The 57,671-nt window shown below is 58.8% G+C and carries 47 protein-coding genes and 1 tRNA gene (2 of these 48 only partly in view); 18 read left to right on the top strand and 30 right to left on the bottom strand.

Annotated features, from left to right (window positions below):
- The 5 genes from B7Y89_RS11395 to B7Y89_RS11375 form a co-directional block, all read right to left on the bottom strand.
- Positions 1-798: the 5' portion of a hypothetical protein gene (locus B7Y89_RS11395; protein ID WP_292938620.1), read on the bottom strand. 2,343 nt of this gene lie to the left of the window's left edge; the window shows 798 of its 3,141 coding nt (coding positions 1-798); its start codon is at positions 796-798; its stop codon lies beyond the left edge, outside the window.
- A 238-nt stretch (positions 799-1,036) separates the two neighbouring features.
- On the bottom strand, positions 1,037-1,627 hold the full coding sequence (locus B7Y89_RS11390) for a VCBS repeat-containing protein (RefSeq protein ID WP_292938619.1): 591 nt from the start codon (positions 1,625-1,627) through the stop codon (positions 1,037-1,039).
- Positions 1,605-3,779: a hypothetical protein gene (locus B7Y89_RS11385; protein ID WP_292938618.1), complete on the bottom strand. Its 2,175-nt coding sequence runs from the start codon at positions 3,777-3,779 to the stop codon at positions 1,605-1,607. The genes B7Y89_RS11390 and B7Y89_RS11385 overlap by 23 nt, the downstream gene beginning before the upstream one ends.
- Before the next feature lie 181 nt (positions 3,780-3,960).
- A complete protein-coding gene (locus B7Y89_RS11380; protein WP_292938617.1) occupies positions 3,961-7,557 on the bottom strand; it encodes a glycosyltransferase in 3,597 nt (1,198 codons plus the stop codon).
- Between the two features lie 92 nt (positions 7,558-7,649).
- Entirely contained in the window at positions 7,650-13,166 is a 5,517-nt protein-coding gene (locus B7Y89_RS11375) for an HAD-IA family hydrolase (RefSeq protein WP_292938616.1), read from the bottom strand.
- A gap of 272 nt (positions 13,167-13,438) precedes the next feature.
- Here B7Y89_RS11375 and B7Y89_RS11370 point away from each other — a divergent pair, with 272 nt between their 5' ends.
- The 7 genes from B7Y89_RS11370 (at position 13,439) to B7Y89_RS11340 (ending at position 20,774) form a co-directional block, all read left to right on the top strand.
- Complete coding sequence (locus tag B7Y89_RS11370) at positions 13,439-14,599, top strand: Wzz/FepE/Etk N-terminal domain-containing protein (protein WP_292938615.1); 1,161 nt, start codon at positions 13,439-13,441, stop codon at positions 14,597-14,599.
- Between the two features lie 56 nt (positions 14,600-14,655).
- Positions 14,656-15,384, top strand: coding sequence for a capsule biosynthesis protein (locus tag B7Y89_RS11365; RefSeq protein ID WP_366416060.1), 729 nt, complete (start codon positions 14,656-14,658; stop codon positions 15,382-15,384).
- Positions 15,381-16,028 (top strand): ABC transporter ATP-binding protein, encoded by a 648-nt coding sequence (locus B7Y89_RS11360; RefSeq protein ID WP_292938613.1) that lies wholly within the window; start codon positions 15,381-15,383, stop codon positions 16,026-16,028. Before B7Y89_RS11365 ends, B7Y89_RS11360 begins: the two co-directional genes overlap by 4 nt.
- A 375-nt stretch (positions 16,029-16,403) precedes the next feature.
- Complete coding sequence (locus B7Y89_RS11355) at positions 16,404-17,762, top strand: glycosyltransferase family 2 protein (protein WP_366416057.1); 1,359 nt, start codon at positions 16,404-16,406, stop codon at positions 17,760-17,762.
- Between the two features lie 4 nt (positions 17,763-17,766).
- Entirely contained in the window at positions 17,767-18,561 is a 795-nt protein-coding gene (locus tag B7Y89_RS11350; RefSeq protein ID WP_292938611.1) for a DUF5672 family protein, read from the top strand.
- Positions 18,558-19,541 (top strand): phytanoyl-CoA dioxygenase family protein, encoded by a 984-nt coding sequence (locus B7Y89_RS11345; protein ID WP_292938610.1) that lies wholly within the window; start codon positions 18,558-18,560, stop codon positions 19,539-19,541. Before B7Y89_RS11350 ends, B7Y89_RS11345 begins: the two co-directional genes overlap by 4 nt.
- Before the next feature lie 90 nt (positions 19,542-19,631).
- Positions 19,632-20,774: a polysaccharide biosynthesis/export family protein gene (locus tag B7Y89_RS11340; protein ID WP_366416054.1), complete on the top strand. Its 1,143-nt coding sequence runs from the start codon at positions 19,632-19,634 to the stop codon at positions 20,772-20,774.
- A 38-nt stretch (positions 20,775-20,812) separates the two neighbouring features.
- Here the strand turns inward: B7Y89_RS11340 and B7Y89_RS11335 are convergent, their stop codons facing one another.
- The 5 genes from B7Y89_RS11335 to B7Y89_RS11315 form a co-directional block, all read right to left on the bottom strand.
- Positions 20,813-21,625 (bottom strand): class I mannose-6-phosphate isomerase, encoded by an 813-nt coding sequence (locus B7Y89_RS11335; RefSeq protein WP_292938609.1) that lies wholly within the window; start codon positions 21,623-21,625, stop codon positions 20,813-20,815.
- The gene (locus tag B7Y89_RS11330; protein ID WP_292938608.1) at positions 21,622-22,662 is read right to left on the bottom strand and encodes a sugar phosphate nucleotidyltransferase; all 1,041 of its coding nucleotides are present in this window, start codon (positions 22,660-22,662) and stop codon (positions 21,622-21,624) included. Before B7Y89_RS11330 ends, B7Y89_RS11335 begins: the two co-directional genes overlap by 4 nt.
- Positions 22,663-22,707: 45 nt before the next feature.
- Entirely contained in the window at positions 22,708-24,039 is a 1,332-nt protein-coding gene (locus B7Y89_RS11325) for a glycoside hydrolase family 130 protein (protein WP_292938607.1), read from the bottom strand.
- Complete coding sequence (locus B7Y89_RS11320) at positions 23,984-26,350, bottom strand: glycosyltransferase family 4 protein (RefSeq protein ID WP_292938606.1); 2,367 nt, start codon at positions 26,348-26,350, stop codon at positions 23,984-23,986. The genes B7Y89_RS11325 and B7Y89_RS11320 overlap by 56 nt, the downstream gene beginning before the upstream one ends.
- Before the next feature lie 202 nt (positions 26,351-26,552).
- Positions 26,553-27,323, bottom strand: a complete 771-nt coding sequence (locus tag B7Y89_RS11315; RefSeq protein ID WP_292938605.1) for a TonB family protein — start codon at positions 27,321-27,323, stop codon at positions 26,553-26,555.
- A gap of 107 nt (positions 27,324-27,430) precedes the next feature.
- Between B7Y89_RS11315 and B7Y89_RS11310 the strand changes: the two genes are divergently transcribed.
- Positions 27,431-27,820, top strand: coding sequence for a response regulator (locus B7Y89_RS11310; protein ID WP_292938604.1), 390 nt, complete (start codon positions 27,431-27,433; stop codon positions 27,818-27,820).
- On the opposite strand, the gene fdhD is transcribed toward B7Y89_RS11310, so the two are convergent.
- Genes fdhD through B7Y89_RS11280 form a run of 6 tightly spaced genes read right to left on the bottom strand, consistent with a single transcriptional unit; the run spans position 27,774 to position 34,132 of the window.
- Entirely contained in the window at positions 27,774-28,559 is a 786-nt protein-coding gene (gene fdhD, locus B7Y89_RS11305) for a formate dehydrogenase accessory sulfurtransferase FdhD (protein ID WP_292938603.1), read from the bottom strand. The two genes, B7Y89_RS11310 and fdhD, sit on opposite strands and share 47 nt — an antisense overlap.
- Entirely contained in the window at positions 28,549-28,815 is a 267-nt protein-coding gene (locus tag B7Y89_RS11300) for a formate dehydrogenase subunit delta (RefSeq protein ID WP_292938602.1), read from the bottom strand. Before B7Y89_RS11300 ends, fdhD begins: the two co-directional genes overlap by 11 nt.
- Positions 28,812-31,664 (bottom strand): formate dehydrogenase subunit alpha, encoded by a 2,853-nt coding sequence (gene fdhF / locus B7Y89_RS11295; protein ID WP_292938601.1) that lies wholly within the window; start codon positions 31,662-31,664, stop codon positions 28,812-28,814. The genes B7Y89_RS11300 and fdhF overlap by 4 nt, the downstream gene beginning before the upstream one ends.
- Positions 31,654-32,187, bottom strand: coding sequence for a molybdenum cofactor guanylyltransferase (locus tag B7Y89_RS11290; protein WP_292938600.1), 534 nt, complete (start codon positions 32,185-32,187; stop codon positions 31,654-31,656). Before B7Y89_RS11290 ends, fdhF begins: the two co-directional genes overlap by 11 nt.
- Positions 32,184-33,722, bottom strand: coding sequence for an NADH-ubiquinone oxidoreductase-F iron-sulfur binding region domain-containing protein (locus B7Y89_RS11285; RefSeq protein WP_292938599.1), 1,539 nt, complete (start codon positions 33,720-33,722; stop codon positions 32,184-32,186). The genes B7Y89_RS11290 and B7Y89_RS11285 overlap by 4 nt, the downstream gene beginning before the upstream one ends.
- Positions 33,719-34,132: an NAD(P)H-dependent oxidoreductase subunit E gene (locus B7Y89_RS11280; RefSeq protein WP_292938598.1), complete on the bottom strand. Its 414-nt coding sequence runs from the start codon at positions 34,130-34,132 to the stop codon at positions 33,719-33,721. The genes B7Y89_RS11285 and B7Y89_RS11280 overlap by 4 nt, the downstream gene beginning before the upstream one ends.
- A gap of 219 nt (positions 34,133-34,351) precedes the next feature.
- On the opposite strand from B7Y89_RS11280, the gene bioB reads away from it, so the two are divergent.
- From bioB to bioD, 3 genes are read left to right on the top strand one after another with little or no spacing between them, the layout of a single operon-like run.
- Entirely contained in the window at positions 34,352-35,473 is a 1,122-nt protein-coding gene (gene bioB, locus B7Y89_RS11275) for a biotin synthase BioB (RefSeq protein WP_292938597.1), read from the top strand.
- On the top strand, positions 35,473-36,621 hold the full coding sequence (locus B7Y89_RS11270) for an 8-amino-7-oxononanoate synthase (RefSeq protein WP_292938596.1): 1,149 nt from the start codon (positions 35,473-35,475) through the stop codon (positions 36,619-36,621). The genes bioB and B7Y89_RS11270 overlap by 1 nt, the downstream gene beginning before the upstream one ends.
- Complete coding sequence (gene bioD / locus B7Y89_RS11265; protein WP_292938595.1) at positions 36,618-37,238, top strand: dethiobiotin synthase; 621 nt, start codon at positions 36,618-36,620, stop codon at positions 37,236-37,238. Before B7Y89_RS11270 ends, bioD begins: the two co-directional genes overlap by 4 nt.
- A gap of 19 nt (positions 37,239-37,257) precedes the next feature.
- On the opposite strand, the gene B7Y89_RS11260 is transcribed toward bioD, so the two are convergent.
- Positions 37,258-37,719 (bottom strand): Lrp/AsnC family transcriptional regulator, encoded by a 462-nt coding sequence (locus B7Y89_RS11260; RefSeq protein ID WP_292938625.1) that lies wholly within the window; start codon positions 37,717-37,719, stop codon positions 37,258-37,260.
- Between the two features lie 102 nt (positions 37,720-37,821).
- On the opposite strand from B7Y89_RS11260, the gene putA reads away from it, so the two are divergent.
- Complete coding sequence (gene putA, locus B7Y89_RS11255; RefSeq protein ID WP_292938594.1) at positions 37,822-41,265, top strand: bifunctional proline dehydrogenase/L-glutamate gamma-semialdehyde dehydrogenase PutA; 3,444 nt, start codon at positions 37,822-37,824, stop codon at positions 41,263-41,265.
- 219 nt (positions 41,266-41,484) lie between these two features.
- On the opposite strand, the gene B7Y89_RS11250 is transcribed toward putA, so the two are convergent.
- Positions 41,485-41,571: transfer RNA gene (locus B7Y89_RS11250), tRNA-Leu, on the bottom strand.
- A 120-nt stretch (positions 41,572-41,691) separates the two neighbouring features.
- Positions 41,692-42,546 carry an MJ0042-type zinc finger domain-containing protein gene (locus tag B7Y89_RS11245; protein WP_292938593.1) on the bottom strand — a complete coding sequence of 285 codons (855 nt, stop codon included), beginning with the start codon at positions 42,544-42,546 and terminating at the stop codon, positions 41,692-41,694.
- Positions 42,547-42,695: 149 nt separating this feature from the next.
- On the opposite strand from B7Y89_RS11245, the gene ftsE reads away from it, so the two are divergent.
- Genes ftsE through B7Y89_RS11220 form a run of 5 tightly spaced genes read left to right on the top strand, consistent with a single transcriptional unit; the run spans position 42,696 to position 46,900 of the window.
- On the top strand, positions 42,696-43,445 hold the full coding sequence (gene ftsE / locus B7Y89_RS11240) for a cell division ATP-binding protein FtsE (RefSeq protein WP_292938592.1): 750 nt from the start codon (positions 42,696-42,698) through the stop codon (positions 43,443-43,445).
- A 2-nt stretch (positions 43,446-43,447) separates the two neighbouring features.
- Positions 43,448-44,377, top strand: a complete 930-nt coding sequence (locus B7Y89_RS11235) for a cell division protein (protein ID WP_366416047.1) — start codon at positions 43,448-43,450, stop codon at positions 44,375-44,377.
- An 11-nt stretch (positions 44,378-44,388) separates the two neighbouring features.
- On the top strand, positions 44,389-44,922 hold the full coding sequence (locus tag B7Y89_RS11230; RefSeq protein ID WP_292938624.1) for a YdcF family protein: 534 nt from the start codon (positions 44,389-44,391) through the stop codon (positions 44,920-44,922).
- On the top strand, positions 44,922-45,626 hold the full coding sequence (locus B7Y89_RS11225) for a lysophospholipid acyltransferase family protein (RefSeq protein WP_292938589.1): 705 nt from the start codon (positions 44,922-44,924) through the stop codon (positions 45,624-45,626). Before B7Y89_RS11230 ends, B7Y89_RS11225 begins: the two co-directional genes overlap by 1 nt.
- Before the next feature lie 2 nt (positions 45,627-45,628).
- Positions 45,629-46,900, top strand: coding sequence for a divalent metal cation transporter (locus B7Y89_RS11220; protein ID WP_292938587.1), 1,272 nt, complete (start codon positions 45,629-45,631; stop codon positions 46,898-46,900).
- A gap of 18 nt (positions 46,901-46,918) precedes the next feature.
- On the opposite strand, the gene B7Y89_RS11215 is transcribed toward B7Y89_RS11220, so the two are convergent.
- From B7Y89_RS11215 to B7Y89_RS11195, 5 genes are read right to left on the bottom strand one after another with little or no spacing between them, the layout of a single operon-like run.
- Positions 46,919-47,404, bottom strand: coding sequence for a hypothetical protein (locus tag B7Y89_RS11215; protein WP_292938585.1), 486 nt, complete (start codon positions 47,402-47,404; stop codon positions 46,919-46,921).
- Complete coding sequence (locus B7Y89_RS11210) at positions 47,401-47,580, bottom strand: DUF4169 family protein (RefSeq protein WP_292938583.1); 180 nt, start codon at positions 47,578-47,580, stop codon at positions 47,401-47,403. The genes B7Y89_RS11215 and B7Y89_RS11210 overlap by 4 nt, the downstream gene beginning before the upstream one ends.
- Positions 47,580-48,209: a phosphoglycerate mutase family protein gene (locus B7Y89_RS11205; protein WP_292938581.1), complete on the bottom strand. Its 630-nt coding sequence runs from the start codon at positions 48,207-48,209 to the stop codon at positions 47,580-47,582. The genes B7Y89_RS11210 and B7Y89_RS11205 overlap by 1 nt, the downstream gene beginning before the upstream one ends.
- 16 nt (positions 48,210-48,225) lie before the next feature.
- Positions 48,226-48,711 (bottom strand): transcription elongation factor GreB, encoded by a 486-nt coding sequence (greB, locus tag B7Y89_RS11200; RefSeq protein ID WP_292938579.1) that lies wholly within the window; start codon positions 48,709-48,711, stop codon positions 48,226-48,228.
- A gap of 42 nt (positions 48,712-48,753) precedes the next feature.
- Positions 48,754-50,772 carry a lytic transglycosylase domain-containing protein gene (locus tag B7Y89_RS11195; protein WP_292938577.1) on the bottom strand — a complete coding sequence of 673 codons (2,019 nt, stop codon included), beginning with the start codon at positions 50,770-50,772 and terminating at the stop codon, positions 48,754-48,756.
- Between the two features lie 100 nt (positions 50,773-50,872).
- Between B7Y89_RS11195 and dapA the strand changes: the two genes are divergently transcribed.
- Positions 50,873-51,754 (top strand): 4-hydroxy-tetrahydrodipicolinate synthase, encoded by an 882-nt coding sequence (dapA, locus tag B7Y89_RS11190; protein WP_292938575.1) that lies wholly within the window; start codon positions 50,873-50,875, stop codon positions 51,752-51,754.
- Between the two features lie 50 nt (positions 51,755-51,804).
- On the opposite strand, the gene B7Y89_RS11185 is transcribed toward dapA, so the two are convergent.
- The 6 genes from B7Y89_RS11185 to B7Y89_RS11160 all read right to left on the bottom strand — a co-directional run.
- Complete coding sequence (locus tag B7Y89_RS11185) at positions 51,805-52,731, bottom strand: prephenate/arogenate dehydrogenase family protein (RefSeq protein ID WP_292938573.1); 927 nt, start codon at positions 52,729-52,731, stop codon at positions 51,805-51,807.
- Positions 52,728-53,828 carry a histidinol-phosphate transaminase gene (locus tag B7Y89_RS11180; protein WP_292938571.1) on the bottom strand — a complete coding sequence of 367 codons (1,101 nt, stop codon included), beginning with the start codon at positions 53,826-53,828 and terminating at the stop codon, positions 52,728-52,730. The genes B7Y89_RS11185 and B7Y89_RS11180 overlap by 4 nt, the downstream gene beginning before the upstream one ends.
- Before the next feature lie 318 nt (positions 53,829-54,146).
- A complete protein-coding gene (locus tag B7Y89_RS11175) occupies positions 54,147-55,565 on the bottom strand; it encodes an ammonium transporter (RefSeq protein ID WP_292938569.1) in 1,419 nt (472 codons plus the stop codon).
- Between the two features lie 35 nt (positions 55,566-55,600).
- The gene (locus tag B7Y89_RS11170; RefSeq protein ID WP_054107869.1) at positions 55,601-55,939 is read right to left on the bottom strand and encodes a P-II family nitrogen regulator; all 339 of its coding nucleotides are present in this window, start codon (positions 55,937-55,939) and stop codon (positions 55,601-55,603) included.
- Between the two features lie 197 nt (positions 55,940-56,136).
- Positions 56,137-56,859, bottom strand: a complete 723-nt coding sequence (locus B7Y89_RS11165; RefSeq protein WP_292938623.1) for an endonuclease/exonuclease/phosphatase family protein — start codon at positions 56,857-56,859, stop codon at positions 56,137-56,139.
- Positions 56,856-57,671 carry the 3' portion of an alpha/beta hydrolase gene (locus B7Y89_RS11160; protein WP_292938566.1) on the bottom strand. It continues 57 nt past the right edge of the window, so 816 of the gene's 873 nt are visible here — the last part of the coding sequence; the start codon falls outside the window, past its right edge — the gene reads right to left on this strand; the stop codon is at positions 56,856-56,858. Before B7Y89_RS11160 ends, B7Y89_RS11165 begins: the two co-directional genes overlap by 4 nt.

Below are 57,671 nucleotides of genomic sequence, written 5' to 3'. Positions count from 1 at the left end.
GCTATTGCCATGATTGACAAAAACACCGTTGGCACCCGTGAAAGCGCTTGTGTTGATCGTCGTTTCACCCGTCGCAAAACCGGTAGGATTCGATGTGTCGGTATCGAAGGTTACACTTTCGATGTTCGAAAATGTGGTGCTGAACTGGCCTGCGCTGTCGGTCACCGATGATGCCGTTACGGTGAATGTCCGGTTTCCGGTCGCAGCCGTAAGACCGGTACCTGTTGTTCTGAATTGATACGACAGCTCATCTGATGTGCCACCATCACCGTTAACCCGGTCAGTTCCGGCCAATCCAATAAACACATCGCCAATCGTGGAGCCGAACAGGACATCACCACCATCAGACCCGGCCACAATGGTGCGGCTGCCGACAATGGGAACCGGGTTGGTGAAAAATACAAAATTGCCGGCCGTTAACTGGCTGGCTGTTACGCCCTGAAGCCGGATACTTTCAGAGGCACCGTTGAAGCCCAGCGTAATGACAGTGTCGGAACCCGCTTGCGTGATAAACGGCTGGAGTGCGGCAAAGCTGGAAACGCCGATCGCAGCGAGGTTGATCCAGTCGGTCCCGATCACGAAATCGGTGATGATATCCTGGCCAAAATTGCGCGCGGAAAACAGGAAGGCATCCGAACCGCCTGCACCGGTTAGCGTGTCATTGCCATTGCCGCCATCAATCGTATCAGCACCCAAATCACCCAGGATGGTATCAGCGCCATCGAGGCCGGAGATGGTATCGTCCTGAGGAGTACCGTTCAAAGTTTCACTTGAATTGGTACCGGTCACAACAGCCATAACGATCTCCACGATCAAATAGTGCCAGAATCAAATCTGGCTATTTGGAGCATGAATATCGGAAACAGGCGCGTCTCATCAAGCCGAATTGGAGAAATATCATTTCGTCAATTCAGTATTATTTCTTATTAAACTAAAGTTATTCAGACAAATCTACTTTTAGTCCAAAGTTGTTTGCATAAATGTAAAAAATGCCACGACGTTTAGATTGTTACGGGTGCTGGCTAGTACATTGTCCCTAAATCACCAACCCGTCAAAAGCGGTCGCAGCAAACACGCCGCTGAAGCCGAAGCCGACGACATCGGCCAATCCATCCCCGTTCAGGTCGGCCAGTTCGCGATGGAAGGTGTTGTCGCTGTTCCAGCCCTGATCGCGGCCGAAGTTGGCAAGGTCGAAGGCGGCGGTGCTGAACGTGCCGTCGGTCTGGCCATAGGCGACGAAGGTGCCTGCTATGCCAAAGCCTACCACGTCATCGCGGCCATCGCCGTTCACGTCGGCCAGATCGCGTGCGAACGCGTCCTGCGTGCTCCACCCCTGATTGGTGCCGAAGTTGTCCAGCGCGAAAGTAGCGTTTGCGAACGTGCCGTTGGCTTGCCCCAACGCGACCAGTGTCCCGGCAATTCCGAAGCCAACGATGTCGGCGCGGCCATCGCCGTTCACATCACCCACTTCGCGGTGGAACACGTTGTCCGATGACCAGCCCTGATTGCTGCCAAAGTTGTTCAGCGCAAAGCTGGCCGCACCAAACGATCCCGTACCCGTGCCCAGCGAAACGAACGTGCCGGCAATGCCGAACCCGACGATGTCAGAAAAGCCATCGCCGTTCACATCGGCCAAGGTGCGTGCAAAACTGTCTTGGGAGGCCCAGCCATTGGCCGGATTGAAGTTGCCTGATCCCAGCGTAACCGCCCCGAACGTACCGTTTACCCGGATTGGCAAACGTGCCATTGGCCTGACCCAGCGACACCAGCGCACCCGCCTGTCCGAACCCGACAATATCCGCCAGTCCATCGCCGTTGACGTCCGCCACCTGCCGCGGGAACCGGTCCTGCGACGACCAACCGCCCGCGCCGACAGTGAAGTTGGCCACGCGCGGGGTGCCGGGATCGGCAAAGCGCTTTATCGCGAACAATCCATCAGCGAATTGCAACTTTTCGACATTGGCAACGGTATCAGTTCCCTCGGCCCCAACGGAAATGGTGAGTGTGCCATTACTATTGCGTACAAGCGTTGCTTGCGCGCGCGCTGCAGCAAAGCTTGCAGCATCAATTCCTGCGCCGCCATCCAGAAAGTCGTTGCCGGCCCCGCCGCTCAGCACGTCATTGCCAAAACCGCCGACAAGCCGATTGACGCCAGTTCCGCCAATCAACGTGTCGTTGCCGCCGTTGCCGAAAATTGTCCCACCAACATGGCCCGATGATGCATCAACCACATCATCGCCTTGGGCCATAGCGATATCACCGGTTACGATACCATTCACAAGGATGGAGGATGAATTGCGAATATCACTTTGCGGCGTATCCAACTGGAAACCGGAAAGCGAGGCGTTGACGCTCTTAATGCTCGCAACCAGGCTGTCCGCGCCGATGACAACGCGCGTCCCGAAAACAGCATCCAGATTGGCAAGGGGCAGCATGCTGGAATTGAGTGTCAGCCCTATGAAGTGACCAACCCGTATGTCCGTCACAGCAGCGTCCACGTTGCTGGCTGTCCAATTGGCAACAAGGACATAGCTGGAATTGAAGTTCAGCTTTTCGAACCCGGTAAAATTGGCCAGATCAACGCTGCGCGATTGCCCTTCAGTGAAGATATTGAAATTGGCGGTATCTGTTCCGGCACCGCCATCGACTGTGCCGCCCACAGTGGCAACCGCACCCGTGGTGAAAACATCAAAAAGCAGAGCGTCGTCACCGGCTTCAAGCCGAACGTCACCGCTCACCGCTGTCCCGGTATTCAGGTAAAGGGTATCCTGTTGGCCGCCACCCGTGATGGACCGGAAGCTTGACCTGACCAATGACGTGTTGCTGCCGGAAATCGCGAGATCGACTTGCGGATTGAGCGAATCTATCAAATTGGCCAGAGCAAAACTTTGCGCCGGCGAAATTGTGATGGACTGATACCCTGAAAGACCTTCGATGTTCGAGGTCAGACCCGGACTCGTCTCGATCACGGCATGCTCAAAACCGCTGAGGCCACGTGCGATAAAATGCCCGGACGTTATCGCAATAATTGCGGTGTCAACACCTGTACCGCCTTCAGCACTCAACGAAAAGACCGATCCTCCGATGCGCAGCGTATCATCGCCACCGCCGAGTTCGAGAGGAAAGGCAATCGCACTGGTGGTGTCAAAGGTATCGTTGCCATCTCCCAGCAACGCAGAATTGATCGAGCCGCGATTGATAACCGTGTCATTGCCCTGTGCGCCCAGCACAGAACCAATCTGTCCGCCCTGTTCGTTGACCAGCGTTGAACCTTGAGCGCTCAGATTGATCGAGCGATAGAGGATTCGGCCACTGCCAGTATTCGTAAACGTGATGCCCGCGCTATTGAGACTGACGCCAGCATAGGTCGTGGCATTATTTGCAAAGACACCACTGTTGGTAATGGAAACAGGCGCATAATAGGTCAGAGTAATGCCGCCACTGACGAAAGGCGTTGAATAAAATACACCTGCAGCCAGGCCGGGCAGATCAATGGTTCCGGCACCAAAATTCAGGGTGCCGCCTGTGAAATCTATCCACCCGTTGAATGGTGGCGCATCGGTGATGACAATCTGGTCTGCTGCATTGAAATCAGTGATCGTGTCTCCGTTCAGGTTTGCAGTCGTGTCAATAAAACGGTCCGCCCCAAGCCCGCCGGTAAGCGTATCGACACCTGCACCGCCGCCAAGCGTATCGTTGCCGCCATTGCCAATCACCTCATCAGCATCGGCACCGCCAACCAAAACGTCCGCCGTCTCCAACCCTACGAATCTTGCCACGGCTTTCCCACTCCACCACTTGGCGATGTTTTAGCGCGCTAAAAGATGCTGTCTATTCTTCCCCCATCACCTGCAAATGATGGATTGCATCGAACGTCCTGTTAATCGGCTTACTGTCGATGCTCTCAAATGCGACCAGATTATCGCAATCTTGGTGCCATACGATGCAGTCAAAATACGCCTAATTTGACAATCGCCTGTAAATCTCAGCGAGTTCAGCCGATTGATCATCCAGCGTCCGCTTTGTTTGAAGGCTCCGTTTATGATCTCGGCGGTATTGTTCCGGCCTCATTTGCATATCAGCGAAAAGGCGATCTAGCGCGCCGCGATCGCGTGAAGGAAGCACAGTGCCATTCACGCCGTCTACTACGGCTTCGGCCAAGGCACCAACATCGCTCACCACAACCCAATTGCCACAATGCAGCGCCTCGCGCACGACTAGGCCATAGCTTTCCGGCCATATCGATGGGACAAGTATTACATCGAGCGAATTATAGAGTTCAGTGATGTCTTCCGCTTGGACTGGGGCAATCAGTTGCACCCGGGTGCTACCCCAGACAGTTTCTACAGGCCTGCCAGCCGGAACCGATCCGTCAATCATCACGAATTCTATGGTACCATATTGGCCAAGCCTCAGACTTGCCTCAACCAGATCGGCACCCTTGTGCACCATGCGCCCACCAATATGCGCCACGCGCAAAACGGCCTGCCCTTGGTGTGTATCTTGAGCTGGCTTGAGCGTCGGCATGCCATTCGCCAAAGTGGCAACGCCCTCAACGCCTGCAGATTTGTAAACTTGTGCAAAGGAATCGGAAACCGCGAGGCGATACGCTGCACCCTCTAGCAGAGGATAGAGACGCGCCCTGCGGGCAATCATTTTCCCCGCTTCATCGGCAGGCAAGCCACGGTCGGCCAATGGATCAATTTCGCCACTGCGTTCAAAGCCATACTGATCCACCAGGAATTGATGCGGTGATATCCACCAGCCGTCATGCAGCGTCACGATGTAGGGGATGCCAGCATTCAGAACCTCTGACACAATTGCATCCGAAAGACGCTGAATGCAGTGAAAATGCACCATGTGAGGTCGAAATACGCGGATAACCTGCCGAAAACCATCGACTATGCTTGCCCGCGTTGGCGCGTCATCTTCGTTTGCATCTTGCGGCAAGGAAAGCCTGAATACTGGTGTGCCTTCGTAGTCTGACGTCGAAAGGTGCGTATCGTCGCTTGGCCAAGCGTCACACGTAAACACCGCTTGGGCTACATCCGGACAGTTTCTGGCGATGTATTCAACATTGGCAGCGACCACCCGCGTTGCACCGCCAAGCAATTGTGGTGGAAAGAACACATTGCATATCAGCACACGATGTTGGCCCGCAGGCGTACCGTCAGGAGCAGACAAGCCGAATGCCGCACGAAAGTCGGCAATGGCTGTCTCGCGGCTGAATTTTGCAAGTGCAGTTGCGCGCGCGCATTGCCCGATCAGTTCCCGCTTTTCACGATCTGCAACGAGACGGGCAAGTGACTGATACCATTCATCTGTTGTAGCAGCCAGAAACACATCCTCGCCATCACGGAGGACCTCTTGGTAGGACGGGGTCGCGCTCACGACAGATGGAACGCCCTGAACCGCGGCTTCCAACCACTTGATCTCGCTTTTGGCGTCTTCAGCTCCGCCTCGGCGCAGAACGGCCAAGTTGATGTCGCACTGCGCCAAAACAGCCCAGTAGTCGTGCACGTTGGGGATTGCCGTCATGGCAATAATGCGACTGCGGAAAGCCTTCAAACAATCCGGTATTGGCACGTTACCGACCAGAACCAGTTCAACTCCGGCGAAGTTTTCCATGATCCGCGATAGGGCTGGCCCGGCAATTTCTGCAAAATCCTGGCCATGCGCTTTAGTGCCTGAGCCATAAAAAATCCTGATCGCACTGCGCTTTGCAGCCGCCTTCTCAAATCGTGCAGCCTGATTGCGACTGTCGATGCCGTTGCGCAACACGACCCCGGTGTGCTCGCGCACCAAGGGAAGCATCGACTTCAGCAGGGTGTCAGTGGATGCAATGGCGCGATCGCATGCTGAAAGCGCGGACCGAAACAATGGTACTGCAAAACGCAGCCCGCGATAGTCTTCCGCAGACAGAGTCCCGGCATAGCTTTGCAGCGGCGGAGGAAATGCATCAGCGTCAAAGATCAGATCGTCGATTTCATAGTAGGTTGGGATGCCGATCGCCCGGGCGTAAAAAATCGCTTTCAGGACGCCGGGGGTGGCTTGAACCCTGTAAAAGATGACGGCTCTTGCGCCGACAAGATCTTTGATAAAAGCCTCGGGCTGATCTTCAGAATGAACGCGAAGTTCAAGCCCCTCAGCAGCAAGCCATTCGGCCTTCTGTTCAACGCGGTAATGATTGCACTGGCGCAGTTCAAGGTTGGCCAACATCGGGATATGGCCATCCGCCACAGGGCCTAATCTGGCAGGAGCAAGCATCAACCGATCGAGCGCAAGCCAGCCCCGCTCCACACAATTGGTGAGAATGCCGTCGGCCTCGCCCGGTTCGCCTTCACTTCGCAAAACCGCATGCGCACGGGCGCTATCCTGTTCGAAAAGTCGCTCAAGTACGGACATGCAAAGCACGGAAAAACGGGGATCACCGTGCCAATGAACTGCTTGGCCTTCAAGGGCTTCGAGCGCTTCAATCGGCTTTGCACGTTGCCCAGCAATATCGACCACGCGTTCAAGCGCTGAAAAATCGGGTCCCACATCACCTATGGCAGCAAGTGCCGCGACCCACGCTTTTCCAAGGTCACCAAGATAACGTGAAACGTCTGATGCAAGGCCCCACAGCTCTGGTGGCCAACAATCTTTGTCGCTTTCACCCCATTCCCGGAACAGGGCAAAACAACCATAGTGGTCACCACGGTTGTACCGAAAGTGGCAGATATCGACAAAAAGCGTAATACCGCACGGGCGAGCGAACCGCACAATACGCTCTGCATCCTCGTCGACTTCGAACATCCAGACGAGGGCTGCAGAACGTCCGGCAGCGGGATCAAGTCCCGTTTCAGCGCAATAGGCCCTCCACTCAAGCTGCACCGGAAATGCACGACCACGCAGCATTGACTCAAGCAGTCGAAACTCATTGGGGCTGCGGCCTTCTGCCAAGCCCTTGTCGAGCCACTCCCGATACAATTCTGCGTCTGTCACTGCCGGCGCAAGGCCATAATGGCTTCGATAAAAAGCAGGATCAAACCAGTCATCAAAGTTCAACGGTGCCAGACGATCAAGTCCGTATTTGCAGAAGTGATTGAAAGCCTGATTGAAATCAATTGGGGCGGTTTCAAATGTATCCGGGCACCACGCCAGGTATTGCGAGGGGTTAAACAAGCGCCTCCACAACACCCCGGCGTCTTGATCCGGGAAGCTGCACGGCCTTTTCTCGGCTCGGCCATGATCAATGTAATGGGCGACAAATTCTGCATCGCCACGCAGCGTCCGGTTCAAGTCCGGGTTCAGCGTGCGATAAGCAACCAGGTCAAACGGGTCATTATCTCCGATGCCATCGCGAAGCAGCGTCTCCAATTCCATTTCCGCGTTCGGAAAACGGCCTTCGGCAATGCCGCAAGTACGATAATGCGCGATTAGAGATTTGTCTGAAACCAGCGTGCGGACATCAGGATAACGGCGCCGGTAAAAAGCCAGATCAAGCAACGGCTCTCCCTTTGAGGAGAGGTTTGGCTTGCCCCAGCTTTCCACCAGCTTCCGTATCAGAGCTTTCACAATATCTCGCCGCCGCTAAACCTGCTCCCTATCACGAGCGGAAAACGCTGTCGCGGATGCTATCTTACCGTCGGAAAAAAGGCTTTCGGCCTTCAGCATTTGTGACCTAATTCTTCGAGATAAAGTTGCACCAATTCACGCGATTGATCATCCACTGTCCGTAACGGTTGTCCAACACTGGGTGAGTTTTGGAAACGCGAGCAGTTGCTGTCGATTTCGGCTAAAACACGACTAAGAGCGCTGGCATCGACAACATCCACTACAAAGCCATTGATGCCTTCCTGCACAGGTGCGGCCATTGCACCACGGTTGCCAGCGACAACCCACAAACCTTGCTGAAGCGCCTCTCGCGTCACCAAGCCGAAGCTTTCCTCGCAAGTGGATGGCGCAAGCAGCACATGGCTCCGGGCATAAAGCTTCGCCAATGCAGCACCAGGTTGCCTCCCAAGCGTAGTGACTTCAGTCGCCCCCCAAAGTGCCTTGCTTGAATACGCAGCATCGCGTGCCAGATCGATAACCGTCAAATGCAGATTGGAAAATTGCGCTCGCTTCAATGCGGCCTCGACAAGATAAAGACCTTTGTGTCGTTCCAATCCACCTAAATGCAGAAGGTTGACCGTGCGGCCTGCCATCTCGCGCGGTTCCAATGCCAAGCGCGAAGCCCCATTCTCGATGACGTCGCAATCTATTCCACATGCGCGATAAACTTCGGCGAATCCTTCAGAAACAGCCAAACGACGCGTTGCCTTTGACAGAACCTTCCGAACCTTAGCAGCGCGATTTAACGAATCGAGTGTGTCGATCGCCGGATTTCTGCGCAAAGCCATGATGTCTTTAGTTGCTGGGAAATAGCGTCCATCAGGGTCGGTCATGAACGGGTTATCGGAAAGCCACCAGCCGTCGTGCAAAGTGACGAAGTGCGGAATGTTCTTTGCTTGACATACTTCCAATAAACCCGCGCCAAGTTTTTGAAGGCAATGGAAGTGCACCAGATCTGGCTGGAAGCTATCTACCAGACGACTGAAGCTGGCATTTGCGAGAGCCAGATTGGGGCGCCAGTAAATATGGTTTTCCTGCGGAGCGGCAAAGCGGAAAACAGGCACCCCGTCATGCTGACCGAGACTCATCTCGCCAAAGCGATCATTGTGCTCGTCGGTAGCAAAAACCTGCAAGTCAAACGTGTCTTGATGGTGATTGAGAATGTACTCGACATTGTCGGCCAAGACCTTTGTGGCTCCACCGATAGTCTGGGGTGGATACCAGACGTTGACGAACAACAACCGCGGCTTACGCTTGCCCTGCACAGCGAGAGGGTGTGTAAATTGCGCAGATTTCCCTTCGGAATCTGACTTTGCGGAGGGCGTGGCATTAAAATGCATCACACGTTCGACAAGTAGTTCGGCGTCAAAAGAATCGCTTCCGACCAGTTGCTTCACTGTGCCATCATTTCTTCTGCTAGTTGCCGAGTGTTCTGTCATTGGTAGGGTGAGCATCAATCCTACGGCGTCGTGCTGCATCGCCTCTTCCGTGGCGCAGTAAGGCTCCACTGTCTGATTTGACGCGATCTGAATGATGAAATCCCAAGACCCGACAGAATCTGCAAGCGACTGCAAGGCCGTGTCCGGTTCAAACACCATAAGCCTGCGATCGTCGACAGTCAGATCTGAATGTCCGGCAACCCGCTGGTCAACGGTGAAGACAAACCCGGCCCCCAGTTCTGCCAAGCGATTGATCGATTTGACGACTGGTTTTAGAGAGCGCGCGTCGAACTCTGGCGCGATGAGCACCATGATCGCACGGGCAGATTCATCGTCTCTCGTGCGCTGATAGCTCCGAGCGGAGATGGTCAGCGGTACTTTACCGGCACAATGGGAAATAGCGGGCACAAGCCCAGACATGGTTGATACGATCTGATCACAGTATCTTGCAACCAAGCACATTTCCCACACGTGGCTGCGCTTTAGCCAACCTGCCTCGCTGCCTTGTGGGTTGCACACTAGGTCGGTCAGCACCTTGCCTTCCCACACACCAAGATCACCCAGCCAGGAGACCACACGCCTCCCCATAGACCGAGCAATCGCAATAGCTTCAAGCACATCAGCGGTACACGGCACCTCGTGAAGGACCAGAGTCTCGTGGAGGATCAAGTCTGCAGTCACCTCGCGTGACTCTATGCACCACAATCCCTTGACCGTGATATCGGCAGGCGCAGTTGACCTTTCATGCAACGCCATGGTTCGTCCTGTAATTACCAGGACCGACCCAGACTTGGCTTTCGCAATTGTCTGTTCTGCAAATTCACCACGCAGTCGTGACATCACAATGTCAAGCTTTTCGAGCCTCTCGGTTCTTTGTGGGTTAGCCGAAAATTTCCTCATTATGGTAGAGACTTCGTGTCCGATTGCTCGCCGCCAGAGTTGGCGCCAGGGTGCCAAATCCTGCCAAAGCGCGCGCCCCTGCTCCAGTACCTCGCGAGCGGGACTGTACGCCTCTTGCTGCAGCAAAAGTTCGGCCGCGTGAAGAACCGACCAGCGGTTCGGAGTATCAGACGCAGCACCTTTGCAGAAATGGGTTATTGCGCGATCAGACTGCCCGGCGGCCAAGTGGAGCTCGCCTAGAAGATGCTCGAACCAACCGACGCTTCCGTTGCGCTTGATCGCCTCCTCAAAGTAGAAGCTGGCATTATCAACCGAGCCATCGCGCCATCTTGCTTGATGCCCTAGAAACTCGAGCAGACGGGGTGCGTCTTCGCCCGAGATGTAGCCGATACGATCCATCCCTTTTTGCGCAAGAAAGTGCTGCAAAACTTGTACGCGGCCCGCCTTCGCCAGAATTTTGGCATGCGTTGCCTGCCATGCGAGCCATCGGAATGATTCCGGATAAAATGGCGCCCGCCACACTTTCATCAAAGCTGCAGCTTCGGAGGTCGGCTGCATCCGCTGCAGACATGTGCAGTAAAGCTGATAATCGGTCAGTTTCGACAGCTCAGGATAGGTCGTTCTAACATAATTTGCGTCAAACGGGTCAGCCAGCGATAGCGATGGCATTCGAATAAGCCCGTGCTCGCAAAGTGCTACAAGCGCCTCCGCCCTTGTCGTGACGCTGCCAGCCCAATGACCGTTCAACGCAGCAAATTCGACAACATCAATCTTTTCAAGCCAAGCACTGGGCTTGAGTCCGAATCTGGCAAGATAAAGCGCAAGAACTGTCGTTTCACCGCCGAGTAGCTTACTCTCCTCATCGGATAGACTGATTTTTCCGTCCCGCAAGAGTCGGTTAAGCTCTCTGTCAATTTCCTGTACTGGCGCCCGATAATTGCGGCCCTCATGACGACCATGACGCATGAAATGGTCAAGAGCTTTTTCCGGCGTGGAATAGGCAACGGCCACGTCCGGGTTGAAGTGCAAATAGGCTTCTGCGTCAAAATCAGACGGAAGCTGCCCAAACTCCACCTCAAGCTGCCCCACAAATGCCGCGCGTGAGCCGAAACGGTTCTCTTTCCGGCCATGGCGCACGAAGTGTGCAACCAGTGCATCCTCGCCGCCCAATTCTGCTACGTCAGGGTAGAAAGAGCGATAGAAATCGGCTTCAAAGCCGTTTGGTGATTGAATAAACGACGTGAGCCTTGATCCGAGCAGCTTCTTCCACCACTTCGGCTTGCTCTGGCGTGTTGGAAAGCCATCATTTTTGCCGCTGTCGTCGTCCATCTCTCGTCCGTCAGCTTCAGCGAAGCGCGACGCTGCCAATGATCCCGCGATCCAATAATCTCGACTTCGCGCCAAGGCCTCGATCGTATCTGGTCGGGCACTGGGCATTTCCAAGTAAACCAGACGGGTCGTGCCTTCGATTGGGTCGAGTTCGTAAACCTCACCACGCATCTGGTCGAGTGTCTTGCGGTCTGGCTCTGCAAACCGCTGAATTATAGGACCGCAGAGTTCACCGTAACAATCGGTCGCCGCCATCCACATCAGGATCAAGTCACTGGGCTTGTCTATCGCGAAATCAAGCAGTTCGTTGTTTCCCGCGGTCGGAAGCGGCTTATCACGCATGCGCAAGTCAGGCACAACCTTGCCATCCTCATCCCGAAACTGGGTGATCGGCATCAATGTGGGATGTTTAAAGAAATACTCCAACCAGGCGTATGATCCCGTGAGCGTGCTCGGCATCGCATGCGCTGGAATGACCGCCTGCGCCGAATACAGACAATGTGGTTGGGCGTGTATCTTGTTATGACTGTAATTTTCGTTCGTGGCGATGAGATGGAGCATAGCCGTAGGAGGCAACAGTTCGCTCCCTTCAGCGCATCGCTGCACTAGGATCGTGTTGAGCGCCCTTGCAACAGTGCCGGAATATCCGACATCGGAAATCGCTACTGCGGCATGCTCGTAGAACCCCACGCCCTTCAGATAGGATTCAATCGCTTGGCGTTTGGCAATGATTTGTTTCTTGATCAGTTCTTCATAGCCCGCTTCGCGATAAGCATCGGCCAGTTTGAACTGGAAAACGGCAGCCTCAAGAACTTCGCTCCCAACCTCTTCCAGCACTGGTGGTACACCGAGCAACTGCGCAATCTCGTGCCGGGTAGCCTTGCCCTCTTTGAGCCAGAACGCCCATCCGATAGCAGTCGAAAGCCAGTCGGTCGAAAAATCGACATTGGCCCAACACGTCAACGCCCGATTGAGATAAAGCTCACTATGATCGGGAGTGGGCAGGAACGCATCGCGCAGAGGTGATCCCCAAGCGCCAAGAAAATTGCGTACAGCTATGCCGTCACGCGCCATGAAATATATTTGGGTAGCCCGGCGGTTCAAAACGTCAAAGAGCACTGTAAAGAGATGCGCCTTCACCAAATCAGCGACATCTTCGGCAACGAGTTCGCGCTTACCGTAGCCGCGAGGGTCAAGTTTCAGCAATTCATGCTGAACAACCAGCACTGCCTCAATGCCGACAAGGTTTGCCATCTCCACATCTGAAACCAGATTATCGCCGACGTGGATTTGTTCATGAGGCGCCAAGTTCAGGTCTTTGAGAACATGGCGGAACAAGTCACTGGTTTGCTTTGTCAGATTGACTTCGGCAGAGATATAGACGTGGTGAAAGAGATCGTAGATTTCTAGCCGCTCAAGAATTTTCTGCATGTAAGCATGGCTAAAATACATGTCTGAAATCGCGATCAGGGTCTTCCCGCTGGCACGCAGGTTCTCAAGCAGTTCGCGGGCTCCCTCGACCAACCTAAGGTTGGTCATTTCCAGTTCATGCTCGAACCGCACAATCTGTTCGACCAGTTCCTGGCGACGACCCGCGTCTTTCACCCCTTGATCGTGCGAGAGCAAACGGTCCCAAACCTGCTCGGCCGACGGCTCTTGGATAAGAAGTTCCGGCGCTGCCTTCAGTGCGCCGCCCATACGATAGCGTAGCGATGTCATGTCGCTAACTGGCATGGACCCATGTCGGCCTAAAAGAGCCAACGCATAGGCACTTACCAAATCATGGATCTGGTGAACTGTCAGAAATTGTCTGCGAATGAGTGTGTCGAAAAGATCGAACGAGACATAATTGTAATTGTTCGCATAAGCAGCGAACTCATCAATTCTCTTTATTTTATCCATTTTGGTTCAATCTTTTCAACTGCCTGATGCAGGCTACGTAGATGGCTGTGATTTACAATTTCAAACGAATTCGTCAACGCAGCAGCGCCGCGGTCATCATGTGATTTACAGGAACGAATGGACTAAACCTCGGGCGAAATCAGATCAGCTAACGTCTGCGTTGCAGACAGATCGTTTGATCGTTCCTCAAGCCCGGCCTGTGTTGCAAACACTTCGCAATCAAGCTAACGGCTGGCGTCGTACACCAACAGTGGAAACGGTATAATCCGATAGTGGAACCTGTCTCAAATAACTCTTTTTCTGGGGCCGAAAACGCAGGCTCGAGGATCCTCTCATTGCTTCGAAGGAACGTGTGGGTTTCACTCTTCGTAGTGTTTCCAATCTTGGTGGCTGTGGTTTATTACGGTTTTGTTGCGTCAGACCGCTACGTTTCGGAATCCCGTTTCGTTATCAAAAGCCCGGGCCAGCGCCCGACGGCGTCGGCCACGCTTGCCAACCTCATCCAGACTTCGGGGATGAGCCCGGGCCGCGATGAGGCTAACGAAATCATCGAATATCTGCGCTCGCGCAACGCTCTGGACGATCTTAACAAGCGCCTGCCGTTAAAGAAAATATATGGCACAACGGACGCCGATGTGCTGTCGCGTTTCCCCGGTGCGTTGGACAGCGACACTTTCGAGGATCTTTACGAATATTACGGCAATGCCGTAACGCCGAGCGTGGATCACAACTCCGGCATCGTGGCGCTTCAGGTGTGGGCTTTCTCGCCCAAGGAATCGCGCGATGTAAATGCGGAACTGCTGTTGCTGAGCGAAAGGATGGTCAACCTCCTGAACCAGCGCGCCGAAGCAAATGCCATCGAAGAGGCGGAAAGCCGGATTGTGGCAGCCGAAGGCCGTCTTAAAAAGGCTCGGCTTGCGTTACGAATATATCGCAATTCGCAGGATATCATTGACCCTGTGCGGCAGGCAGCCGTCGGTCTGGAATCCACCAACCGGCTGATCATCGAACAATCCGTCGTCAAAGCGCAATTGGAGCAAGTGGAAAGCGCAGCGCCCGACAACCCCGCCATTCCTGCACTGCGCATGAAAATTGCGGCCTTGGAGCGCCAGATCAACGTCCAAAGCGGCAAGATCGTAGGGACACCACAGGCAATCGCATCGAAGCTCGGTGAATATGAAAGTCTGGTGTCCGAACAAGAGTTTGCCGAGCAGATGCTGACAGCAGCAAACGCCGCGCTGGAACAAGCGCGCACCGATGCGCTGAAGCAAAAGTTCTATCTTGAGCGCGTGGTTGAACCCAACCTGCCTGACGAGCCGCTTTTGCCCAACCGGTTGATCAAGATCCTGACCATCGCGGGCCTTGCGCTTTGCCTCTATCTTATCGGATGGATGCTTGTCGTCGGGATCATCGAACATTCTCCGGACAAATGACAGTGGCATCGTTTCGTGAGGGTTGGCGCATCCAGCTTCGTGTAATCGGAGCATTGATGCAGCGTGAACTCACCACACGGTTCGGGCGCGAAAACATCGGCTTCTTGTGGGTCATGGCCGAACCTTTGCTGTTCGGCTCGCTCGTGGCGATCATGTGGACATTTTTGAAGGGGCCGGAAGATCACGGGGTCAGCGTGGTTGCCTTCGTGATCACCGGCTACCTTCCGCTAACCCTGTTTCGCCATTCCGTAAGCCGTTCGATCATGGTCTTCGAAGCCAACGGCAGCCTGCTTTACCATCGCCAGATCAAGATTTTCGATTTCGTTTTTGTGCGGTTTCTCATCGAATTCATTGGCGGCCTGATGGCCTATTTGTTCGTTGCACTGATCCTGATTTATTTCGGCTTCTTCCCCGTGCCGACAGACCTTGGCTTGTTCCTTGCCGGATGGTTCCTCTACGGTTTCTTTACGCTGGCCATGTCCTTCATCATCGCGCCCGCATCAGAAATGTCGAGCGTGCTGGAAAAGTTCATGCCCGTAACGACTTACCTCATGATCCCCGTTTCGGGCACGTTCAGCATGATGTCATGGCTAACCCCTGAAGCGCGCAACGTCCTGCAATGGTCCCCCCCGGTCAACGCGATGGAAATGATGCGCGCAGGCGTGTTCGGCACCGACGTCCAGCCCTATTACAATTACACGGTCCCGATCATCATCCCCATGATATTGCTCATGTTCGGGATGTTTCTGTGCCGCCATGTCCGCAAGATACTGACCGTCGAATGATCGTCGGTACAAACCTGCGGAAGGTCTACCGGGCTGGCCACGGCGAAAAGCTGGTGTTTGACGGGCTCGATTTCACAATCATGCCCGGCCAGAAAGTAGGCCTGCTGGGCCGCAACGGCGCGGGCAAGAGCACCTTGATCAAACTGATCGGCGGGGTTGAGATGCCGACCCGCGGCAAGATTGAGCGGCACATGTCGGTGTCATGGCCACTCGGCTTTGGCGGAGGCTTTCAAGGAAGCCTGTCCGGTTATGACAACGCGCGCTTCATCGCCAGAATCTATGGGAAAAGCTATCGTGATATCCGCGATTTCGTGGAGGATTTCACCGAATTAGGCAGGCAATTGCGCATGCCGGTAAAAACCTATTCCTCAGGGATGCGCGCACGCCTGGCTTTTGCGCTGTCTTTGGTCATCGAATTCGATTGCTACATGATTGACGAAATCATCCTTGTCGGTGACCAGAATTTCCAGCGGAAGTGCCACCACGAGTTGTTCGAAAAGCGCGCCGACCGGGCCTTGCTGGTGGCTTCGCATAGCGTAGAAACCATCCGCGAATATTGCGATAGCGCTCTTTTGTTGGATGCCTGTCGCGGGACGATGTACACCGATGTCGACGCTGCTCTCGAAAGGTACACCAATCTCTAGCCGTCAATGAAAGTGAAGCAGCTTTTTTGTTGAAGATTGGCCATGGGCGGGAATATCCCGCCACGGCTGCATGCAAGTCTGGTCCGCCGAAAAAGGGCAGTGAAAATGCAATCCCTTCCAGCCCGTCGGATTGTCGCGGCTTTACTGAATGTCTGGTTGAGGATCCGGATTCACTTTGATGCCTTTCGGCTGGCACCTGGCGACTATCTTGTCGCGACAAAGTGGTGGGTGCTACGCAAGCGCGTAAGGGCGAATGGCCAATTCGCAGTGTTGCTCAGCCGCTCCCCGCGCGCCTATATGCTTTGGGGCCTTCAAAAGGGCAGAGCCGAGCGCGTCCACAGCCCACCTTGCCCGCATCGCCCGATCATAGCGCTTGTGCAAACAGACACCGGCAAAGACGCTGATCCATCACAGCTGAATGCAACGATGGAAAACCTTGCACTTGAAGGTGTCGAGGCTTTCATCATCGGAGAACCCGGGACTGATCTGGTTGCAGCATCGCAAAACATTGATTGGGATGCGGGGCCATGGCTTCTGCCTGTCGAGGCGGGTGACCTGCTCGCGCCCGGCGCTGCAGCCGCCTATCGCGCAGTCGTCTCAACGGGCTCCTTTAACGTCGTCTACGCAGACGAAGATCAGATGGATCGTTGGGGACGCTATCTCCGGCCACACTTCAAACCTGACTGGAACCCGGAGTTATTCAAGCACTTCGATTTTCTAACGGGGTCATGCATTGTAGCAGCCAACAAGGCCGACCTGCTATCAATCGGGCATAGCGACGGCTGGGCGCAGAAACTTGTCGCGCAATCCGCCGGCCGGGGCCAAGTTCGCCATCTCGCAGAATTGCTCCACCATCGCCGTTCGCGCCCGCTGCCACATATCGCGGCACAGCCCCTTCGATTGCTGGAAGAACTTCCATCAATTTCAATCATCGTGCCAACACGCAACCGGGTAGACCTGCTCAGAACCTGCCTCGACGGTCTTGCAGCGACTGATTACCCGAAAATTGAGATCATTGTGGTCGACAACGATAGCGATGAACCAGAAACGCTGGCCTACCTTGACGAGATCCAAGCACACGGGATGACTGTCATGCGTCATCCCGGTCCGTTCAACTATTCAGCCATGAACAATCGCGCAGCCGCAGCAGCAAGCGGCGACCTTCTGTGCCTGCTGAACAACGACATCGAGATCAAAGAGCCAAACTGGCTTGCTACGCTTGCAACCCAAGCCGTCCGGGATGAAGTCGGCGCCGTTGGCGCACAACTTCTCTATCCTGATGGACGTATCCAGCATGCAGGGGTGGTCATCGGCGTTGGCAACGCCGCGGGGCATGCCCATCGCTATCTGCGGCCAGAAGATGCGGGATATTTCCGCCGCCATGCCCTTCCGCAGTTCATCTCAGCCGTAACCGCCGCTTGCCTCGTTGTGCAAAAAAGCCGCTTCCAAGCTGTCGGTGGTCTGGATGAAAAGAACTTCCCCGTCGCATTTAACGATGTGGATTTTTGCTTGCGGCTGAATCAACAGGGATGGCAATCGTTTTACGAGCCTCGTGCTGTCCTGATCCATCACGAATCCGTCTCGCGCGGGTTTGATCGCGATCCTGTTGGCGCAGCCCGGTTCGCCGGCGAGCTGGCTGCCCTGCAGCGCAAATGGGGGACTGACCGGATCGTCGACCCGTATCACCATCGCCACTTGAGCCGTGCGGCAGAACATTTTGCCGTCGCCATCTGACGCCATGCCCGCTTCACCTCCCTCTTCTCGCCTGTCCTTACCGCAAGTGACGCTGTGCGCGATCAGTTCGGTCAACATGGCCGCCACACTACAGGCTTTGGCCATAAGTATGGAAAAAGCAGACTTCGCCAAATGCTTGCTGCTGACCGATGTCGACATCGGCCCTGCACCTTTTGGCGTGGAGGTTGTCCGCATTGCGAAGATGACATCGTCTGCGGCATATTCCCAATTTCTGCTCGCGCATCTGGCTGACTACATCACAACATCCCATTGCCTGGTCGTGCAATGGGACGGCCACGTCATCAATGCAGACGGTTGGCAGCCGCACTATCTGGATTTTGATTACATCGGAGCAAGCTGGCCGCAATTCACCGATGGGCACAACGTTGGCAACGGAGGCTTTTCGTTGCGCAGCCAGCGCCTGCTGCGGTTATGCCAATCACCCAGGTTCGTACCCGCTCATCCCGAAGATTTAACAATCTGCCGCAAGAACCGTCCCTGGCTCGAAAGCCAGGGCATGCGATTTGCGCCTGATTTCATCGCGGATTGCTTCTCTGCCGAGAGAGCCGGCGACGTTCATTCCACGTTTGGTTATCACGGGGTCTGGCATATGCCCCGCGTCCTCGGCCATAACAAATTCTGGCAGATATACTGCGGGCTCGATGACCGCGGCACCGTCCGTCATGATTGGAGCCATATAGTCCGCCGGATGATGGAAGGCCCCAGTGGCTATAAGCGTGCCCTGCGCATCATGATTGACCAGCTGCGCGATGGCTTCAGAAAGGGAAAGCGATCTTGATCAACGAACTGCCCGGGATACCTCTAATCGAGTCGCCCCTTTTCCCCTCGATCAGCCCGTTTCTCGCTTTGACAGATGAAGAAGCCCGCATCGCCAACGACCTACGCGAGCGGGGCTTTGCCGTATTCGACTTTCCCGACGCCGATCTTGATAGCCGGATTGAACGGCTGCAGGCGAACCTGGGCCCGCGCTACGAAATAAATTTCGCCAATCCGGAAGCGGATAAAACGAAAAACCATCACCGCATCCAGGATGCCTGGCAGTTTGATCCCGACGTGAAAGCGATTGCTTCGAACCAGCACGTCATTGACCTGCTAAGCAAACTTTACGGGCGTCGCGCGTTCCCTTTCCAGACACTGAACTTTCCTGTCGGGACACAACAGGACGCGCATTCAGATTCGGTCCATTTCTCCAGCTTGCCAGAACGCTTCATGTGCGGCGTCTGGTTGGCGCAGGAAGATATCAGTCCCGATTCCGGGCCGCTGTTTTACTACCCCGGCTCGCACAAGTGGCCGATAATGACCAATGCCATGATTGGGCGGCGGGGCCGCGGCAGTAATTTGATATCCGCACAGGACCCCTACGCATCGGCATGGAAAGCGCTACGCGAAGCGCATGACGCAAAGCCCGAGACATTTCTGGCACGAAAGGGGCAGGCATTAATCTGGTGTGCCAATCTGCTACACGGTGGAAGCATACAAAATGACGTCCGCCTTACGCGCTGGTCACAAGTCACGCACTATTACTTTGACGATTGCATTTACTACACCCCGGCGTTTTCGGACGAGTCCATCGGAGATTTACACCTGCGCACCATTCATGCAATCAATGATGGCGCATTGCGACCGAACCAATATCTTGGGGAAGAGCTTGGTAAATCGGCAGAAAGTTCACCGGTCACGCCGCGCCCGTCCCGTGCAGATCAGCGCCGCCCCGGCCTTGCAGCCAAGCTGGCAAGACTGCTAGGGATACAGCGATAAGGCAAGAGGCCTGACCCGATCTTGAAGTGCAAACCTCACCCGCCCTCCTCCTTTAAAGTCGCTGCGGGTGAAGGTTAAGGATGTCATGATATGAATATCTCGCGAAGTTTTTCGGTTTCCGCAAAGGTCACTTTGCTTGCCGCAACCGTCATGGTTGCAGGCTGCACCGCCATCCCGTCAAGCGGCCCGACCGGAGCAGAAGTTCGCTCACAAATTTTGAAGGCCCCAAGCGATTTGGGAATCAAATTGGTGGAAGTGAAGTCTGCAGCAGATATCCCTCATATCGGACTACCCGCTGAACATTCATTCGGGACAACTTATGCGCCCCCACCTCCGACGGAACTTGTCGGAGCGGGCGACATGCTCGACATCACCATTTACGAATCCGGCATCACGCTGTTTGGGCGGGGCACCCCGTCTGTGGGCGGAACAGAAGTGGACACCTCGGCAAAGGGGGAACGGCTGCCCGAAACACGCGTCAGCGATGCTGGCACCATCAACATCCCGTTTGTCGGCGAATTGCCTGTTGCAGGGCGCACCACGAATGAAGTGGAACGGCTCATTCGCCAATCATTGCGCCGCAAATCGCAGAACCCGCAAGTCCTTGTCGCCATCCGCGAAGGCCTCACCAATTCGGTCATCATTGGCGGTGACGTGACGCGCCCGGGCCGTTTGGTGCTGCCCACAAACCGCGAAACGCTATCCGATGTCATTGCCTTGGCTGGTGGTAACCGTGGCGAGATCAAAGATATTGCAATCCGCGTCCGCAGAGGCGAGGCAAGCGGCGAGTTCCGCCTAAGCGACGTACTTGACGGCGGGGACCGGGATATTCGCATTTTCCCGGCTGACCGCATTTCGGTGGTGACCTTGCCCCGCAGCTTCTCCGTTCTGGGTGCAGCCGGTAAAGCAGAGCAGATTCCATTCCCCGCAGCCAAAGTTTCTCTCGCCGAAGCAATCGCCCTTGGCGGCGGTTCCAATCCCAACACCGGCGATCCGCGCGCTGTCTTTGTATTTCGGCAAAGCAAGGGACCGGACGGCCAGGACGTGCCAGTCGTATATCATATGAACATGATGCAGGCGCAGTCTTACCTATTGTCGCAACGCTTTGCGATGGCAGACAAAGACGTTCTGTATGTGGGCAATGCATCCGCCAACCAGCCGTCTAAGCTGGTCCAGATTGTCAGCCAGTTGTTCTTGCCGCTGCTAACCCTGCAAAATGTCGCGAATTTCTGATGCTACAAAGAGGCCAACTAACGCGGGCACATTGGCAATCAGGCTAATTTTTTGTCACGTACAACCAACGCAGTCGTGGCATCAGAAAACACAACCGCATCATTTGGCATAACCATGGCGCAGTCACCCACGTTCAGCATTGCGCCAGAAATATCGATCGACCCGGTGATTGGAATGACCAGAAATGGCTTATCACACCCGTCAGAGGCTGCTTCGTTCGGCAGTGCATTTACCTGCTCAACACTGAAGTAAGGCCCGGATGCAAGGCTTTCGAAAGCGTTCATTGCATTATGCTGCTGCCCTGCGGCACCGTACACCGCACCATTGGCGACCTTGATACCCTTATCCAGATGCAGCTCTCGCGGCCGCCCGTAATCGAACAGCCGGTACGTGATGTCACTCGTTTGTTGCACTTCGATCAGGCTGACGCCTGCGCCGATCGCGTGGACAGTCCCTGCCGGAATGTAGAAGAAGTCACCCCGTTGCACCGGGTGCCACATCATCAAATCTTCGATTGAGCCGTCCAGCGCCGCCTTGCGCATTGCCTCGGCATCAAGCGGGTGCTTGAAGCCAATGCCCAACGTTGCGCCGGGTTCGGCGGCAATTACCAGCCAACATTCTTCCTTGCCGCCGTCCGTTTCGCCAAGTGCGATTGCCTGTGCGTCACTGGGGTGCACTTGCACTGACAGCTTTTCGCTGGTGAAGATGTACTTGACGAGAATGTTCGGCATTTCAGGCGGTGGTTCAAACCAGACCTCGCCGATGCGTTGGCCTTTGGGCGCAACGAACGGCGCGGGCAGTTCATCAACGCCCCAAGGCTTTTCGACCAGCCGTTTGGTCAGCAAGGTCACTGGTTGGCCGCTCCGCTTAGCTTGCCTACAGATTGCGCACCTTCCGGCGTGCAGACCAGAACCTCGTCGCCATCCACCACGATGATCAAGTCCGACGCGCCCACGACTGACACACGCGGGCCATCGCTCATCACCAGAACGTTCGAACAATCGGCGAGTTCAGCGCGCCCGAACGTGGCGTTTCCGGCAATGTCCAATTCTTGCGCTTCGTACAAAGCTTGCCAATTGCCGATGTCTGACCACGCCATCGTTGCCGGTACCATGGCTGCGCGATTGGTGTTTTCCATGACCGCATAATCAACCGATTGGCTTGGCACTTGAGCAAAGGCATCTGCGTCGGGATAGAACCGCATCCCGTCGGTTACCCCTGTGTCAACCGAAGCGCGCACGGCCTCCAGAATATCGGGCCGATACCTGCCCAGCTCTTCCAGAAACGTGCCAACCCCGAACGCGAAGATCCCGCCGTTCCATGCATATTCCCCGCTGGAGAGAAACTCCATGGCGCGGGCAAGGTCCGGCTTTTCGACAAACCGCTCAACCTTGCGGCCAGCTGTGCCTGCGATCAGTTCACCTTGCTTCAGATAACCGAAACCCGTTTCCGGTGACGTCGGCGAAATGCCGAAAGACACCAGCCACCCGTCTTTTGCCAGCTTTGCCGCAGCCCGTGCCGCATTGCGGAAAGCAGCCGTATCGCCAATGTGATGGTCGCTCGGGCAAACCAGCATAATGGCGTCTTCCGGCAGGACCAGCGCCGCAAGAGCGATGGCTGCAGCCGTGTTGCGGCCCTGAGGCTCAACCAGGATGCGGGTCTTGTCGCGATGGGGCAGCTGCTCCTCAACGTGGTCAAGGTGCGCCGTGCCGGTAACGATAACCGGATCAGCAAAGCCTTGCTGCCCTTCGCAACGCAGAACCGTGGCAGTGAACAGGGTTGTATTACCGACCAGCGGCAAGAATGGCTTGGGCTTTGACTTCCTTGAACGCGGCCAAAGCCGGGTGCCACTTCCACCGCAAAGGATAACAGGAATAATATCGTTCATATTCCGCCTTGATCGAAATTGCACTCTTCACGTTTAACCCGGCTTCTAGGGCGTTTCCTGCATCATTGCCAGAAGATCGGCGACCGATGTTGACGCAAAACCCACGGCGCTATCGGAAATTCCATAGGGAATAAGCAGTTGCGCGCCGACCAAAAGCGCCCCGCATGTGTAAACCACGTTGGGAACATAGCCGAACCTGTCAGCATCAATTGCCGTCAGGATCGGCTTGGCAGAACGGGCAATGACTTTTGACGGATCATCGCGGTCCAACAGCGCGCAGCCCAACGCATATTTGCGCATCGCGCCAACGCCGTGGGTGAACAGCAACCAGCCATGCTCGGTCAGGATGGGGCTGCCACAATTGCCGATCTGGACGAATTCCCAGGGGAATTTCGGCTCCATCAACAGCACTCCGTCATCGTCCCAGCAGTCCATCCGGTCGGATCGCAACAGGAACAGGTTCTTGCCGTCTTGCCGGCCGACCATGCAATATTGCCCGTCAACCTTTTGCGGAAACAGGGCCATGCCTTTGTTTCTGCCCGCTTTGCCCTCAATCGGTTCAAGCACGAATTTGCGGAAATCACAGGTGCGCAGCAATTCCGAACGGATCGACGCGCCTGAATAGGCGGTATAAGTCCCCAACCATTCGTAATCACCGCCGCCGTGATCGAACCGCACCATCCGCAAATCCTCCAGGCCACCACGCTGCTGCTCGGTAATCGGGAAAATCACACTGTTGGAAAGGCTGCTTTCGGCGTGACGATGCACACCAACCGCACCATCGGAACGCAATGCGGCAAGACTGTCATCGGCTTGCATGGCGGTGGCAAAATGGCTTTGCGGCCACAATTCAAACGTCCCATCCGGCAGGGCAATGCCCTCGCGGAAGACGATTGAACTGATGTGTCCTTCCCCCACGGCGCGCAGGCTCATGATAAAACGTACCGCGCCATCGCCCATGCCCGACTGATCAGGATGGGGCACGATGCTCGGGTTCATCAAAGCCGCTGCAGCATACGTATATTCGTGGCAAAAATAGGCCCCGATCAGCCGCTTGCGCAAGTCCGAATAAGCCGTTGGATCAAGACCAAGCATAGTCTCGATCTCGGCGTACCGTTCGTGAAACAATTGCTCGGTTTGCCAATGACGCTCTTCAAAATCGTGCAGAACGCGCGTATATTCCGCCGCTGCAACGTCCTCGCTTAGCGATGCTACATCCGAGACAAGCTTTTCGGCACGCGCGCTTTTCCCGCCCGGCCCTTGCCAGCCAAGATGGAACGGTCTGAGCACAACCCGCGATGGATCGGCATGAAGTCTTTGTTCAAGTACCCGCAAGCTGTTGCGTACCTTTATAGTTGATCCGTTCTTGTCTGACATCGGCTGGCACATTGGTCGCCACGGTCTTGCCGGTGCCTGAACGATTGGCCAATCTGCACATAGCATAATGTGCAAGCTGGAACGCCAGTATTGATTCCGCACCACAATTCAGGTTCACACCCTGTGGCGTCACGCCGTCGCGGCAGCGCCCGGTCGCAATATCGGCCAGCACTTCGCCGCGATCGTTGCCGCCCAAAAACCAGCGATAGGCCGTCTCGGCATGGCGCAGCCAGCCAATATCGCCCGTGGCACAATAGGCCGCGGCCGCCGCATCAATCGCCGCCCATGCTTCTACCGGTTGCTGGTCAAACGGCAGGCTTTCATAAAACTGGCCAAATGTTTCAGACCCCACCGGACGGAAGTGCCCTTGGGCCGAAACTTGTTGCCGCGCGATGAAACGCAGGCTCAACAGCCCGCTTTCCAGCCAATCGTCACGGCCCAGCATGGACCCGGCCTCGATCAGTGCTTGCGGAAGGCGCGGGTTGTCATAGCCCAGAACAGCTTCAAACCACGCCCAATCCGGCCTGCGCGAAGCCGCCAACAGGCCTTCCAGCAACGCAGCGCCTTGGGCAAGTGCAACCCGCGCCGCTTCATGCCCGGGATTGACCCGCAAAGCCTCGACACAGCCAAGCATCATGAACGCGACAGTACGCGGTGATCCCATGGCCGCCACCGGGGCCAATGCAACGTCGAACCATTGCGCTGCCCACACCTGCAAGCCTTCATCAGGGGCGTGTCCCATCGCGTGGCCCAACGCCCACAGCGTGCGGCCATTGCTATCATCGGACCCCACGTCTTCACACCATGTCCGGTTAAAGCTCATGAAGTTTCTGAATGCGGCACAATCCGGGTTCCAGCCATGCTGGATGAATGAGGCGTAAACCGTTGCCCACCGCTGGCGCTCGACCAGCGGGACACCATCGGCAACGCCCATCAACATAAGCGCGCGCACGTTATCATCGATGCAGTACCCGTGGCGGCGGTCCGGCACCGTCAGGATCGAATGCTGGAAAATGCCGGTGCTATCGCTCATCGCCACAACCCCTGAAAACCCTGGCGTTGCCAGCAAAGGTATGGCCCGAACCGGCTGCACCACTACACTTTCCACCAGCGCACGTGCGGCGCCGGCAAAGCATGGCCAGATCGTCTCACGCCCTTTGTCCCAAGCACGGCGCTGCACCGCCTGAAGTTCGGCAGGATCGTCCAGCAACCGGTTGACCGCGTCGGCAATAACTTCTGGATGCCGGGGCTCCACCAGCACGCCCACCCCATCGGCAAGCAGTTCACGGGCGTGGACATAAGGCGTTGAAACAACAGCCTTGCCCAGCGCCACAGCATAGCTGAGCGTGCCCGAAGTGGACTGCTGCATATTGGGATAGGGCGTCAAATAGATATCGCAGGCTTCAAGCTGGTCGAGCAGCTCTTCGTTATCAAGAAAGCGATTGTCCCACTGCACATTGCTGCCAACGCCCAGCCTGTCTGCAAGTTCCATCAACCCTTCGCGATAGCCCTCACCTTCGTTCGAAACGTGGTTTGGATGCGTGGCCCCAACAATTCGATATATCACATTCGGGTGGTTTTCGACGATGGCAGGCAAAGCCTCGATAACTGTTTCAAGACCTTTGCCCGGTCCCAGCAAACCAAACGTCATCATTACACGCTTGCCGGTCAGACCAAGTTTGGCCTTGTGCTCCTCCTCGCGGCCGAACGGGCGGTCAGGCGCGCCATGGGGGATCACTGCAATCCGCCCTGCATCAACGTCATAGTGATCGCGCAACAACTGCATCGAATGCGCAGACATCACCATCACGCGCGATGCACGGCGCAACAAGTGCTCCAGAACCTTGCGCTGTTTCGCCGATGGATTGGCCAGAACCGTGTGCAGCGTCACAATCAATGGCGCGGCCAGCCGGTCCACCAGATCAAGCACCATATCGCCCGCCTCACCGCCGAATATGCCATATTCGTGTTGAAGCCAGACCGCATCAACCGCATCTTCATTGATGCGCCGCGCGGCGTTGCGGTAATCCTCAAGCTGGTTTGACCGGATCGTTCCACGCACGCCATCGTAGGCCAAAGGCGCGCGATGATCGTCGATCACATGCAGGTCGACCATCACATCGTCGTGATGCACACCAAGCTGTTCATAAATGTCGGTCGTGAACGTGGCGATACCGCACATCCGCGGTCGAAACCCGCCGATCAGGGCGATGCGGTGGCGCGACTGCGCATCTGCTGGGCGCAGGATTGACAACACCGCGCTGGCATTTGCAGCTGCGGCAGGTCTGTTTCGATTGGTGCTGACCGTCATGGCGAGGTGCTCTTCCAATACTGCGGGAGGCGCGCGGGGTTGCAGCGTCTCTACCGTCAGTGAGTGAACGCACCGCAGGCGATACGGTTGCACCGCAACGCAGCAATATGATAGCAATATTTCATCCACTCGTCGCAAAGTGTCGGCGCTTCATCGCCTTAGGCCACATTTTGCCTTTCACAGCAGTTGTGCGCCGCAACAATCAAGGGGCAAACCAGCGTTGCTCCCAGCCATATGTCGATGCCACCGGATTGCCGTCATTGTCTGTCGCGGCCCGGAACCGGAACCGCTCTGTCGCCAGCTTGCACGTCACCGCATCTGCCTCGGGTACGCCGCTCGCCCGCCAGATCTTGCAGCCCGTCACCCTCCCGTCGGCCCCAACGCTCAACAAGATAACCACCCGCTTGCCGATGCGTTGTTGCTGGCTGCTTTGGGGATAATCGCGAGTAGAGCGGATATCGCCCGCGATCTTCTCGGCCTTGCGCGCCAGTCCGCCGCCAGAACCGTTGCCACTGGCTCCGCTGCCGGTCCCCACGCCTTCGCCGCCGCCGGTCCCTTGGCCTTGCGCTGCGGCACCTGACAGGACATCGTTCCCGCTCGACGCTACCGGCGGCGCAGGCACTTTGCGGGCGGGTACTTTGGCCTTGGCAATCGTGGCCTTGGCAATTGCCTTGCGCCCCTCTTCTGCCGATGCGCCTGCCGGTTCGGGCGTTGTTGGCGTCGGCGTCGGTTTTGGCTGCTCCAGCGGCACATCGAATGTGCTGGTTGTAAAGGCGTCCTCAACCAGCGGAGTCAGCGCAGGAACGCCGCCAAAACCATGGATCACGCCCCACAACACGGCCACATGAAGAACAACCGCCAGCGCCGTTGCCCAACTGCGTTCGCCATTGCTGGCCGATGCCTGGTCAGAATAGCGTGTCGGCTCTGGTGTATCGCCCGTCGCCATGGCCTCATCATCCTCCCCGGCAATCATCGCGCCCTCGCCACAATTGCTGTATCTGCATAATCGTGGCAAGGCGAAAGCCCGCCTCAGGTTCAGCGCCCCAATTTTTGGCAATCTTGGATATTAAAGGATCATCGATGCGTGTCCTGATAGTCGAAGATGAGCCGCTTCTTGCCATGCTTCTGGAAGAAAGCATTGCTGATCTGGGGCACGAACCTGTCGGCGCTGCTGCAACTGTCGCCCAGGCGCTTGCCTTGCTCGACGAAGGCCCGGTCGATTGCGCCTTGCTCGATTATTCGCTCGGCGGAGAGAACACATCGATACCGGTGGCTGAACGGTTGGTTCGTGATCGTGTGCCTTTCACATATCTGAGCGGCCACGCCGCGCTGGATAAACGCTCCGGTGCCCCTGATGGCCCACTGCTAAACAAACCCGCGTCGATGGATGGAATCGCCCGCGCGCTGGACGCGATGGCAGTGCTCAGGCTTCCAGCAAACTGTCCCGCCGTGCCAAGCTCACCAGCCTGAGGCCATGCGCCCGAGCCTGATCGATTGCGAGGGTTGATGCGGCGGAGATCGTCACCAGCAGCGGCACTTGGGCAATTACCGCCTTTTGCACCAGTTCAAAACTGCACCGCGCGGTCAGCACGATGAAATGCCCGGCAACGCTCAAGCCCGCCCGCGCCGCTGCACCCAGCAACTTGTCCAGCGCATTGTGCCGTCCCACATCCTCGCGCACCAGCAGGATCGTGCCATCTGCCGCACATAATGCCGCCGCATGGGCCGCCCGCGTGGCCCTGCCCAGCACTTGCCCGTCACTCAGCGCTTCTGCTGCACGAAACATCGCTGCCGGTTCCACCTCAAGCCGCGATGTCACTGGTGCCAGCGGGCGCATCACCTGTTCAAGGCTTTCAATCCCGCACAGCCCGCAACTGCCCTCAGACAGACGCAACCGTGCGCGTTCCAGCAATGGCCCCGCACCTGATGCCGCCAATTGCACCCGCAGCATCCAACCGCCTGCATCAACCGCAAAGGCATCGGCGCTAACAAACTCGTCCGGCGATGCAATCAACTGTTCCGACAGGCAAAAACCCAGTGCATAATCTTCAAGTTCGGTCGGCGTTGCCATCATCACGGCATAGCCAACACCATTGATCTCGATCGCAACCGGCGCTTCTTCAATCAGCAGGCGGTCCACGTCACGCGAAGCCGCGCCGTCAGCAAAATGTTCACGCAGACAGAACGGCTGCGCGCCTTCAACCGGCATCGGAGCCGTGGACCTGCGGATCGGTTGCCCGGTTTTGCGGCGGCGGAATGCGCCCCTCAACTATTCGCCGGATGGCCCCGGCCGCAATGGGATCGAGCGCGCTTTGTCCCTCGGCGATCAGCATGTCGATCATCACCGGCGTCCAGAACGCCACGATATGATCGGCAACCGATGCCACTGGCGCTTCATCCAGCGCCATGTTCCGTGCGATCTGGTTGGCCATATAAGCCAGCTTTTCCGCCGTCTGCCCGCTCATTCAGCAGGCTCCATCGCCGAACCCTGAATACGGCGCGACAGTGCGGCCTGCGCCTCGTAATCTTCCTGCCAGTCACTCGGCCCGTTCGATGGCGTGATCTGCACCGCCGTAACCTTGTATTCCGGGCAGTTAGTGGCCCAGTCGGAATAATCGGTCGTCACCACATTGGCCTGCGTCGCTGGGTGATGGAACGTGGTGTAAACCACGCCCGGCGCCACGCGGTCGGTCACTTGCGCCCGCAGCGTCGTCTCGCCCGAGCGGCTGGCAAGGCGCACCCAATCGCCAGACTTCACCCCGCGATTTTCCGCATCAGTCGGGTGGATTTCCAGCAAATCTTCCTCATGCCAAACGCTGTTGGCCGTGCGCCGGGTCTGTGCGCCGACGTTATATTGGCTCAGGATGCGCCCTGTGGTCAGCAGCAGCGGGAAGCGCGGGCCGGTCCGCTCGTCGGTCGGCACGTAATCTGTCACCACAAACTTGCCACGCCCACGCACGAAGCCGTCCATGTGCATGATCGGCGAACCGTCCGGCGCGGCATCGTTGACCGGCCATTGCAGCGACCCTTCGGCATCCAGCCGCTTGTAATTCACGCCTGCAAACGTCGGCGTCAGCCTCGCGATTTCGTCCATGATTTCGGATGGATGCGTATAATTCCAGTCAAGACCGATGGCGCGGGCCAGTTCCTGCGTAACCTGCCAGTCCTCATAGCCGTTGAGCGGCTCCATCACCTTGCGCACCGGCTGAATGCGGCGTTCGGCATTGGTGAAGGTGCCATTCTTCTCAAGGAAGGTTGATCCCGGAAGAAACACATGCGCGTAATTCGCTGTTTCGTTCAAAAACAGATCATGCACGATCACGCATTCCATCGCGGCAAGGCCTGCTGCGACGTGCTTGGTATCTGGATCGGACTGGAGAATATCCTCGCCCTGAATGTAGATCGCCTTGAACGTGCCGTCGGTTGCGGCATCCAACATGTTGGGAATCCGCAAGCCGGGTTCGGGGTCGATTGCCACGCCCCATTCCGCTTCAAACAGCGCGCGGGTGGCGGCATCCGACACATGGCGATAGCCCGAAAGCTCGTGCGGGAAGCTGCCCATATCGCAGGCGCCCTGCACATTGTTCTGCCCGCGCAAAGGGTTAACGCCCACACCGCGCCTGCCGATGTTGCCGGTCGCCATCGCAAGGTTGGCAATTGCCATCACGGTCGAACTGCCTTGGCTATGCTCGGTCACGCCAAGGCCATAGTAGATCGCGCCATTGCCGCCCGTGGCATAAAGCCGCGCCGCGCCGCGAATGGTCTCGGCATCAACGCCGGTTACGGGGCTAAGGAATTCAGGGCTGTTGCGCTCTGCCGAAACAAATTCGGCCCAGTGCTGGTATTCATCCCAATCGCAGCGTTCGCGGATGAACGCCTCGTCGGCCAAGCTCTCGGTCACGATCACGTGGGCCAGTGCGGTCAAGACCGCGACATTCGTGCCCGGACGCAACGGCAGGTGGTAATCTGCCGCGATGTGGGGGCTGCGCACCAGATCGGTGCGGCGCGGATCGATCACGATCAGCTTTGCGCCTTGGCGAAGGCGGCGCTTCATCCGGCTGGCAAAAACAGGGTGGCCGTCGGTAGGGTTCGCGCCGATTACCAGAATAACGTCGGAATCTTCAACGCTATCAAAGTCCTGCGTTCCGGCAGACGTGCCGAACGTGGTCTTCAACCCATAGCCGGTGGGCGAATGGCACACCCGCGCACAGGTATCGACATTGTTTGTACCAAAGCCTGCACGGATCAGCTTTTGGACAAGAAATGTCTCTTCATTGGTGCAGCGGCTCGACGTAATCCCGCCCAGCGCATTGCGGCCGTATGTGTCGCGGATGCGGTTGATCTGGCTGGCGGTATACGTCAGCGCCTCTTCCCAGCTCACTTCGCGCCAGGGCTGGTCAATGCTCTCGCGGATCATCGGCGAAAGGATGCGCTCCTGATGCTGGGCATAGCCCCATGCGAAGCGGCCCTTGACGCAGGAATGCCCGCGATTGGCCTTGCCATCCTTCCACGGCACCATGCGCACCAGCTGTTCGCCGCGCATTTCCGCACGGAAAGTGCAGCCCACCCCGCAATAGGCGCAAGTGGTGACAACCGCGCGTTCGGGCTTGCCGATTTCCTTGACCGCCTTTTCCTGCAAAGTGGCGGTCGGGCAGGCCTGCACGCAGGCCCCGCACGATACGCATTCGGACGAGAAGAAGCTGTCCGTGGCAACGCCTGCCGAAACTTTCGATCCGAACCCGCGCCCTTCGATGGTCAGCGCAAAAGTGCCCTGCACTTCATCGCAAGCGCGCACGCAGCGCGAACAGACGATGCACTTGGAGGGATCAAAATCGAAATAGGGGTTGGACGTGTCGGTGGGCTGGGCGAGGTGGTTCTCCCCCTCATAACCAAAGCGCACATCGCGCAGGCCCACGGCAGCGGCCTGATCCTGCAATTCGCAATCGTTGTTGGCGCTGCACGTCAGGCAATCAAGCGGATGATCCGAGATGTAGAGTTCCATCACGCCCTTGCGCAGTTTTTGCAAACGCGGGCTCTGGGTGTGGACTTTCATGCCCTGTGCAACCGGCGTGGTGCACGATGCCGGCGTGCCGCGCATGCCATCGATTTCCACCAGACACAGGCGGCAAGACCCGAACTGCTTGAGGTTATCGGTCGCGCAGAGCTTGGGGATCGACCCGCCGGTAAGTGCGGCGGCGCGCATGACCGTGGTTCCGGCAGGCACGCTCACTTCGCGGCCATCGATAAAACAGGTTACCTCCTGATCCGACCGGACCTCAGGTGTGCCAAAATCTGCTTGACGTTCATAGCCCATGGGATCGCTCCTCGGCGGCCAACAAGTCCGCCGGTGTATTGATATTAGCAGGTTTATTGTCGAAACGCACCGCCCGCGCGCCGATGCTCTGCGCAAACGCGATCATCGAATGGCGGCCTTCGCTGGTCAGGATAGCATCGACCGCTGCCGAAGCACTGACCGGCCAGAGACCGATCACGGGCTGATCCGCGCAATAGGCGGGCGCGGCCCCAAGCTGGACCAGCATATCACCGCCCAGCCCCACGCTGTCCACCGCGCAAGTCAGCACTTCTGCATATCCGGCATCGCGCGCATGGTGCAGCGCCGCCGCAATACCGCCCAGCGGCCCCATTCCGGCGCGCGGCCAATCGGGCAGGGTTGCTACAGGCGCATCGTCGCGCCCCACCACCACAACCGCATCACAATGGCCCGCCAGCGCATCAACTGCGCGGTCCAGCAAAGTTCGACCGCCCAACTCCGCCAGCGCCTTGTCACTGCCAAAGCGGGTGGATAGGCCACCGGCAAGGACCGCGCCAAGGATCACTCCGCCGCTTCCCGATCAGCAGGTGCCGCAAAATCCTCGGGCCAATGGCGCAGCGCCGAAAGCACCGGATAGGGCGTGAACCCGCCCAGCGCGCAAAGCGAGCCGAACTTCATCGTCTCGCACAAGTCTTCCAGCAGCGTGATTTCATCGCCCAATGACCGTTCGGCTTTGCGCGCATTGTGCATCTGCGGCAGCGCCTCAACCTTGTCTGCTACCCTGCCAGAACGCGCGCGGATGCGATCAATCAATTCCACCCCGCGTGTCGATCCGATGCGGCAGGGCGTGCATTTGCCGCATGATTCCTCCGCGCAGAAATTCATCGCAAAGCGCGCTTGCGAACTCATGTCGGCGGTATCATCGAACACCGTGATGCCTGCGTGACCGATCAAGCCGTCATTGGCGGCAAAGGCTTCGTAATCGAACGGCAGGTGGAATTCGGCAGGCGGATGATAGGCCCCCAGCGGCCCGCCCACTTGCACCGCGCGCACCGGACGGCCTGAAGCCGTGCCCCCGCCCACGGTCATCACCAATTCGCCCAAGGTTACGCCAAAACCGACCTCGAAAAGCCCGCCGTGCTTCACATTGCCCGCAATCTGGATCGGCATCGTGCCCTTGGACCGGCCAAATCCGACCGCCGCATAGGCCGCCGCGCCATTGGCCATGATCCACGGCACCGCCGCCAGCGTCAGCACATTGTTGACCACGGTGGGTTTGCCGAAAAGGCCTTCCAACGCAGGCAGCGGCGGCTTGGCACGCACTTCGCCGCGCTTGCCCTCAAGGCTGTTCAGCAGCGATGTTTCCTCGCCACAAACATAAGCGCCCGCACCAACGCGCACTTCCAGCACGAACGGAGCCACCAGATGCGCCGATGCCCGCGCCGCCGCTTCCATCTTGGCAATCGCGTGCGGATATTCGCTGCGGATATAGACGTATCCCTTGCTTGCGCCCACGGCGAGCGCCGCAATCGCCATGCCCTCGATCAGCATGAAGGGGTCGCCCTCCATCACCATGCGGTCGGCAAACGTAGCGCTATCACCTTCATCGGCATTGCAGACCACGTACTTCTGATCGGCTGCGGCGCCCGCAACCGTGTTCCATTTGATTCCCGCCGGGAACCCTGCCCCGCCGCGCCCGCGCAGGCCGGATTCGGTCACTTGCGCGATGGTGGCCGCACCGCCAATTTCCCGCGCCTTGGCCAGACCTTGCCAGCCGCCATGCGCCGCGTAATCCTCAAGGCTCAAAGGCCGCGTCTTGCCCGCGCGCGCAAACGTGAAACGCTGCTGCCTGGCCATAAACGGATGGTCCTCAATCGCGCCAATCGCCTTGGCGCTTGTGCCTGAAAGCACCGCTACCACATCGCCCGCCTCAAGCGGCCCGAAGCCCTTTCCATCAATCTCGGCCAACGGTTCAAGCCAGTGCATGCCCCATGATGACACCCGTTCAACCGTGCAGCCTGCCGCCGCAAACGCAGCAGCCACATCATCCGCGCCGCAAGCCAGCGCCAGCGCATCGTCGCTGATCCGAACGACCTTCATGCCAGCGCCTCCACCAGCGCGCCCAGTTTGGCGGCATCAAGCCGGGCATGAACCTTGTCACCCACCATCGCGTTTGGCCCCACACTGCACAGACCAAGGCAGTAGATCGCCTCCACCTTCACACGCGGATTGTCCGCTAGACGCGCCGCCAGCGCCTCAACCCCGCGCGCCTGACACGCCTCGGCACGGCACAGCTTCAGCACCGCGCGCGCTTCGGGCGCTTCGTGGAAATCATGATAAAAGCTGACCACCCCATGCACATCGGCACGGCTAAGATTCAGCGCCGCCGCAATCGCGCGGATCGCCTCTTCCGAAACATGTCCGAATTCTGCCTGCACATCATGCAGAATGGGCAACAACGGCCCTTCCCGCCCAACGTGGGACGCAATGATCTGATTCAACCTCTCCATGCGCGGCAGAATACCTTTATGTTATTTTGTATGCAACACATACAATCGTGCAGCAACTTTGCACTGTGAAAAATGCATCGCCGCATCTTTTGGCTTAAACACCAGAATTAGACCACACCCGATCCTGCAACATTGCATTCCAGGCGATGCAATCCACGGCAAAGTTTCGTTACGCGTCATTAATGCAATTCCTGGAAGCACTGCGAAACGTTTTGGGATATGGGCCGCAAAACCGTATTCCAGAAAAAGGACGCCACCGTGCAAGAAACCACGCTTCTTGAGCGAGAATCGCCCGCCACAACAGGCAGCGTACGCAGCGATTGGACGCGCGAGGAAATCGCCGCGCTGTTCGATTTGCCGTTCACTGAACTGGTGTTCCGCGCCGCCGAAGTGCATCGCGCGCATCATCGCGCGGGCGAAATCCAGCTGTGCACGCTGCTTTCCATCAAGACCGGCGGCTGCCCCGAGGATTGCGGATACTGCTCGCAATCGGTCAAGGCCGATAGCGGGGTTGAGGCGACCAAGCTGATGGAAGTGCAGGCCGTCCTGCAATCGGCCGCGCAAGCCCGCGATGCCGGATCAAAGCGCTTCTGCATGGGTGCCGCATGGCGCAACCCCAAAGAGCGCGACATGCCCGCCGTGATCGCCATGATCAAAGGCGTGCGCGAAATGGGCCTCGAAACCTGCATGACACTGGGAATGCTGACGCCCGGCCAGGCCGAACAGCTCGCCGAGGCAGGCCTTGATTATTACAATCACAACATCGACACATCGCCCGAACGCTATGGCGAAGTTATCACCACGCGCACTTTTGCCGATCGCCTGCAAACGCTTGATAACGTGCGCAATGCCGGAATCAACGTCTGTTCGGGCGGCATCGTCGGCATGGGCGAAACCCGCGCCGATCGCGTCGGCTTCGTCCACGCACTCGCTTCGATGGAACAGCACCCTGAAAGCGTGCCGGTCAACGCGCTGGTGCCGGTCAAGGGCACCGTTCTGGGCAACATGCTGGCTGATACGCCGCTCGCCAAGATCGACGATATCGAATTTGTCCGCACCGTGGCCGTGGCGCGCATCACCATGCCCTTGTCGATGGTCCGCCTGTCCGCTGGCCGTGAATCGATGAGCGAGGCCACGCAATCGCTGTGCTTCATGGCGGGCGCGAATTCCATCTTTACCGGCGACAAACTGCTCACCGCCGCCAATGCGGGCGATGATGCCGATGCCGCGATGTTTGCGCGCCTTGGCCTGAAGCCGATGGAAGGCGAAGAACCCCTTCGTGAGATCAAGGGGCGGGCGATGAAGGCCGTAGGGGGCTGCTCGGGAGGTTGCGCGGCCTGATGGCGGACGCATCCACCCGCACCGGCAACATCTGGTCCACACACACGGCTGATCTGGCAGCGCTGGGCGAAAAGGCGCGGCTGCGCTCGCTCACCCCGCGCCGGGGCATTGATTTTGCCTCGAACGATTACCTTGCGATGTCGTCCTCACCCCGCCTTGCCAAGGCTGTGCAAGATGCCATCGGACGCGGCGTTCCTCTGGGTTCAGGCGGATCACGGCTGCTGCGCGGCAATGATCCCGAACATGAAGCGCTGGAAGAAGAAGCCGCGCGCTTTTTCGGCAGTGAATCCGCGCTGTTCTTTTCGGCAGGCTATGCCGCCAACGTCGCGCTGCTCTCCACCTTGCCCCAGCGCGGTGATCTTATCATCTATGACGAGCTCGTCCACGCATCGATGCATGAGGGCCTGCGCCTGTCGCGCGCCACGGCTTTAAGCGCGGCCCACAATGATGCGCAAAGTTTTGACGATGTGGCGCGGGAATGGCGCGCTGCGGGGAACACCGGGCGCATCTGGCTGGCCTTCGAAACACTCTATTCGATGGACGGCGATATGGCCCCCGTGGCGGATATGGCCGAAGTGGCGCTGCGCCATGATGCCGTAATGCTGATTGACGAAGCCCACGCAACCGGCGTGTTCGGACGTGACGGGCGCGGGCTTGCTGCCGATCTGGATGGCCGGCCCGATACGATCGTCCTGCGCACCTGCGGCAAGGCCCTGGGCTGCGAAGGCGCATTGGTCCTTGCCCCGCGCGTCGTGCGTGATTTCCTGGTCAACCGGGGCCGCCCGTTCATTTTCTCGACCGCGCCCTCGCCGCTCGTCGCCGCAGCTGTGCGCGAAGCGATCCGCATGCTGGCCGATGAACCTGACCGGCGCGATACCTTGCACGATCTGGTCGCCCAAGCCGAACGGGTGCTTGGCCGCCATGGCGCACAGGCCACCGGCTCGCAGATTTTGCCGCTGATCCTGCATGACGATGCCCGCACGATGGCGGTTGCGGCCAAGCTGCAAAAGGCAGGGTTCGACGTGCGCGGCATTCGCCCGCCCACCGTGCCCCAAGGCACCAGCCGCTTGCGCATATCGCTGACGCTGAACGCCAGCCCCGATGATGTTGACGCCCTTGGCGCAGCCTTGGCCGATGCGCTGAAATGAGCGCGTTCGTCGTCACCGGCACGGACACCGGCATCGGCAAAACGATCTTTTCAGCCGCGCTGACCGGAGCGCTACAGGCGCATTACTGGAAGCCCGTGCAGGCAGGCCTTGATGACGGCGCAGACCGTGATCAGGTAGCACAGCTTTCGGGCGTGCCCACATCGCATATTCTGCCCGAAGCCTATCGCCTGAACACGCCTTGTTCGCCACACCGCGCCGCTGAAATTGACGGCGTGACAATCGACCCAGCACGATTGGCCTTGCCCGACGTCCGCCCGCTGGTCATCGAAGGCGCGGGCGGCGCGCTGGTTCCCGTCACGCGCAGCACCACTTATGCCGATGTTTTCGCCATGTGGAACCTGCCGGTCATCATCGTCGCCCGCACCACGCTGGGCACAATCAACCACTCGCTGCTCACCATCGAGGCCCTTCGCGCGCGCAATGTGCCCATCCACGGCGTCGCCTTCGTCGGCGATGGCGTGGAAGACAGCGAAGCCACGATATGTGCAATGGGCGGTGTCAAACGCCTGGGGCGGTTACCCATGCTGGACCGGCTCAACCCGCAAAGCCTTGCCATCGCCTTTGCGCAAGGGTTCCGGATCGCGGATTTCACGTAAGATCAGATCATTGCCGCAATCAGGAATGATCCTTGATGGATTCCATCACCACGAATGTCGATGTGTTCGAAACATGCGGCAGGGTTGATATTTTCTCGCCCAGCACCAGCCGGAACCGGCGGATATCGACCGTGCGCACTTTCATCAGGTAATCGAAATTTCCTGCAATCATGTGGCATTCCTCAATTTCGGGGATTGCCATGACGCCCTGATTGAATTCGGCCAGCGCCTGTTCGCGCGTGTCGGAAAGCTTCACTTCGGTAAAGGCGATGTGATCAAGGCCAAGCTGCGCCATATCAAGCACAGCCCGGAATCCCTTGATCACGCCATCATCGATCAACCGCTTCAACCGCATCTGGCAAGGCGTTTTGGAAAGACCCACCTGCACCGCCAGATCGGTGACCGACATCCGCCCGTCCCGCGACAAAAGATCGATGATCTTGCGATCAAATTGGTCAAATTGCCTATCGGATCTGGTCATCATAGAATTATACGCCCAATCGATTGCATTTTTAAGACCGAAAGCCTCCGATACGCCCTGTGTTAAGACACATTGCCGCATTGGCCTATGGTAATATGCGCCATGGTTAAATCTGTTCCCTTCGCCCGTTTCGCACCCGCAATTGCCACACCCTCGGACTTGCGCCGCGCCATCACCGCGGCAACACGCCGTGCAGAAGCCGATTGCGTTCAGGCCTTGCTGCCCGAGGCGACCCTGCATCCGCAAACCACCAATTCAGCGCAAAAACTGGCGCGCCAACTGATCGAGGCATTGCGCAACAAGCCCCAGGGAAGCGGCGTAGAGCAGCTGGTGCAGGAATATGCCTTGTCTACACAGGAAGGCATCGCATTGATGTGCCTTGCCGAAGCGCTTTTGCGCATCCCGGATAATGCCACGCGCGATGCCCTGATCCGCGACAAGATTTCCGGCGGGGACTGGCTGGCGCACACCGGCAGTGACCGCTCGTTGTTTGTCAACGCCGCCACATGGGGGCTGGTCGTCACCGGCAAGCTGACCGCAAGCGTCGATGATCCCGGCCTTGGCAGCGCCCTTACCCGCCTGCTCGCCCGCGCCGGCGAACCCGTAATCCGGCGCGGCGTCGATCTGGCCATGCGCCTGATGGGTGAACAGTTCGTGCGCGGCGAAACCATTGCCGAAGCGCTCAAACGCGCCCGCCCGCTGGAGGCACGCGGCTTCAGCTACAGCTACGACATGCTGGGCGAAGCCGCGATGACGGCCAAAGACGCCGCCCGCTATTTCACCGACTATGAAACCGCCATCCATGCCATTGGCGCAGCATCGGCAGGCCGCGGCATTTACGCCGGACCCGGCATTTCGATCAAGTTGTCAGCCTTGCACCCGCGCTACGTCCGGTCCCAGCAAGCCCGTGTCATGGCAGAACTGCTGCCGCGCGTAAAAGCGCTGGCCTTGCTTGCCATGCGCTATGACATCGGCCTCAACATTGATGCCGAGGAATCCGACCGGCTGGAATTGTCGCTTGATCTGCTTGAAGCGCTGGCGAGCGACCCTGAACTTGCCGGATGGAACGGGCTTGGTTTTGTGGTGCAGGCCTATGGCAAGCGTTGCCCGATGGTGATCGACTGGATCATCGATCTTGCCCGCCGTTCGGGCCGCCGCATCATGGTGCGCTTGGTCAAAGGCGCCTATTGGGACGCCGAGATAAAACGGGCGCAAGTGGACGGACAGACCGATTTCCCCGTCTACACCCGCAAGGCCCACACCGATGTCGCCTATATCGCTTGCGCCCGTCGCCTGTTGTCCGCCCCGCAAGCCGTGTTCCCGCAGTTTGCCACGCACAACGCCCAGACTCTGGCAACGATCTATCGCATGGCAGGGCCGGACTTCACACTTGGCACTTACGAATTCCAGTGCCTCCACGGCATGGGTGAGGCGCTCTATGACGAGGTCGTAGGCCCGGACAAACTCGACCGACCATGCCGCATTTATGCGCCGGTCGGCACGCATGAAACGCTGCTTGCCTATCTTGTGCGCCGCTTGCTGGAAAATGGCGCAAATTCCTCCTTCGTTAACCGGATCGCCAATCCTGATGTTGCGGTGGAAGACATTATCGCCGATCCGGTCGCAGCCGTTGCCGCTTCTGCAAATCCCGGCGCCCCCCATCCGCTGATCGCTTTGCCGCGCGCGATATACCCGCACCGCCACAACAGCACAGGCCTTGATCTGGCCAACGAACACACGCTTGGCGAATTGGCGACACGCTTTCGCGCGGTGTCCAGCCTTATGCGACATGCCGTGCCGAGCGCCGAATTGCCCGCTGCTCCCCCGCGTGCCGTGCGCAATCCTGCCAATCACGCTGATGTTGTCGGCATGGTGTGCGAAGCCCTGCCCCACGCGGCGGCACAGGCGGCAAACATCACCGCTGCATCGCGCTGGAACCAGACCGCTGTTGCCGCACGCGCCATCATTCTTGAACGCGCTGCTGATGCCATGCAGGCAGCCATGCCGGAACTTATCGCGCTGATCGTGCGCGAAGCCGGAAAATCCACCGCCAACGCCATCGCCGAAGTGCGCGAGGCCATTGATTTTCTGCGCTATTACGCCACGCAGGCCCCGGTTCTCGCCGGATCGCAACCGCGCGGTGTCGCGCTGTGCATTAGCCCGTGGAACTTCCCGCTGGCTATTTTCACCGGACAAGTGGCCGCCGCGCTGATGGCAGGCAATCCGGTCCTTGCCAAACCAGCCGAAGAAACCCCGCTCATCGCATCCGAAGCCGTCCGCATCCTGCACGAAGCCGGTATCCCCGACGATGCACTGATCTTCCTGCCCGGCGATGGCGCAATCGGCGCAGCGCTGGTCGCCGCGCCCGAGGTGACGGCTGTCCTGTTCACCGGATCAACCGAAGTTGGCCGCCTGATCCAGCGCCAGCTTGCCACACGCCTTTCCGCTCAAGGCCGCCCGATCCCGCTGATTGCCGAAACCGGCGGCCAGAACGCGATGATCGTCGACAGTTCGGCCCTGGCCGAACAAGTAGTGGCCGATGTCATCGCCTCTGCATTCGACAGCGCCGGTCAGCGTTGTTCGGCATTGCGTGTGTTGTGCCTTCAAGAAGACGTGGCCGATCACATCCTCACCATGCTCAAAGGCGCGCTGGCAGAATTGCAGGTCGGCCCCACCGATCAGCTCAGCGCCGACATCGGCCCGGTCATCACGGCCGAAGCGCGCGATGCCATCGAATTCCACATCGCCGATCTTCGCGCCAAAGGTTGTCCGGTCCATCGCCTGCCACTGGGCGTGCAAACCGCGACAGGCACTTTCGTTGCCCCCACGATCATCGAACTGGCCGATCCCGCCATGCTCACCCGCGAGGTTTTCGGACCCGTGCTCCACGTCATACGCTTTGCCCGCACCGGTCTTGACGCCTTGGTCGATCAGATCAACGCGTGGGGTTATGGCCTGACATTCGGCCTGCACACCCGTTTGGATGAAACGATTACCCGGATCACAGCCAAGATTTCGGCCGGCAATATCTATGTAAACCGCAACGTGATCGGCGCGGTTGTCGGTGTGCAGCCGTTTGGCGGCCATGGCCTGTCCGGCACCGGTCCAAAAGCGGGCGGCCCGCTCTATCTGCGACGGCTGGTCAGCAGCGCACCTGCGGCCCCTGCCATCACATTAAGCGAAACCGAATTGGCCGGGCCGGTGGGCGAACGCAACATCCATGCAACCCGCCCGGTTGGATGTGTGCTGATCGCAGCGCAGAAACAGGACAAGCTCGAAGCACTGGCAAAGCGCGTCGCATCGCTTGGCGGCACGCCCGTCATTGCCAATCCGGGCTGGCAAACCACCGGCCCCTACGCACGCGCGCTTGTCGATGGTGATACGGCCTTCACGTTGGCCATTGCCCGGGCCGTAGCCGCGCTGGATGGCCCCATTGTCCCGGTGCTCTGCCCGAACGATGATGATGCCATGCTGGTCAGCGAAGTCTCGATCTCGATCAACACGACCGCAGCGGGCGGTAATGCCAGTCTGATGGCGATGGCCTGATGATGGAAAAACGGGGGCATTGGCCGCTGTAGCCAACACCCCCGCCAAGGACCATGCGTCTCATCCTGCCCTTACAACGACAGAAAGCGTTGGTAGTTTCCGAAGGCACAGAAAAAGTTGTGCGAAAACGACCAGCACCCAAACAAAACCGCATATCGCAAAAAAGAAGGCTACCCATTGCCCGGAACCTGAGGCTTCAAGCCGTTCAGGGTGGGGAGATGGTGCGGTCGAGAAGACTCGAACTTCCACGGGCTTTCGCCCACAACGACCTCAACGTTGCGCGTCTACCAATTCCGCCACGACCGCATAATCATACAGAGTGCCGGACCGAAGAAAGGCTCCCTGTGGGGGGTAGGAGCGCGCCACTAGCAAACAGGTTTGAAGGGCGCAACAACCATCGGAAGTTTTTTATACCCAGCCTGTCATTTAATCAGGCTTCCAGCCGATCTCGGCCACTTTGGCGCTTTTCGGCACGTCGGTTACAGCGGCATTGATCGTCACGCTTTCACCGGGCGCAAGCTCATCTTGCGGTGCAGGAACTTCCCAGGTTTTCACAACCTTGTCACGCGAATCGCGTAAAACGATCAGGATGGCGGGGATTGCGCGCACATCCTTGCCCACATTGCTGACCGTACCGCTTGCGCCGAAGTATTCGGTGCCGTTGGGCAGTTGGCGCCGATCCTGCTTTTCCGGCGGGAATGACAATTCCAGGTCGGGACGGTCCGCGCCAAACGTCTGGCCTGCACCCGGCAGCCACTGCGGCACGCCAAAGTGCCACAAGGCTGCACCCAAAGTCGCAATCGTCAGCGCGAAAGCCACCGCGGCGATTGTCCACAGCTTTGCAGGATTGCGCCGGGGGCGAAACGGCGGTTCATGATCAAACGGCGAGGGTCCATCGTCAATCTCCGCCTCGACGCTGCGACGGATCGAGCGTGGCAAGGGCGGCGGTGTTGGCGGCTCTTCCGCGTCATACCCATAAGCCACGTCCGGTACGGCCGCAGGCTGGGGCGCAGGCTGGGGCGCAGGCTGGGGCGCAGGCTGGCCCGCAGCAGCCCGCATCGGCGCAGGCCTCACCGCAGGCTGAGGCGTGTCCTCAGGTTGTGCCGCAGTTGATTCTTCGATGCCGGCGCTGACGGCCTCAACCGGGCGTTCGGCAAGGTCAGGCCCGTTCTGGAACCATGAATGGCGGCACTTGGCGCACCGCACCGTGCGCCCATCCACACCGATTGCGGTATCAGGGACGACATAGCGCGTCGAGCAGGCGGGGCACGCAATGATCATAACGATGGTAAAGCATGCCCTTGCCGCAAGAAACAATAGCAACAACCCCTAAGAAACGCTTTCATGGCCTTTTTTCCACATCGATTGCCGCGTATAGCTGTTTTGGGCGCAACCAAGTGCCCGCAACAACCGGATATAGTCTTCTGCACATGAACAAGCCCGATGATGCAGAGATTGTCCATTTCGACAATGTGGGCCTGCGCTATGGCACAGGCAAAGAGGTGCTGACCGATGTCAGCTTCACCTTGTTTTCAGGCCGTTTTTATTTCCTGACCGGCGCATCGGGCGCAGGCAAGACCAGCTTGCTCAAGCTGCTGTATCTGGCGCAGCGCCCCTCGCGCGGGCTTATCCGCATGTTCGGAACCGATGCGATCACCCTGCCGCGTGAACGCCTGCCCGGTTTCCGCCGTCGCCTTGGCGTGGTGTTTCAGGACTTCCGCCTGGTCCAGCACCTTTCAGCATACGACAACGTGGCACTCCCTTTGCGCGTGGCTGGCGTGCCTGAAAAGGACATCGTTCGCCCCGTCACCGACATGCTCGAATGGGTAGGGCTTGGTGATCGCAGTCACGCCCGTCCGGCAACGCTTTCAGGCGGAGAGCAACAACGTGTTGCCATCGCCCGCGCTGTCATTGGCCGCCCTGATATGCTGATCGCGGATGAGCCGACCGGAAACGTCGATCCTGATATGGCAGAAAAGCTGCTGCGCCTGTTCGAAGCGCTCAACCGCTTGGGCACCACCGTCGTGGTCGCCACGCATGACATTCACTTGATTCAAAAGATGCCTGATTCGCTGATCATGCGGCTTGATAAAGGGCGGCTGTCCGATCCTACCGGTGCGCTTCGCTATCCACCGCGCAACGGCGCAGCGATTTCACGCGCAGAATTGCCCCGCGTATGAGCATGCTCCCTGCTGCACTCGAAGCTTTTCAGGGCGAATGGCGCGAACGAGCGCGCGCAGAAAGCCGCTTGCTGCCGCAGGGCAAGCTTTCCGGCCCGATGCCGTGGGTCATCGCCATCATGATCGGCCTTACCGTTGTGGCCACCGCCAGCGGCCTTGCCTTGCGCAATACAGCCAGCATCGCCAGCGTCGATGTGGCAGGCGGCGTTACCGTGCAAATCGTCCACGGCGCCCCGCGTGAACGCGACCGGCAGGCGCAAGCCGCGCTAGCCAGCGTGCAAAGCGCGCCCGGAGTGCAGTCTGCACGTCTCGTCCCGCAAGCAGAGCTTGATGCCTTGGTTGAACCGTGGCTTGGCACCAATGCAGGCGACGATATCAACGCCCTGCCTGTGCCCGCCTTGATTGACGTGCGATTGTCTGATGCTGCCGATAAAGCACAGCTTGAAGCCTTGCGCGCCCGCCTCAAATCCCCTGCGCCCGCCGCACGGATCGATGCGCAGGCCACGTGGCTTGCCCCCGTGTTCGAGGCGATTGGCGGCTTGCAATGGCTGGCAGGCGGCCTGATCGCGCTTTTGGCTTTCGCCACCGTCGCCACGGTTTTGCTCGCATCGCGCAACGCACTTGGCAATCATCGCAGCACGATCGAGATCGTCCACATGCTCGGCGGCACTGACACGCAAATTGCGCGCATCTTTCAACGCTCGATGGCGGTTGATGCGGCGGCAGGCGGGATCGGCGGGCTGCTTTTGGGACTGGTCGCCATTTCGCTGCTCGGCCATCAATTTGCCGCGCTCGGCTCTGGCATGATGACATCGGTCGGCCTTGGCTTTTCAGACTGGCTGGTCATCTGCTGCATCCCGCTGGCCGGAGTCCTGCTTGCGGTCGTCACCGCGCGCCTTACTGTTTTAAGCGCGCTGAGGGGCATGTTGTGACCCAGCGGGGCATCTTCCGCCGGTTGTTTTCGCTGCTTTTGCTGGCATGGGCGCTGGGCTTCATCTGGTTCGCCATCTATCTGCCCCGCCCCGCCACAGAACCCGTCCGCACCGATGGTATCGTCGCGCTTACCGGTGGTGGAGGCCGCATCCCCCACGCCCTGCGCTTGCTTGAGCGCGGCACTGCCAAACGCCTGCTGGTTTCCGGCGTTGACCGTGAAGTGCGCCCGCGCGAATTCGCCGTTGAATATAAAGTCAAACCCGCGCTGATGGCTTGCTGCATCACGCTGGGGTATGACGCGGTCGATACCCGGTCTAACGCCTTGGAAACCGCGCGCTGGATCAAAGACAACAAGCTGAAATCCATCCGCGTTGTCACAACCGACTGGCACATGCGCCGCGCCATTTTTGACATCGCCGAAGAAGCGCCCAAGGGCACCGTCATCGTTCAGGACGCCGTCGCCTCGCGCCCCAGTTTCCGCATTCTGTTTCTTGAATACAACAAGCTGGTGGCCCGGCTGCTGGCGTGGGCAATAGGCTGGTAATGATCCGCAAATTGACGTCTGCCCTGCGCAGCCTTGTATTCTACGCCGTGTTCTACACAGGCTCTGTGCCATATGTGCTCGGCGCGCTGGCGCTGATGAACGTGTCGGTGCCCAAATTCCGTTGGGTCGTGCGCGAATGGAGCCATTGGCACCGCTTGTGCTGCCATTTCATCCTCGGGATCAAGGTCGAACTGGAAAGCCCCGTGTTCCGGTCAGGCGTGCTCTATGCGGTCAAGCACGAAGCCTTTTTCGAAGCCATCGACATGCCGTGGCTGTTCCTCAATCCCGTCGTCTTTGCCAAAGCAGAACTTTTGCGCATCCCCGGCTGGGGACCTGCCGGCGCGCGTTTCGGCCTGATCGGTGTGGACCGCGATGGCGGCGCAAAGGCTTTGCGGACAATGCTGACCGAGGCCCGCCAGCGTATTGCCGAAGGCCGCCCGCTGGTGATCTTCCCCGAAGGCACGCGCATACCCCACGGCCAGCGCCGCGAATTGCAATCGGGCTTTGCCGGGATTTACAAACTGCTCGGCCTGCCCGTCATACCCGTGGCAGTTGACACCGGCGCGCTCTATCATCGCCGCTGGAAGCAGTCCGGCACCGTCCGCTATCGCTTTGGCGAAGAGATCCCACCCGGCCTTCCCCGCACCGAGATTGAAGCCCGCGTCGAAGCCGCAATCAACGCGCTAAACGCGCCACACGCCTGATCATGGACCAAAAATTGCCACAAGAAACGGGTGAACCCCGTTCGCTGCTCGAAGTGCTTGGCCCCGGCCTTGTTACCGGTGCGGCTGATGATGATCCATCGGGCATCGGCACCTACAGCCAGGTCGGTGCACAGTTTGGCTATGGCATGGCGTGGACGATGCTGTTCGGCTTTCCGCTGCTCGCATCCATCCAGGCCATTTGCGCGCGCATCGGCGCCACTACCGGGCGCGGTATAGCGCACAATTTGCGTCGCCATTATCCGCCCGCCCTGTTGCGCACGATGGTCATGCTGCTGCTGATCGCCAATGTCATCAATCTGGGTGCAGACCTTGGCGCAATGGGCGCAGCGCTCGGCCTGCTGGTCCCCGGCCCCGTGCTTGGCTTCACCATGGCGTTCGGCGTGGTCAGCATCCTGGCCGAAGTGTTGATCAGCTACACCCGCTATGCCCGCATCCTCAAATGGACCACGCTGTCGTTGTTTTCCTACGTTGCCGTGGTTTTTGTCGCGGGCGTTGATTGGGGTGCGGCCCTGCGCGGCATCGTCATTCCCTCGTTCACGTTTGACCGTGAACATACGATGGCGCTGGTCGCCGTGTTCGGCACCACGATCAGCCCCTACTTGTTCTTCTGGCAGGCAGGACAGGAAGTGGAAGAACAGCACCGTCGCCACACCAAACCGCTGTGCATCGCGCCGCGCAGCGCCGGTCCTGAATTGAAGCGCATCCGCACAGACACGCTTGTCGGCATGGGCTTTTCGCACCTCACCGCCTTGTTCATCATTATCGCCACTGCCGCCACCCTCAACGCCCACGGCGTCACCGACGTCGCCTCTGCGGCCCAGGCAGCAGAAGCCTTGCGCCCCATCGCGGGCAATCTTGCCTTTGCGCTGTTTGCCGTCGGCATCATCGGCACGGGAATGCTGGCTGTGCCGGTACTGGCAGGATCGGCCGCCTATGCGGTAAGCGAAACCTTCAACTGGACCGAGGGGCTTGACCGCAAGCCGCGCGAGGCCAAAGCGTTCTACAGCGTGATCGCGCTGGCAACGCTTGGCGGCGTCGCGCTCAATTTTACAGGCGTTGATCCGATGCGGGCGCTTTATTGGGCCGCCGTGGTCAACGGGTTGCTCGCTCCGCCGCTGATGGTTGTGACAATGATGATCGCCCGCAACCCGCGCATCATGGGCCGCCTCACCATCCCGCCGCGCCTCGCGTTCGGCGGCTGGCTCTCAACCGCGGTCATGTGGGCCATTGCACTGCTGTTTCTGTTTGGCTGACGTTTCCTTCCCGATGCTCTAGCCCTTGGCGCACCCCAAGGCCGCCGCATCCATCGCCGAAGCCGCGCCTTGCAGGATATAGCGATCGCGAAAACTGCGCCCGTCGCTTGCTCGCGCGATGACCACCATCGATCTCGCACTGCGCATTTGCGCTATGATCCCGGCATTGGTCGTCTGGTCAGCAGGCCAGGCGTCTGCCTGCCCGGTTTGCAGGGTAAAATTGGCCTCGGGAAACGATACGGTGACTTTTGATCCCGCCGCCAGCCGCCGTGCCAGCCGCACATGCACCGCCCCGCGAATGCCACGCGAAGGCCATTGGCCGACTGTGAAATAGGGCTGGAACTCTTGTTTGCGGCCGCCATTTTTCTCTGCCATCGCAATGGCATAGCAGCGCGGCACGGCGGGATCGCGGAACGCTCCCCATGTGCCGAACACGCCAAGGCTATCGCGCGCAAAAGCCGTCCCAGCAAGGGCAAGCACCCCCAAAACCAGCAGCTTCCTCAAGGCACTTCCCGCAGTGCGCCATCAATTGCCCTCGCGGCGCGGTCAGCCTCGGCCTGATCGCGCAGCTTTTCTGCTTTGGTCCGCCCAAACTTCGCACGGTTGGTTTGTGCCTGGAGTGTGTGCTCCGCCTTGGCCTTTGCCTTGCGTGCAGATCGCAGGTTGATAATCTCGGCCATCAGGCGTGTTCAATCCCGCGCTCTGATCCAAACAATGTCCGCTCCTGCCCGCCTTCAACCAGCGCGATTGATCCTTGCACCAGCGATGGCGCAATCGGCGCGCCATGCAAGGGGTGCAACGGATAGCCCCCCATGATCCCGCGCAGCACGCGGCTGGAAATTCCATGCATCACCACGATATGGTCGCCCGCCGGATCGCCCAGTTCATCAAGCCAGCGGTTAAGCCGCGCCGCGATCATCAGGTAATCTTCGCCATCCGGCGCAGGGCGCAACAAGTGATCCTCGATCACAATCGGCCCGACCTCCTCCTCGACATCACCATAAGACCGCCCGCACCACGATCCCATGTCGATTTCCTGAAGGTCCATCGTGCGCCGCCCGCCAAACCAGTCGATCCCCAATTCCTCGGCAATCAAGGCTGCCGTTTGCAACGCGCGGCCCGTATCGGAAATATGCAGCGTCACGTGTGGCCGCTCGCCCAATTCGGCGCGCAGCGCACAGCCCATCGCCACGGCCTGCTCAAACCCCTGCCGCGTCAATGGCGTGTGCATCGCATTGGATTGCAGCCGGGCAGACGCGTTATAAACCGTCTCGCCGTGGCGCATGATGTAAAAGCGGCCCTGTTTCATGGCTGCCGTCATAGCGTCAGGCTTCGGGATAGGAAACGGCCATGATTTCCCATTCCTTCTCGCCCGCCGGCAAGCGAACTATGCGCAAATCACCTACCCGCGCCCCGCGCAAAGCCTTGGCAATCGGCGCGCTCCACCCGATCAGGTTGGCAGAAGCGTCCTGTTCGTCATCGCCGACAATCGTCAGCACCCGCCGGTTATCGTCCTCGTCGGCAATTTCCACCGTCGCGCCAAACAACACCCGGCTGCGATCCTCCATCTTCGCCGGATCAATCACCCGCGCCGCCTTCATCCGCCGCGCCAGAAACGCCAATTCCCGATCAATCTCGCGCATCCGCTTGCGCCCGTACAGATAATCGCCGTTCTCGGACCGGTCGCCATTCCCCGCCGCCCAACTCACAATCTCGACAATCGCAGGTCGCTCGGTACCCAGCAGCAGATCATACCGCGCGCGCATCGCCGCAAACCCGGCAGGGGTAATGGGATGACCGTCAGGCTTCATGGAGTGGCTTTGGCGTGAAAGGGGATTGGCCGAAAAGCCCGCTCACCCCGGCTCCCTCTTCCCGATGTAATAGCTCATCGGATTGCTCCCGCGATACCTTGCAAATTGCGGGTTCATCGCGTCGTAAACCACCGCGTTTTCCAGCACGCGCTGCACATAATTGCGCGTTTCCGACAGCGGGATGCGCTCCATCCAGTCGATCCAGTCGACGCCGCCATTGCGCGGGTCGCCGTTGGCGCGCAGGAACTTGTTCACGTTGCCGGGGCCAGCGTTATAGGCGGCCACGGCCAGCGGCCATGATCCGCCATAGTAATCCAGCATCCGCTGGAAATAGCCCGAGCCGAGCATGATGTTATAGCCCGCATCATCGATCAGCGCCTGTGTGCTGTAGGACATGCCAAGCTTGCCCGCCTGTTCATTGGCGGTAGCAGGCATCAATTGCATCAGCCCGCGCGCGCCGGCATGGCTCATCGCGTTTTGTGCAAACTGGCTTTCCTGACGGCTGATCGCGTGGATTGCGGTCCATTTGCTTTCATGCCCCGGCGGCACCGGGATCAGCGGGAAAGCGATGTGCTGGAAATCAAGGTAGCCGCGCGCGGCGGCCGCTTGGCCCACGATCACGCCCAGATCGCGCCGCCCCAGATCGCGCGCCAACCCTGCCACCATCATGTGCTGCGCTTCGGTTTGCTGTTGTTCGGCCACTTCCTTGAAGAAGCGGATCGTCGTCTTCCAATCGGCCCCGCGCGCCACTTCGCGCACGGCCAGCGTCAGCGGTTGCGAATAGAACCGGCTGCGTTCATCGGGCGATACTTGCGCGGAGGAATCCAGCGCAAAGTTCGGCACAGGTCGGCCCAGCCGCTCCAGCGCCAACAGGCCATAGAACTGATCGGCATATTGCGCGGCCATTTCAAAATAGCGCCGCGCCTCGGCCTGTTGGCCCGCACGCGCTGCGGCCTTGCCCGCCCAGTAAAAGCCCTTCGACCGCGTTCCCGGCGTCCGCGCTGCCGCGCCATAGCGCCAGAACATCGGTGCTGCGCTGGCGTAATCGCCGGTGTTGAACCAGCCTTGCGTCCCGCCCAGCCACATCAGCGATGTGTAATCATCGCGCAGGTCATACGCGGCCTGGCTGATATCTTCGCCCGGATTGAATGCATCATCGATCCCGGCGGCAATCCGCATCGCCGTTCGCGCATCGCCTGCCGTTGCGGCAGCGCGCGCATTGATCAAGAGCTCTTCAACCCACTTTTCCCGGTCAAGCGGCTGACGAGCCAATAGTGGCCGGTTGGCCAGCAAGGACCGCGCGGCGGCTCCTTGCCCTGATTTGCGCAACTGGCGCACACGCTGAAACACAAAGCCCGGATCGCTGTTAAGCTGCTGCCCCGGAATGCCCGCAACCGCGCCGTATGGGTCGGTGCCTTGCATCGCGGCAAGCCGCGCACCGTCCACCGCTTTGCGCGCAGGGCTCACCCACACAATCTGTCGCGCAGCCTGTGCCGCAGCGCCCGACCACAAGAGCGCATCCATCCGCGCATCATGATCGTCGAGCGTAAGACTTGTGCCCCAAGTTGCCAGAATCGCCCCTTCGGCAGCGTCACTCATCGCCCCGCCCCGCCAGGCAGCGCGCGCAGCTTCGCGCGCTTCGGGCCGACCCATCGCCATCAACGCCAGCGCATATTGCGCGCGGCCAGAATTGGTCAGCGGTGGCTTGCGATCAAAATACGCAACCTGACGGCTGACGTCTGCCGATTCGCGCTCAAGCGCCAGCTCGGCAAAGCGCCGCAGCTTTTCCTCATCGGGAAAGCCGGGATAGGTCAGCACAAAATTGGAATAGTCTGCAAAAGCAAAGCGATTGGATGATGAAAGCAACTTCCACCGCTCAACCGCGCCCATCATTGGCCCGCCCCCGCTGGCAACCAGATTGGCGCGCGCACGGTCCCAATCGGCACCGCCGGTGGCATCGGGCCCGCTGGCATGAACCAAACTTGATGCGGCAAGTGTCTGTAACAACACACCTGCAACGCCCCAGCGCAATATCAAGGCTTTCACGTCCATGCGGGACATACTATGGACCGGCTCCTTATCAGGCGCTGAACAGACCCCCCGTGGGTATGACACCGCATGTTCGAATTGCGACCATGCGATAATTTGAGGGATATTGTCCATGTTTTCCGGTTCCATTCCGGCCCTTGTGACTCCTTTTCGCGATGGAGCGTTTGACGAGAAAGCATTTCGTCGCCTCGTCGACTGGCAGATCGACAACGGTTCATTCGCGCTTGTCCCATGCGGCACCACGGGTGAGGCATCGACGCTGTCAAATGCCGAACATCACCGCGTGATCGAGGTTTGCGTCGAACAAGTCGCAGGCCGTGTGCCGGTCATCGCAGGTTGCGGCAGCAACGATACGATGAACGCGCTGCTGCACATGAACTTTGCCAAGAAGTGCGGCGCACAGGCCGCGCTGTGCGTCGCGCCCTATTACAACCGCCCCAGCCAGGCCGGCATCATCGCGCATTTCAGCTACCTGGCTGAACATAACGATCTGCCCATCGTGCTTTACAACGTGCCGGGCCGTACCGTCACCGATATCCTGCCTGAAACCGTGTGCGAACTGGCCAAGCGCCATCCCGCCAAGATCATCGGCATCAAGGACGCGAGCGGCGATCTGTCGCGCGTCACCGATCATCGCATGGGTATTGGCAAGCACTTCTGCCAATTGTCGGGCGATGATGAACTGGCGCTTCCCGCCAACGCTGCGGGCGCCGTCGGCTGCATTTCGGTCACCGCCAATGTCGCGCCAAAGCTTTGCGCCGAATTCCAGGCCGCTTGCGCTGCCAACGATCTCGAATTGGCGCGCGAGCTGAATGACAAGCTCTACCCGCTGCATTACGCGATGTTCGAAGACGCTTCGCCCGGGCCGGTAAAGTATGCGCTCAGCCGCATCTTCCCGGACATCAGCGATGAATTGCGCCTGCCCATGGTAGCCTGCAATGCCGAAGCCCGCGCAGCCGTTGACGCTGCACTGGAACACGCCGGACTAATCTGATGCTGTGGCCCCCGCTCCCGCAACGGAGCGGGGGCAAATTCAGCTGCGCCTTATTTCTGCCCGTTGTGATCTGAACGGCCAAAGTCTGGCCGCGCATCATCCTGACCCATCTCGATAATCCCGCGCCGGATCGCGCGGGTGCGGGTGAACTGCTCGAACAGCGTATCGCCATCGCCCTTGCGGATGGCCTTCTGCAATTCTGTCAGGTCCTCGGTAAAGCACTGGAGCATTTCCAGCACCGCATCGCGATTGGACAGGAACACGTCGCGCCACATCGTCGGGTCTGATGCTGCAATGCGCGTGAAATCGCGGAAACCACCGGCGGAGTATTTGATCACTTCGCTCTGCGTCACCGCCTCAAGATCAGACGCGGTGCCAACAATGGTATAGGCGATGAGGTGCGGCAAATGGCTGGTGACGGCCAGAACCTTATCGTGATGATCAGCGTCCATCGTCTCGACCCGCGCGCCCAGCGCCTCCCAGAACGCCACCACGCGCGCCACCAGCGCCGGGTCTGCATTCTCTGGCGGCGTGATGATGCACCAGCGGTTGGCAAACAACGTGGCAAAGCCCGCATCCGGCCCGCTGCGCTCGGTCCCCGCCACCGGATGGGCCGGAATGATATGATGCCCCGGCAAAGCCTCGGCCAAAGCCCGCGCGACTGACCCCTTGGACGAGCCGACGTCGCTGATCACCGCATCGGGCGATAACCCTTCGGCCAGCGCTGCCGCCGCGGCCTCCATCGCGCCCACCGGCACACACAGGATGACAAGATCGGCCCCTTGCGCTGCCGCAACCGGCGTTTCGGGAATGCTATGCGCAAGGCCCAATTCGCGCGCCTTTGCACGAACACCGGCATCAGCGTCATAACCGACCACCCGCACGTCCGGCATATGCGCCTGCACGGCAAGACCGACTGACCCGCCAAGCAATCCCAGCCCGACAATCGTTACTTGGGCGAAAGGGGCCTCACTCACTTTGCAGCCTCACACATCGCGCGGATCGCTGCTGCAATCTCGTCCATCTGTTCAGCCGTGCCGATGGTGATGCGCAAGCCCTGTGGCAGGCCCTGCCCCGGCAACCAGCGCGTGATGTAGCCGTGATCCATCAGGCCGGTGTAGACCGCCTCTGCGCTCAACTTGCCCTCAAACAGGATCAGCACGAAGTTCGCTTGGCTCGACAATGGCCGCACACCGTGGTTGCCCAGCGCGTCCAGCTTTTCGACAAAGCGCGCCCGCTCTTGCGCATTGTGGCCGCGCGATGCCTCGACAAAGGCCTGATCGCGCACCGCCGCAAGGCCGGTCGCCTGCCCGCTGATCGAAATGTTGAACGGCCCGCGAATGCGGTTGAGCATATCCACCACGTCGGCATGGCCTGTGCCCCAGCCGATGCGTTCTCCGGCAAGGCCATAGATCTTCGAAAACGTACGCGTGACCAGCACATTGGATGCGCTCGCCGCCAGTTCCAGCGCGCCGTCGTCATGTTCGGGATCAAGATATTCGGCATAAGCGCCATCCAGCACCAGCAGGATATCGGGGCGCAAACCGGCATGCAGCCGCGCAATTTCCGAGCGTGGCAACCAGCTACCCGTCGGATTGTTCGGGTTGGCAAGGAACACCACCCGCGTGCGATCCGTCACGCAGGCCAGCAGCGCATCAACATCCGTGCCGTAATCGGCATCAGGCGCGATGACCGGCACCGCACCACAGCGCCGCGCGGCAATATCGTAAACCGAAAAGCCATAGCGCACGTAAAGCACTTCATCGCCTTGTCCGGCATAGGCTTGCGCGGCAAGGTTCAGCAATTCGTCCGATCCTGTGCCCATCACGATACGGGCAGGATCAATGCCATACACCTCGCCAATCGCACGGCGCAATTCAACGCTGTCAGGATCGGGGTAACGCGCCGGATCACCCAGATGCAGCCGCGCATCCAACGCATGCGCGCTGCTGCCCAGCGGGTTTTCGTTGGCAGAAAGCTTGGTCAGCACTTTGCCATCGGCCCCGGTGGATTTGCCGGGAACATATGCGTGAATGCCAAGGATCCAATCCTTGGGTTGCGGTGCGTTTGCCATAATGTCCGCGCTTTAGTGTTTACGCAGCCCTGCGGCAAGCGGGCCACCGGGCCACGTCCAAAAAAGGGGTATCTTTCAGGCGTACCCGTACTTCGTCATTGCGAGGAGGTGAAGCCGACGAAGCAATCCAGAGCGGTTGCGCGTCGCGCTCGCAATGGCAAACTTGAACTTCGCAAGATCAACCAGCGCAAAACAAAAAAGGGCCGGAAGCGGGCTAGCGCTTCCGGCCTTAGTATGTTCGCAGGAGGAACAAGGTTTGGCGGAGTGGGGGTTGAGAGGGAGAGGATCTGTGCCCCCCGCTCCGCCAATTCGGTAAAATCAGTAGTTGTAAGCGCGTTCACCGTGCTCGGAGATGTCGAGGCCTTCACGCTCGGCTTCTTCCGAAGGACGCAGACCCAGGGTCTTGTCGACGATGAAGAAGATGATCGCTGAACCGACGCCCGAGAAGACAACCGTGAACAGGACTGCCTTGATCTGGGTCATCACCTGCGTGGCGATGCTGTAGCTGTCAGCGTCGAAACCGGCTGGGAACACCGTGTAATCAAACACGCCCTGGCCGCCGAGTGATGGAGCCGCGACAATGCCGGTGGCGATAGCGCCAACGATACCGCCCACGCCGTGCACGCCGAACACGTCGAGCGTGTCGTCGTACTTGAGCTTGCTCTTCAGCGTGCTGACGAACAGGTAGCAGATGGGCGATACGACGAGGCCGAGTACGATCGAGGTCATCGGAGCGCCAAGGCCCGAAGCTGGCGTGATGGCGACGAGGCCTGCGACGGCACCCGTTGCAGCGCCCAGCATTGAAGGCTTGCCGTGGTGAAGCTGTTCGACAATCGCCCAGGAGACGGCTGCGGCAGCGGTGGCGACGAAGGTGTTAATGAAGGCCACTGCGGTCACGCCATTGGCTTCAAGGTTGGAACCGGCGTTGAAGCCGAACCAGCCCACCCACAGCAGCGAAGCGCCGATCATGGTCATGGTCAACGAGTGCGGCGGAGTAGCTTCTTTGCCAAAGCCGATACGCTTGCCGATCATGATGCAGCCGACGAGGCCTGCGATACCGGCGTTGATGTGCACAACTGTACCACCAGCGAAGTCAAGCGCGCCCATGGCCCACAGGAAACCGGCGTCGGTCGGTGCGTCAGGCAGGAAGTCCGGGCCAGCCCAGTACCAAACCATGTGCGCCATCGGGAAGTAAATGCAGGTCAGCCACAGGACGGTGAACACCATCAACGAGCTGAACTTCACGCGTTCCGCAAAAGCCCCGACGATGAGCGCTGGAGTGATGCAGGCGAAGGTCATCTGGAAGATCACGAAAGCGTATTCAGGTATGTAAACGTTGTTCGAGAAAGTTGCTGCGTAAGTCGTGGCATCCACGCCCATCAGGAACATTTTCGAGAAACCGCCGATGAACGGCCCGCCGCTGGTGAAAGCCATCGAATAGCCCCAGCTTACCCAGACGAGCGCTGCGACCGAAACGATCATGAACACCTGCATCAGCACGCTGAGCATGTTCTTGGTGCGGACAAGGCCGCCGTAGAAAAGGGCGAGAGCAGGTACGCTCATCATCAGGACGAGCGCGGAGCTGATCAGCATCCAGGTCGTATCGCCCTTGTCGACCATGCCGGCCATTTGTTCAACGGTTGGTGCCTTGATCGGCCCATCCTGTGCAACGGCGGCAGTTGCGGCGAAGAGCGAAGCGCCCGTTCCCGCCAAGCCACCGATCATCTTACGGATCATGCTGGTTCCCCTAAGGTCGGAAATGGAAAGGCCGCTCACAGCGCGGTATCCCCGGTTTCGCCGGTGCGGATGCGGGTGGCCGACGCGAGGTCGAGCACGAACACCTTGCCGTCACCAATCGCTTCAGTGCTGGCGGCCTGCTGGATCGTTTCCACGATCTGCGGCGCAAGATCATCGCTGGCGGCGATTTCGATCTTCACCTTCGGAAGCATATTGGTGGAATATTCAGCGCCGCGGTAAATCTCGGTCTGGCCCTTTTGCCGACCAAAACCCTTGACCTCAGACACCGTCATTCCAGCAACGCCCAGCGCCGACAGTGCTTCACGCACTTCATCGAGCTTGAACGGCTTGATGATGGCTATGATGAACTTCATTCACGCCCCCTTTCGCGACCATTCTCGCCGGACGACCCGCCGGCAAGGAAAGACAAGCAAGGGGCGTGCCAAACACGCGTTTTTACGGAATCAGATGTTTACGGGAACCAAATTGCTCATCCGGCGGTCATGCGCGCTCGAATCTTGGGCAATATTTTCGACCTGCCTAATTTTTAGGCAAACGCCCTTGCCTCAAATCAGGGCAGCCGCAACGTGGCCCACACCGGCAGATGGTCTGACCCTACTGCCGCAAGCGCGCTGTGATGCACCCCGGTGTCTTCAACGTTAAGGCCTTCGCTGATCACGATCCGGTCCAGTTGCGCCAATGGCCGCCGCGAGGGGAAGCTGCGCCCCGGTGCCAAAACCCGCAGCGGTGCCCGAAACGCCGCCAGCGCGCCGCCTTTGACCGACCACTCGTTCAAGTCGCCCATCATCACCGCATGGCCTTGCTCATCATGACCGGCGATATGCGTGCACACAGCCTCCACTTGCGCGCGCCGTCGCAGGCCGGACAAGTCCAGATGCATGCCGATCACCCGCACCACATGGCCAGCGATATGCAGCGAAACGCACACCGCGCCGCGCGGCTCAATCGTCGGCAACGGCACCGCGCAAGCACCCAGCACCTCGATATCGCGCCGCACCAGCAAAGCATTGCCATGCCAGCCCATGCTGGAAGCTGTCCGCGCGCTATCGTAATGGCCCGGTTCGATCACGCGCCACGGGCTGTGATCGTCCAGAGCAGCGCGCGGCAGCACCGCTTCACGCAGGCCATAGCGCCGGTCCGCCTCCTGCAACGCGATCACGTCGGCATCCATCTCGCGCAGTACTGTCAAAATGCGCTCGGGATCGCGCTTGCGGTCCAGCCCCACACCTTTGTGGATGTTGTAGCTGGCAACTTTTAGCGTGACGCCGGTCAGAGGAAGTCCTTCAGCGTTGCGATAAATTTGGCAAACTGGTCATGATGCAACCAATGCCCTGCGTTTTCGAACTCGATCACTTTCGCATTTTTGAAATGATCGATCCGGCCGTCAGATTCGGGATTATCCACCCACGAGTCCGCGCCATTCAACAGTAATGTCGGACACGTGATCGCGCGCCACAACTGCTGCACATAAGCTGGAGAAATATCATAGGGAGCCGCATCCACGTTCAGATGCGGATCAAACTTCCAGCTGAACGTGCCGTCTTCGTTGCGATTGATGCCATGCAACGTCAAATGCCGGGCCTGCAAGTCCGTCAGATAAGGGTTCGCTGCCTTCATGCGGGCATAGGCATCTGCCAGAGAGGGATAGCGCCGGGGCACAAGGCCTGCCGCCTTGCGCTTTTCAATAATGAATTCCCGCACCCGCCGCGCAAAAGGCACGTTCTTGATCAGCGCCTCATGCCCCGTGGTGGGAAAGATGCCCTCGATCGCTACGAGTTTGCGCACGTTTTCGGGAAACAGTCCGGCATAGCGCAGGCTGACATTGGCCCCCCATGAATGCGATACGATGGTCACCGGTGCCAGATCCAACTGGTGGATCAATTGCGCCACATCGTAAACAAGGTCCATCGTCCGGTAATTGCCGTCCGAATTCCACTCGCTATCACCATGTCCGCGATGGTCCATCGCGATGATATGCCAATCCTCGCGCAACGCCTCTGCCGTCCAGTCCCATGACCGGCAGTGGTCGCGCCCGCCATGAACCAGCAGCAGCGGGGGCTTTTCAGCATTACCCCAGTCCACATA

This window comes from Novosphingobium sp. 32-60-15 (genome assembly GCF_002280675.1).
Lineage (GTDB): Bacteria > Pseudomonadota > Alphaproteobacteria > Sphingomonadales > Sphingomonadaceae > Novosphingobium.
The sequence above is the reverse complement of the archived record's forward strand: the minus strand, read 5'-3'. Positions and strand labels throughout refer to the sequence as shown.

What these genes read in the sequence shown, in the direction of transcription:
- B7Y89_RS11375 (WP_292938616.1), bottom strand. Translation starts at nt 13,166, where the DNA reads ATGGATAAAATAAAGAGAATTGATGAGTTCGCTGCTTATGCGAACAAT.
- B7Y89_RS11365 (WP_366416060.1), top strand. Translation starts at nt 14,656, where the DNA reads ATGCAGCGTGAACTCACCACACGGTTCGGGCGCGAAAACATCGGCTTC.
- B7Y89_RS11360 (WP_292938613.1), top strand. Translation starts at nt 15,381, where the DNA reads ATGATCGTCGGTACAAACCTGCGGAAGGTCTACCGGGCTGGCCACGGC.
- B7Y89_RS11350 (WP_292938611.1), top strand. Translation starts at nt 17,767, where the DNA reads ATGCCCGCTTCACCTCCCTCTTCTCGCCTGTCCTTACCGCAAGTGACG.
- B7Y89_RS11340 (WP_366416054.1), top strand. Translation starts at nt 19,632, where the DNA reads ATGAATATCTCGCGAAGTTTTTCGGTTTCCGCAAAGGTCACTTTGCTT.
- B7Y89_RS11330 (WP_292938608.1), bottom strand. Translation starts at nt 22,662, where the DNA reads ATGAACGATATTATTCCTGTTATCCTTTGCGGTGGAAGTGGCACCCGG.
- B7Y89_RS11325 (WP_292938607.1), bottom strand. Translation starts at nt 24,039, where the DNA reads ATGTCAGACAAGAACGGATCAACTATAAAGGTACGCAACAGCTTGCGG.
- B7Y89_RS11320 (WP_292938606.1), bottom strand. Translation starts at nt 26,350, where the DNA reads ATGACGGTCAGCACCAATCGAAACAGACCTGCCGCAGCTGCAAATGCC.
- B7Y89_RS11315 (WP_292938605.1), bottom strand. Translation starts at nt 27,323, where the DNA reads ATGATTGCCGGGGAGGATGATGAGGCCATGGCGACGGGCGATACACCA.
- B7Y89_RS11310 (WP_292938604.1), top strand. Translation starts at nt 27,431, where the DNA reads ATGCGTGTCCTGATAGTCGAAGATGAGCCGCTTCTTGCCATGCTTCTG.
- fdhD (WP_292938603.1), bottom strand. Translation starts at nt 28,559, where the DNA reads ATGCCGGTTGAAGGCGCGCAGCCGTTCTGTCTGCGTGAACATTTTGCT.
- B7Y89_RS11300 (WP_292938602.1), bottom strand. Translation starts at nt 28,815, where the DNA reads ATGAGCGGGCAGACGGCGGAAAAGCTGGCTTATATGGCCAACCAGATC.
- fdhF (WP_292938601.1), bottom strand. Translation starts at nt 31,664, where the DNA reads ATGGGCTATGAACGTCAAGCAGATTTTGGCACACCTGAGGTCCGGTCG.
- B7Y89_RS11285 (WP_292938599.1), bottom strand. Translation starts at nt 33,722, where the DNA reads ATGAAGGTCGTTCGGATCAGCGACGATGCGCTGGCGCTGGCTTGCGGC.
- B7Y89_RS11280 (WP_292938598.1), bottom strand. Translation starts at nt 34,132, where the DNA reads ATGGAGAGGTTGAATCAGATCATTGCGTCCCACGTTGGGCGGGAAGGG.
- bioB (WP_292938597.1), top strand. Translation starts at nt 34,352, where the DNA reads ATGGGCCGCAAAACCGTATTCCAGAAAAAGGACGCCACCGTGCAAGAA.
- B7Y89_RS11270 (WP_292938596.1), top strand. Translation starts at nt 35,473, where the DNA reads ATGGCGGACGCATCCACCCGCACCGGCAACATCTGGTCCACACACACG.
- bioD (WP_292938595.1), top strand. Translation starts at nt 36,618, where the DNA reads ATGAGCGCGTTCGTCGTCACCGGCACGGACACCGGCATCGGCAAAACG.
- B7Y89_RS11260 (WP_292938625.1), bottom strand. Translation starts at nt 37,719, where the DNA reads ATGACCAGATCCGATAGGCAATTTGACCAATTTGATCGCAAGATCATC.
- putA (WP_292938594.1), top strand. Translation starts at nt 37,822, where the DNA reads ATGGTTAAATCTGTTCCCTTCGCCCGTTTCGCACCCGCAATTGCCACA.
- B7Y89_RS11245 (WP_292938593.1), bottom strand. Translation starts at nt 42,546, where the DNA reads ATGATCATTGCGTGCCCCGCCTGCTCGACGCGCTATGTCGTCCCTGAT.
- ftsE (WP_292938592.1), top strand. Translation starts at nt 42,696, where the DNA reads ATGAACAAGCCCGATGATGCAGAGATTGTCCATTTCGACAATGTGGGC.
- B7Y89_RS11235 (WP_366416047.1), top strand. Translation starts at nt 43,448, where the DNA reads ATGCTCCCTGCTGCACTCGAAGCTTTTCAGGGCGAATGGCGCGAACGA.
- B7Y89_RS11225 (WP_292938589.1), top strand. Translation starts at nt 44,922, where the DNA reads ATGATCCGCAAATTGACGTCTGCCCTGCGCAGCCTTGTATTCTACGCC.
- B7Y89_RS11220 (WP_292938587.1), top strand. Translation starts at nt 45,629, where the DNA reads ATGGACCAAAAATTGCCACAAGAAACGGGTGAACCCCGTTCGCTGCTC.
- B7Y89_RS11210 (WP_292938583.1), bottom strand. Translation starts at nt 47,580, where the DNA reads ATGGCCGAGATTATCAACCTGCGATCTGCACGCAAGGCAAAGGCCAAG.
- B7Y89_RS11205 (WP_292938581.1), bottom strand. Translation starts at nt 48,209, where the DNA reads ATGAAACAGGGCCGCTTTTACATCATGCGCCACGGCGAGACGGTTTAT.
- greB (WP_292938579.1), bottom strand. Translation starts at nt 48,711, where the DNA reads ATGAAGCCTGACGGTCATCCCATTACCCCTGCCGGGTTTGCGGCGATG.
- B7Y89_RS11195 (WP_292938577.1), bottom strand. Translation starts at nt 50,772, where the DNA reads ATGTCCCGCATGGACGTGAAAGCCTTGATATTGCGCTGGGGCGTTGCA.
- dapA (WP_292938575.1), top strand. Translation starts at nt 50,873, where the DNA reads ATGTTTTCCGGTTCCATTCCGGCCCTTGTGACTCCTTTTCGCGATGGA.
- B7Y89_RS11180 (WP_292938571.1), bottom strand. Translation starts at nt 53,828, where the DNA reads ATGGCAAACGCACCGCAACCCAAGGATTGGATCCTTGGCATTCACGCA.
- B7Y89_RS11175 (WP_292938569.1), bottom strand. Translation starts at nt 55,565, where the DNA reads ATGATCCGTAAGATGATCGGTGGCTTGGCGGGAACGGGCGCTTCGCTC.
- B7Y89_RS11170 (WP_054107869.1), bottom strand. Translation starts at nt 55,939, where the DNA reads ATGAAGTTCATCATAGCCATCATCAAGCCGTTCAAGCTCGATGAAGTG.